Source organism: Methylobacterium sp. Leaf123 (assembly GCF_001423405.1).
In the GTDB taxonomy this organism is placed as follows: Bacteria; Pseudomonadota; Alphaproteobacteria; order Rhizobiales; family Beijerinckiaceae; genus Methylobacterium.
In genome coordinates this window covers 163,301-216,474 of record NZ_LMNS01000004.1, presented here as the reverse complement: position 1 = coordinate 216,474, position 53,174 = coordinate 163,301, and the positions used below count along the sequence as shown (strand labels likewise).

60 protein-coding genes, 1 tRNA gene and 1 pseudogene (2 of these 62 running past the window's edge) are annotated in these 53,174 nt (G+C 67.7%); 40 read left to right on the top strand and 22 right to left on the bottom strand.

The window, feature by feature from the left end; all coding sequences use genetic code 11:
* From ASF53_RS06225 to ASF53_RS06205, 5 genes and pseudogenes are all read right to left on the bottom strand, one after another.
* On the bottom strand, window positions 1–764 hold the 5' portion of the coding sequence (locus tag ASF53_RS06225; protein ID WP_056195523.1) for an OmpA family protein. It extends 127 nt beyond the left edge of the window; 764 of the gene's 891 nt are visible here — the first part of the coding sequence; its start codon is at window positions 762–764; the stop codon falls past the left edge of the window.
* Entirely contained in the window at window positions 764–2,803 is a 2,040-nt protein-coding gene (locus tag ASF53_RS06220; RefSeq protein WP_056195519.1) for an anti-phage protein ZorA-like protein, read from the bottom strand. Before ASF53_RS06220 ends, ASF53_RS06225 begins: the two co-directional genes overlap by 1 nt.
* A 40-nt stretch (window positions 2,804–2,843) precedes the next feature.
* The gene (locus ASF53_RS24740; protein ID WP_082482493.1) at window positions 2,844–4,598 is read right to left on the bottom strand and encodes a restriction endonuclease subunit S; all 1,755 of its coding nucleotides are present in this window, start codon (window positions 4,596–4,598) and stop codon (window positions 2,844–2,846) included.
* Window positions 4,595–6,049, bottom strand: coding sequence for a type I restriction-modification system subunit M (locus ASF53_RS06210; RefSeq protein WP_056195511.1), 1,455 nt, complete (start codon window positions 6,047–6,049; stop codon window positions 4,595–4,597). The genes ASF53_RS24740 and ASF53_RS06210 overlap by 4 nt, the downstream gene beginning before the upstream one ends.
* 3 nt (window positions 6,050–6,052) lie before the next feature.
* Window positions 6,053–7,186: pseudogene (locus tag ASF53_RS06205) on the bottom strand (type I restriction-modification enzyme R subunit C-terminal domain-containing protein); the annotation flags it as partial.
* 317 nt (window positions 7,187–7,503) lie between these two features.
* On the opposite strand from ASF53_RS06205, the gene ASF53_RS25580 reads away from it, so the two are divergent.
* Genes ASF53_RS25580 through ASF53_RS06195 form a run of 3 tightly spaced genes read left to right on the top strand, consistent with a single transcriptional unit; the run spans window position 7,504 to window position 8,777 of the window.
* Window positions 7,504–8,220, top strand: coding sequence for a hypothetical protein (locus tag ASF53_RS25580; RefSeq protein WP_156635395.1), 717 nt, complete (start codon window positions 7,504–7,506; stop codon window positions 8,218–8,220).
* A 12-nt stretch (window positions 8,221–8,232) separates the two neighbouring features.
* Window positions 8,233–8,478, top strand: coding sequence for a hypothetical protein (locus ASF53_RS06200; RefSeq protein WP_056195508.1), 246 nt, complete (start codon window positions 8,233–8,235; stop codon window positions 8,476–8,478).
* Entirely contained in the window at window positions 8,475–8,777 is a 303-nt protein-coding gene (locus ASF53_RS06195; RefSeq protein WP_056195505.1) for a hypothetical protein, read from the top strand. Before ASF53_RS06200 ends, ASF53_RS06195 begins: the two co-directional genes overlap by 4 nt.
* Window positions 8,778–8,835: 58 nt before the next feature.
* Here ASF53_RS06195 and ASF53_RS06190 read toward each other — a convergent pair whose 3' ends face one another.
* On the bottom strand, window positions 8,836–9,120 hold the full coding sequence (locus ASF53_RS06190) for a hypothetical protein (RefSeq protein ID WP_056195500.1): 285 nt from the start codon (window positions 9,118–9,120) through the stop codon (window positions 8,836–8,838).
* A 480-nt stretch (window positions 9,121–9,600) separates the two neighbouring features.
* Between ASF53_RS06190 and ASF53_RS25575 the strand changes: the two genes are divergently transcribed.
* From ASF53_RS25575 to ASF53_RS06180, 3 genes are read left to right on the top strand one after another with little or no spacing between them, the layout of a single operon-like run.
* Window positions 9,601–9,813 carry a hypothetical protein gene (locus tag ASF53_RS25575; protein ID WP_156635393.1) on the top strand — a complete coding sequence of 71 codons (213 nt, stop codon included), beginning with the start codon at window positions 9,601–9,603 and terminating at the stop codon, window positions 9,811–9,813.
* On the top strand, window positions 9,810–10,205 hold the full coding sequence (locus ASF53_RS06185) for a hypothetical protein (protein WP_056195498.1): 396 nt from the start codon (window positions 9,810–9,812) through the stop codon (window positions 10,203–10,205). The genes ASF53_RS25575 and ASF53_RS06185 overlap by 4 nt, the downstream gene beginning before the upstream one ends.
* Window positions 10,205–10,609, top strand: coding sequence for a hypothetical protein (locus tag ASF53_RS06180; protein ID WP_056195495.1), 405 nt, complete (start codon window positions 10,205–10,207; stop codon window positions 10,607–10,609). The genes ASF53_RS06185 and ASF53_RS06180 overlap by 1 nt, the downstream gene beginning before the upstream one ends.
* A gap of 349 nt (window positions 10,610–10,958) precedes the next feature.
* Here ASF53_RS06180 and ASF53_RS24735 read toward each other — a convergent pair whose 3' ends face one another.
* Window positions 10,959–11,252, bottom strand: a complete 294-nt coding sequence (locus ASF53_RS24735) for a DUF6522 family protein (protein ID WP_082482491.1) — start codon at window positions 11,250–11,252, stop codon at window positions 10,959–10,961.
* A gap of 377 nt (window positions 11,253–11,629) precedes the next feature.
* On the opposite strand from ASF53_RS24735, the gene ASF53_RS25570 reads away from it, so the two are divergent.
* From ASF53_RS25570 to ASF53_RS06090, 19 genes are all read left to right on the top strand, one after another.
* Window positions 11,630–11,794, top strand: coding sequence for a hypothetical protein (locus ASF53_RS25570; RefSeq protein ID WP_156635391.1), 165 nt, complete (start codon window positions 11,630–11,632; stop codon window positions 11,792–11,794).
* Window positions 11,791–12,252, top strand: a complete 462-nt coding sequence (locus ASF53_RS06175) for a MerR family transcriptional regulator (protein WP_056195492.1) — start codon at window positions 11,791–11,793, stop codon at window positions 12,250–12,252. Before ASF53_RS25570 ends, ASF53_RS06175 begins: the two co-directional genes overlap by 4 nt.
* Window positions 12,249–12,527: a hypothetical protein gene (locus ASF53_RS06170; protein ID WP_056195488.1), complete on the top strand. Its 279-nt coding sequence runs from the start codon at window positions 12,249–12,251 to the stop codon at window positions 12,525–12,527. Before ASF53_RS06175 ends, ASF53_RS06170 begins: the two co-directional genes overlap by 4 nt.
* Window positions 12,514–12,960, top strand: a complete 447-nt coding sequence (locus ASF53_RS06165) for a hypothetical protein (protein ID WP_056195486.1) — start codon at window positions 12,514–12,516, stop codon at window positions 12,958–12,960. Before ASF53_RS06170 ends, ASF53_RS06165 begins: the two co-directional genes overlap by 14 nt.
* Before the next feature lie 48 nt (window positions 12,961–13,008).
* Window positions 13,009–13,665, top strand: a complete 657-nt coding sequence (locus ASF53_RS06155) for a hypothetical protein (protein ID WP_156635389.1) — start codon at window positions 13,009–13,011, stop codon at window positions 13,663–13,665.
* Entirely contained in the window at window positions 13,665–14,669 is a 1,005-nt protein-coding gene (locus ASF53_RS06150) for a S49 family peptidase (RefSeq protein ID WP_056195478.1), read from the top strand. The genes ASF53_RS06155 and ASF53_RS06150 overlap by 1 nt, the downstream gene beginning before the upstream one ends.
* 22 nt (window positions 14,670–14,691) lie before the next feature.
* On the top strand, window positions 14,692–14,988 hold the full coding sequence (locus ASF53_RS06145; RefSeq protein WP_056195474.1) for a hypothetical protein: 297 nt from the start codon (window positions 14,692–14,694) through the stop codon (window positions 14,986–14,988).
* Window positions 14,989–15,412: 424 nt separating this feature from the next.
* The gene (locus ASF53_RS06140; protein WP_286134171.1) at window positions 15,413–16,501 is read left to right on the top strand and encodes a phage tail length tape measure family protein; all 1,089 of its coding nucleotides are present in this window, start codon (window positions 15,413–15,415) and stop codon (window positions 16,499–16,501) included.
* Window position 16,502: 1 nt separating this feature from the next.
* Entirely contained in the window at window positions 16,503–16,658 is a 156-nt protein-coding gene (locus tag ASF53_RS25565; protein ID WP_156635387.1) for a hypothetical protein, read from the top strand.
* Entirely contained in the window at window positions 16,655–17,056 is a 402-nt protein-coding gene (locus ASF53_RS06135) for a hypothetical protein (RefSeq protein WP_056195467.1), read from the top strand. The genes ASF53_RS25565 and ASF53_RS06135 overlap by 4 nt, the downstream gene beginning before the upstream one ends.
* A complete protein-coding gene (locus tag ASF53_RS06130; protein WP_056195464.1) occupies window positions 17,056–17,409 on the top strand; it encodes a hypothetical protein in 354 nt (117 codons plus the stop codon). The genes ASF53_RS06135 and ASF53_RS06130 overlap by 1 nt, the downstream gene beginning before the upstream one ends.
* Window positions 17,406–18,143 (top strand): hypothetical protein, encoded by a 738-nt coding sequence (locus ASF53_RS06125; protein WP_056195462.1) that lies wholly within the window; start codon window positions 17,406–17,408, stop codon window positions 18,141–18,143. The genes ASF53_RS06130 and ASF53_RS06125 overlap by 4 nt, the downstream gene beginning before the upstream one ends.
* Before the next feature lie 241 nt (window positions 18,144–18,384).
* The gene (locus tag ASF53_RS06120; RefSeq protein ID WP_056195459.1) at window positions 18,385–19,500 is read left to right on the top strand and encodes a hypothetical protein; all 1,116 of its coding nucleotides are present in this window, start codon (window positions 18,385–18,387) and stop codon (window positions 19,498–19,500) included.
* Window positions 19,501–19,516: 16 nt separating this feature from the next.
* The gene (locus ASF53_RS06115) at window positions 19,517–21,001 is read left to right on the top strand and encodes a hypothetical protein (protein ID WP_056195456.1); all 1,485 of its coding nucleotides are present in this window, start codon (window positions 19,517–19,519) and stop codon (window positions 20,999–21,001) included.
* Window positions 21,002–21,546: 545 nt separating this feature from the next.
* Window positions 21,547–21,966, top strand: coding sequence for a hypothetical protein (locus ASF53_RS06110; RefSeq protein WP_056195453.1), 420 nt, complete (start codon window positions 21,547–21,549; stop codon window positions 21,964–21,966).
* On the top strand, window positions 21,959–22,282 hold the full coding sequence (locus tag ASF53_RS06105) for a hypothetical protein (protein WP_056195450.1): 324 nt from the start codon (window positions 21,959–21,961) through the stop codon (window positions 22,280–22,282). Before ASF53_RS06110 ends, ASF53_RS06105 begins: the two co-directional genes overlap by 8 nt.
* Window positions 22,275–22,556 (top strand): hypothetical protein, encoded by a 282-nt coding sequence (locus ASF53_RS25560; RefSeq protein WP_156635384.1) that lies wholly within the window; start codon window positions 22,275–22,277, stop codon window positions 22,554–22,556. Before ASF53_RS06105 ends, ASF53_RS25560 begins: the two co-directional genes overlap by 8 nt.
* Window positions 22,557–22,605: 49 nt before the next feature.
* Complete coding sequence (locus tag ASF53_RS06095; protein WP_353652169.1) at window positions 22,606–22,890, top strand: hypothetical protein; 285 nt, start codon at window positions 22,606–22,608, stop codon at window positions 22,888–22,890.
* Window positions 22,883–24,142: a site-specific integrase gene (locus tag ASF53_RS06090; RefSeq protein WP_056195442.1), complete on the top strand. Its 1,260-nt coding sequence runs from the start codon at window positions 22,883–22,885 to the stop codon at window positions 24,140–24,142. Before ASF53_RS06095 ends, ASF53_RS06090 begins: the two co-directional genes overlap by 8 nt.
* Before the next feature lie 90 nt (window positions 24,143–24,232).
* Here ASF53_RS06090 and ASF53_RS06085 read toward each other — a convergent pair.
* A tRNA-Lys gene (locus ASF53_RS06085) sits at window positions 24,233–24,308 on the bottom strand.
* A 133-nt stretch (window positions 24,309–24,441) separates the two neighbouring features.
* Here ASF53_RS06085 and ASF53_RS06080 point away from each other — a divergent pair.
* On the top strand, window positions 24,442–25,509 hold the full coding sequence (locus tag ASF53_RS06080) for a hypothetical protein (RefSeq protein WP_056195439.1): 1,068 nt from the start codon (window positions 24,442–24,444) through the stop codon (window positions 25,507–25,509).
* Window positions 25,510–25,749: 240 nt separating this feature from the next.
* Entirely contained in the window at window positions 25,750–26,007 is a 258-nt protein-coding gene (locus ASF53_RS06075) for a hypothetical protein (RefSeq protein ID WP_056195436.1), read from the top strand.
* Between the two features lie 27 nt (window positions 26,008–26,034).
* Here ASF53_RS06075 and tgt read toward each other — a convergent pair whose 3' ends face one another.
* From tgt to queA, 3 genes are read right to left on the bottom strand one after another with little or no spacing between them, the layout of a single operon-like run.
* Window positions 26,035–27,186 (bottom strand): tRNA guanosine(34) transglycosylase Tgt, encoded by a 1,152-nt coding sequence (tgt, locus tag ASF53_RS06070; protein WP_056195431.1) that lies wholly within the window; start codon window positions 27,184–27,186, stop codon window positions 26,035–26,037.
* Window positions 27,183–28,025: a nucleotidyltransferase domain-containing protein gene (locus tag ASF53_RS06065; RefSeq protein WP_056195429.1), complete on the bottom strand. Its 843-nt coding sequence runs from the start codon at window positions 28,023–28,025 to the stop codon at window positions 27,183–27,185. Before ASF53_RS06065 ends, tgt begins: the two co-directional genes overlap by 4 nt.
* On the bottom strand, window positions 28,022–29,110 hold the full coding sequence (queA, locus tag ASF53_RS06060; protein WP_056195426.1) for a tRNA preQ1(34) S-adenosylmethionine ribosyltransferase-isomerase QueA: 1,089 nt from the start codon (window positions 29,108–29,110) through the stop codon (window positions 28,022–28,024). The genes ASF53_RS06065 and queA overlap by 4 nt, the downstream gene beginning before the upstream one ends.
* Window positions 29,111–29,202: 92 nt before the next feature.
* Here queA and ASF53_RS06055 point away from each other — a divergent pair, with 92 nt between their 5' ends.
* The 7 genes from ASF53_RS06055 to ASF53_RS06025 all read left to right on the top strand — a co-directional run bounded on the left by ASF53_RS06055 (window position 29,203) and on the right by ASF53_RS06025 (window position 37,944).
* Window positions 29,203–30,663: an FAD-dependent monooxygenase gene (locus tag ASF53_RS06055; RefSeq protein WP_056195424.1), complete on the top strand. Its 1,461-nt coding sequence runs from the start codon at window positions 29,203–29,205 to the stop codon at window positions 30,661–30,663.
* A gap of 67 nt (window positions 30,664–30,730) precedes the next feature.
* On the top strand, window positions 30,731–30,979 hold the full coding sequence (locus ASF53_RS06050; RefSeq protein WP_056195422.1) for a hypothetical protein: 249 nt from the start codon (window positions 30,731–30,733) through the stop codon (window positions 30,977–30,979).
* A gap of 32 nt (window positions 30,980–31,011) precedes the next feature.
* A complete protein-coding gene (locus tag ASF53_RS06045; RefSeq protein ID WP_056195418.1) occupies window positions 31,012–31,263 on the top strand; it encodes a hypothetical protein in 252 nt (83 codons plus the stop codon).
* 73 nt (window positions 31,264–31,336) lie between these two features.
* Window positions 31,337–32,224, top strand: a complete 888-nt coding sequence (locus tag ASF53_RS06040) for a cation diffusion facilitator family transporter (protein WP_056195414.1) — start codon at window positions 31,337–31,339, stop codon at window positions 32,222–32,224.
* 215 nt (window positions 32,225–32,439) lie between these two features.
* On the top strand, window positions 32,440–33,912 hold the full coding sequence (gene gatB, locus ASF53_RS06035; protein ID WP_056195412.1) for an Asp-tRNA(Asn)/Glu-tRNA(Gln) amidotransferase subunit GatB: 1,473 nt from the start codon (window positions 32,440–32,442) through the stop codon (window positions 33,910–33,912).
* A gap of 252 nt (window positions 33,913–34,164) precedes the next feature.
* Complete coding sequence (locus tag ASF53_RS06030; RefSeq protein ID WP_286134160.1) at window positions 34,165–36,732, top strand: sensor domain-containing protein; 2,568 nt, start codon at window positions 34,165–34,167, stop codon at window positions 36,730–36,732.
* 165 nt (window positions 36,733–36,897) lie between these two features.
* Entirely contained in the window at window positions 36,898–37,944 is a 1,047-nt protein-coding gene (locus ASF53_RS06025) for a GGDEF domain-containing protein (RefSeq protein WP_286134159.1), read from the top strand.
* Window positions 37,945–37,957: 13 nt separating this feature from the next.
* Here ASF53_RS06025 and ASF53_RS06020 read toward each other — a convergent pair whose 3' ends face one another.
* Window positions 37,958–39,310, bottom strand: coding sequence for a sigma-54-dependent transcriptional regulator (locus tag ASF53_RS06020; protein WP_056195408.1), 1,353 nt, complete (start codon window positions 39,308–39,310; stop codon window positions 37,958–37,960).
* Window positions 39,307–41,184: a sensor histidine kinase gene (locus tag ASF53_RS06015; RefSeq protein ID WP_056195403.1), complete on the bottom strand. Its 1,878-nt coding sequence runs from the start codon at window positions 41,182–41,184 to the stop codon at window positions 39,307–39,309. The genes ASF53_RS06020 and ASF53_RS06015 overlap by 4 nt, the downstream gene beginning before the upstream one ends.
* Window positions 41,185–41,495: 311 nt before the next feature.
* Between ASF53_RS06015 and ASF53_RS06010 the strand changes: the two genes are divergently transcribed.
* Together ASF53_RS06010 and ASF53_RS06005 are read left to right on the top strand one after the other, a co-directional pair.
* Window positions 41,496–42,839 carry a dicarboxylate/amino acid:cation symporter gene (locus ASF53_RS06010; protein ID WP_056195400.1) on the top strand — a complete coding sequence of 448 codons (1,344 nt, stop codon included), beginning with the start codon at window positions 41,496–41,498 and terminating at the stop codon, window positions 42,837–42,839.
* A gap of 190 nt (window positions 42,840–43,029) precedes the next feature.
* Window positions 43,030–43,425, top strand: a complete 396-nt coding sequence (locus ASF53_RS06005; protein ID WP_056195397.1) for a GFA family protein — start codon at window positions 43,030–43,032, stop codon at window positions 43,423–43,425.
* 6 nt (window positions 43,426–43,431) lie between these two features.
* On the opposite strand, the gene ASF53_RS06000 is transcribed toward ASF53_RS06005, so the two are convergent.
* The 3 genes from ASF53_RS06000 to ASF53_RS05990 are packed head-to-tail and all read right to left on the bottom strand — an operon-like array spanning window position 43,432 to window position 46,025.
* Window positions 43,432–44,016: an NAD(P)H-dependent oxidoreductase gene (locus ASF53_RS06000; RefSeq protein ID WP_056195581.1), complete on the bottom strand. Its 585-nt coding sequence runs from the start codon at window positions 44,014–44,016 to the stop codon at window positions 43,432–43,434.
* 4 nt (window positions 44,017–44,020) lie between these two features.
* A complete protein-coding gene (locus ASF53_RS05995; RefSeq protein WP_056195395.1) occupies window positions 44,021–45,265 on the bottom strand; it encodes a lytic murein transglycosylase in 1,245 nt (414 codons plus the stop codon).
* 46 nt (window positions 45,266–45,311) lie between these two features.
* Window positions 45,312–46,025 (bottom strand): invasion associated locus B family protein, encoded by a 714-nt coding sequence (locus ASF53_RS05990; RefSeq protein ID WP_056195392.1) that lies wholly within the window; start codon window positions 46,023–46,025, stop codon window positions 45,312–45,314.
* Window positions 46,026–46,357: 332 nt separating this feature from the next.
* Between ASF53_RS05990 and ASF53_RS05985 the strand changes: the two genes are divergently transcribed.
* Complete coding sequence (locus ASF53_RS05985; RefSeq protein ID WP_056195389.1) at window positions 46,358–46,852, top strand: glutathione peroxidase; 495 nt, start codon at window positions 46,358–46,360, stop codon at window positions 46,850–46,852.
* A 7-nt stretch (window positions 46,853–46,859) separates the two neighbouring features.
* Here the strand turns inward: ASF53_RS05985 and ASF53_RS05980 are convergent, their stop codons facing one another.
* The 6 genes from ASF53_RS05980 to fliL all read right to left on the bottom strand — a co-directional run bounded on the left by ASF53_RS05980 (window position 46,860) and on the right by fliL (window position 51,130).
* The gene (locus ASF53_RS05980) at window positions 46,860–47,237 is read right to left on the bottom strand and encodes a hypothetical protein (RefSeq protein WP_286134156.1); all 378 of its coding nucleotides are present in this window, start codon (window positions 47,235–47,237) and stop codon (window positions 46,860–46,862) included.
* Between the two features lie 41 nt (window positions 47,238–47,278).
* A complete protein-coding gene (locus tag ASF53_RS05975; protein WP_156635381.1) occupies window positions 47,279–47,932 on the bottom strand; it encodes a DUF433 domain-containing protein in 654 nt (217 codons plus the stop codon).
* An 80-nt stretch (window positions 47,933–48,012) separates the two neighbouring features.
* A complete protein-coding gene (locus ASF53_RS05970) occupies window positions 48,013–48,810 on the bottom strand; it encodes a MotE family protein (protein ID WP_056195379.1) in 798 nt (265 codons plus the stop codon).
* Window positions 48,807–49,301, bottom strand: a complete 495-nt coding sequence (locus tag ASF53_RS05965; RefSeq protein ID WP_056195374.1) for a DUF6468 domain-containing protein — start codon at window positions 49,299–49,301, stop codon at window positions 48,807–48,809. Before ASF53_RS05965 ends, ASF53_RS05970 begins: the two co-directional genes overlap by 4 nt.
* A 13-nt stretch (window positions 49,302–49,314) precedes the next feature.
* Entirely contained in the window at window positions 49,315–50,535 is a 1,221-nt protein-coding gene (fliM, locus tag ASF53_RS05960) for a flagellar motor switch protein FliM (RefSeq protein ID WP_056195371.1), read from the bottom strand.
* 79 nt (window positions 50,536–50,614) lie between these two features.
* Entirely contained in the window at window positions 50,615–51,130 is a 516-nt protein-coding gene (gene fliL, locus ASF53_RS05955; protein ID WP_056195369.1) for a flagellar basal body-associated protein FliL, read from the bottom strand.
* Window positions 51,131–51,401: 271 nt separating this feature from the next.
* Between fliL and flgF the strand changes: the two genes are divergently transcribed.
* The 3 genes in view from flgF to flgA are tightly spaced (at most 26 nt apart) and all read left to right on the top strand, a layout consistent with a single transcriptional unit that may run on beyond the window.
* Window positions 51,402–52,142, top strand: coding sequence for a flagellar basal-body rod protein FlgF (gene flgF / locus ASF53_RS05950; RefSeq protein WP_056195366.1), 741 nt, complete (start codon window positions 51,402–51,404; stop codon window positions 52,140–52,142).
* Between the two features lie 26 nt (window positions 52,143–52,168).
* On the top strand, window positions 52,169–52,960 hold the full coding sequence (gene flgG / locus ASF53_RS05945; RefSeq protein WP_003606772.1) for a flagellar basal-body rod protein FlgG: 792 nt from the start codon (window positions 52,169–52,171) through the stop codon (window positions 52,958–52,960).
* Window positions 52,961–52,974: 14 nt separating this feature from the next.
* Window positions 52,975–53,174, top strand: the start of a protein-coding gene (gene flgA, locus ASF53_RS05940) for a flagellar basal body P-ring formation chaperone FlgA (protein WP_056195363.1). It continues 847 nt past the right edge of the window; 200 of the gene's 1,047 nt are visible here — the first part of the coding sequence; the start codon lies at window positions 52,975–52,977; its stop codon lies beyond the right edge, outside the window.

Below are 53,174 nucleotides of genomic sequence, written 5' to 3'. Positions count from 1 at the left end.
TCGGAGGTGTTGTCCGCGACGGGGCGAAGGCGCCCGTAGCCGGCGACAGAGAGAACCGGCTGCCCCGCGCTGTTGCGGTTTTCTAGCAGGGCGGGCTCGCGTCCAGTCATGGCGAAGAGGGTCTCGACCGCCCGTTCGGTCGAGAGGCTGAAATTCGATCGGTCCTGGCCGGAGGCATCGGTGTGCCCCTCGATCTGCACCGCTTCGATCACCGCGCCGGCGGCGTTGCACGACGCCTGCCACCGGGCCGCCTTGCCGAAGGTGTAGCAGGGCAGCAACTCGTTCAGGCGGGTCGCTATTGCCGTGACGACGCGGCGCTTGTCTTCGGCGAGCTGCCACCTGTCGGTCTTGAACAACCCGTCGCCCTTAAAGCGCAGCGCGCCAGTCTCGATGCTCACGATATTTTCGAGCTCGGGGAAATCCACGACGAGCCGGTCGCGCAAGGTCCGCAGGATCCGATCGCGCTCGCTCGACACCGCGGAGAGGTATGTCTGGAGGCGGTTCGTGCGCTCCTTGCGTAATTCCTCCTCCAGGCGCGCCACCTCGCGGCGGAGGTCCGCGTTCTCGGTCGCCGAGCGATCCCGCTCACGTTCGACCTGCCGGTACTCCGCGAGCGGAACCGTCTGGTCGTCCTTGAGCTGCGAGGCGAAGAAGGCGAGCAGGATGATTACGATGAACAGGAAGCTCACCGTGAGGTCCGTCATCGAGACGAAGGCGGATTCCTCCTCCTCCTCATGCGCGAGACGGCGGGTCGCGCCGCGCATCAGGGCTTCCTACTTTCGGGGATGAACTGCTCGGCCTGCTCGACGACGGCGCGCAGCGTATCGAGGGCCGGCGCGAGTTCGGACTGCATCCGGCGCACGTAGTCGGACAGCGAGGCGACTGCCGTGGCGACCCTCGTGGCGTAGGTGTCGAAGGCGGCACCGAGCTTCTCGTCCAGGGTGTCGAGCTGCGCGCCCTGGCCCCTGAGGCGGTCTACCACCTGGCCGACGCCCGCCAGCGAGGCCTCGATCGCACCCGCGTGGCCGCCGAGCGCGGTCTGCGCGGCGGCGAGCGCGTCGGCGGCGCTGCGGGCGGTCTGCTCGGCCGAGCGGCTCACCGTTCCGGCGACGTGCTGCGTCGCGTCCGCGAGCTGGCGGATGCTGGACTCGATTCGCTCGGTGGTGGCGCGCAGGGGCGCGGAGGCCGTCACCAGGGCTTCCGACGAGCCCCGGAACGCGCCGGCCGCGCGCTCGGCCGCCTCGGCGCTTGCGCGCACCCCGTCGCCCAGGCGCCCGACCCCGCCTGCCGCGGCCGCGATGCCATCGGCGGTCTCGCGCAGCCGCGCCGCGATGCCGTCCAGCGGGGCCAGCAGGTCCTGGGCCGCCCGCGCGCCGACCTCCCGCGTCGCCTCGGCAATGTCGCTCGCCGTGCGGCCGAAGGCCTGCACGACGGTCGACCCGGCGGCACTGATCTGCGCGCTCGCCTCCGAACCGGCCGCCTGCATCCGGGCCGCGGCCTCGGTCGCGCCCGAGCGCGTGGCCGCCTCCAGCTCCGTGCGGAACCCTTCCGCCGCCCCACGCATGTCGGCGGCAGCCGCCCCCATGGCCTCGGCCCCCGCGCGGGTGTTGTCGCGGATTTCCTGGAGGGTCTGGTTCATGGCGCCGAGGAGACGGTCCGCCCCGTCGGTGAAGGCGCCGCTCGCGGAGGCGGCGGTGGCGCTCATCGTGTCCCGCAGATCGTCGACGGCCTGCGCGAGGCGGGCGACGGCAGCGTCCATCTCCGACCCCATACGGCCGGAACTCTGGTCCATGCGCGTCGAGAGTTCGCCGATGCGGTCGCCCGCCTGGACCAAGCGCTCGCTCGCCTGCGCCAGGGCGCGGCCGACATCGTCGGAGAAGCGGGCCGAGAGGTCCTTGACCATGCTGCCCATGTGATCGGTGCCGAGCTGGCCGACCTGTTGCAGCAGCGGGCCCATCGTCGCGTTGATCGAGGCCGAGATCGCGGCCGGTATTTCTTCCCGCAGGGGGCGGCCGAGTTCGGCGACCAGCTCGAGGCCGATCAGGCGAAAGTGCTCCCGCTGCTCGCGGGTCGCCCGCAGCTGCTCGGCCGCGAGGCTCTCCAGGCTGATGAAGCTGAGGCGCTTCTCGATCTCGGCGCAGAGCGTGTGCAGCGCCCCCTCGATGCTGCCGATGCCCCAGCGCAGGACGATCGTGAATACGATCGAGCACAGGAGGCCGGTCAGCGACATGATGAACTTCGCCGAGGCGACCAGCAGCAATTCGCGCAGCGAACTCTGCACCTTGTCTGGCGTCGAGAGGTCCATCGCGCCGAGCGCCGAGATCAGGCCCAGGAAGGTCAGGAACAGGCCGATCGTCACGAACAGGCCCGGCACCGCCCGCCAGAAGCCGGCGCCGAATCCAAGGTCGTCGGCGTTGAAGAAGACCGCTGGCCGCACCGAGTTGCGCAGGATGACCGCGCCGTCCTCGTCGTGCTCGACCAGCGTCTCGCGATACTTGTCCCACGCGGTGGCGATCTGCTTGCGCGCCCCCCGGCTGCCCGAGCGCAGCACCTCCGCGTCGAGGTCGGCGATGGATTGTCCGAACGAGGCCTCGTCGGCGGCCCGGCGCACCACGAGGCGCAAGCCCCGCACCGCCGCCACGCGCATGGCGATGCTTCGCGCGTAGAGGACGATGAGGAGTGCGAGCGCCAGGACGAGCACGACGGCGATGAGCCCCGGGACGGCCTCGCTCTTCAGCAATCCAGCCACGGTGAGGACGGCGTTGCGCGCCGCGATTCCGAACGCAGAAACCAACTCGGACATGGGGACTAGAGGCTCTGACGGTGAGGACGCACGCGAACCATCACTCCGCCGCCTCCAGCAAGCGATCCTCGTCCGACGCCAGCGCCTCGGCGAGAAGCGCGTCGAGCAGGCGGCGGCGGGTGTCAGTCGCGGCGGTGAGGCTTGCTTCGAGCTTGTCGCAGAGCACCATTAGCTTGTTGACCTTGGCTACAATTCTACTCTGCTCGGCGATGGGTGGAAGGTAGATGAAAAATCCATATTGTTTTTGGATGGAAACAAAATCCCTTGTGGTTTGCTTTTTTACAGCATCAACCTGAAATCGATATTGGTCGCTAAGGAGCATAATCCTAAGAAACGCATTGTTGATAATTGACTCGTCTGGCCGGTAGTATGTCGTTTGCGGCGAGAGTACGCAGTCGTGATAACACAACGCAACGCGCCCGACACTTCCTTTGTGCGTGTAGATTACATCGCCTTTCTTGGCAAATCCAACTTTCAGCTTGCTAAGTGGTTTGCCGTCCAGCTTGTATGTGCCTTCATAATCTATCTGCCCTGTCTCGGAAACTTGCGCAGCTGTTATGAACGGGATTCCCGTGCTTACAAAATCGCTGATTTTCGGATGATTAGCTCCATGGTTTCCATCTTTTAAATCAACGATTGCTCCAATACGAAGGAGACTCGCGATTGATTGTAGGCACCAGCCGGTTGGCAGTTGTTCGGCATCCAACGTGTTCGGCATCTCGACTATTTCAGGAACAGCCCTTCGGAGATTGACGTTCCCTCCGGCTTTGCATTTGCGACTCAGCAACTCCTCGGCGGACTCCTCGTTCGCGTCCTGCTTCACAAGTTTGCCGCTTACGGCGAGGTTGAGGATGGTCTGACGCAAGGCCTTGACCTGGTCAGGCCGCTTAGTGAGGGCCGGCAGCGCATTGAAGGCGAAGTTAGCATCATCCTCGAATGCTTCGGGATCGGGTGCGTTGAGGCGGGCAAGGCTCGCCGCCGACAGCCGGTCGCGCACAGTCTCGCGGTCCGCCCGCGCCGCCTCCAGCCGGTCGCACAGGCCCATTAACTCATCGACCCTAGCGATGATGCGGTGCTGCTCGGCGAGCGGCGGGAGAGGAAAGGGGATGGCGGCGACGATCTTTCCCGACACCTCCTTAAAGGTAGTGCCCGGTGCTTTAGCGTCGATTTCCGGCGCGAACGCCGTCATCGCGGTTGCGATGAAGCGCGAGCATTCCAAAATATAAGGAACGATCGACTTGAAGCCCTGATTGGTCGAGATTGGGTTCGCAGCGATGGCGACATAGCCGATTGGTGCCCGGCTAGTGAATAGCACCGTGCCTTTCGGCATTAAGGTCGCTGATGAAGTCCGTGATCCCTTTTCGGTGAGGTCCCGGGAACCCCTCTCGATGAAAAGGTCTGCGTATCCGCCAAGATCAGCAGGCGTCAGCCATGGCACACCCCTTCCAGGTTCGGTAAAATTCTCGGGGTCTGCGGCCGATGGCGTGCCACCACCAATAATCGCACCGAGCGCATCTAGTCTCACCCATTCCCATGTGTTGGGAATCGCGAAAGGCTCGTCGAACTTATTGCTGCTGTCGAGGTCTCTCGGCTTGCGAATCTCCCCTGCATTCACAAGTCGAGTTTTCTCCTTCGCGATCTGTTTCAGCAGTTCTGACGCTGGTTCGTCGTCTGAGGCTTGCGGTACGAGTTTCCCGCGCACCGACAAATCGAGCACGAAACGGCGAAGGCGCGCGATTGCGTCAGGCGCGTCAGCGACCTGCTCATAGTGAGCCAACAGTCGGGCGGCGTTCATCGGGCGAGCGCCTCGGCGAGGATGGCTTTCAACTGGCCGCGGTAGCCCGCCGCCTCGGCCTCGGCGCGGGCGAGGCTGGCGAGCAGCGCCTCCGGATCGCCGTGGTCGTCGGCTGCCGCGTGAGGGTTCTTGAAGTCGAGGTTGTAGCCCCGTGCCTTCACCTCTTCGATCGGGACGCGCCACGCCTGCTCCGTCTCCACGCGCCCCTCGCGCGCGGTCCCGCCCCACCAGTCGATGCAGCCCTGGAAATGCTCCAGCCGGATCGGCTTGGTCATCGAATAGGCTTTCTGGCCCGCGGGCACGCGGTGCTCGTAGAACCACGTCTCCTTCGTCGGTCGCCCCTTCTCGAAGAACAGGAGGTTGGTGCCGATCGAGGCGTAGGGCTTGAAGACCGAGTTCGGAAGGCGGACGATGGTGTGGAGGTCGCATTCCTTCATCAGGTGTTCCTTCAGCCGGGTCTTGATGCCCTCGCCGAACAGGGTGCCGTCCGGCAGCACCACGGCGGCGCGCCCCTGGTCCTTCAGGAGCCGCACGATCAGCGCGAGGAACAGGTCAGCCGTCTCCTTGGTGCGGAAGGTCGGGAAGTTGTTCTCGATGCCATCCTCTTCCCGGCCGCCGAAGGGCGGGTTGGTGACAACGATGTCGACCCGATCGGCCTTGCCCCAGGCAATCAGCGGCCGGGCCAGCGTGTTGTCGTGGCGCACGAAGCTCGGATCCTCGATGCCGTGCAGCAGCATGTTGGTGACGCAGAGCATGTGCGGCAGCTGCTTCTTCTCCACGGCCCGCAGGGCGCCCTGCATCCGCTCGCGCTGCTTGGGCGTGCGGACGTAAGCCCCCTCCATGTGCTTGATCGCGCAGGTCAAAAACCCGCCGGTGCCGCAGGCCGGATCGAACAGGGTCTCGCCGGGGCGGGGATCGATGCGGTCGACCATGAAGGCGGTGACGGCGCGCGGCGTGTAGAACTCGCCCGCATTGCCGGCCGATTGCAGGTCGTTGAGCAACTGCTCGTAGAACTCGCCGAAGTGCCGGCGCTCGTCGAGGTCGTTGAAGTCGATCAGGTTGATCTTGTTGACCACCTGCCGCAGCAGCTGGCCGGACTTCATGTAGTTGTAAGCGTCCTCGAACACGTCGCGCACGACGCGGCGGCGATCCCCCGGCAGCCCGGTGAGCGGCAATCCCTTGAGGGTCGGAAACAGCGCGTCGTTGACGAAGTCGAGCAGCCCCTGCCCGGTGATGCCCTCGGGATTCGCCGCCCAGTTGCGCCACTGGAAACGGTCCGGGATCGGCGACCGGTAGCCGGGCTTCGTCAGCTCCAGTTCCTGATCCTGGTCGTCGATGATCTTGAGGAAGAACAGCCACGTGAGCTGGCTGATGCGCTGCGCATCGCCATCGACGCCCACGTCCTGGCGCATGATGTCCTGGATCGACTTGACGGTGGTGCGGACGATCATGTCTCAGGCGGTCTCCTGGTAGAGGGTATCTTGGTAGAGGGCGTCCTGCATCGCATGCGCGGCTTGCTCGAAGCCGGCCTTGTCGCCGAACGCCTTAACGAGTTGCACGACGCTGCCCATCGCGGTGAACGGCGCCACTCTCAGCACATTGGTGTCGTCGAGGGTGAGCACGCCCTCGTCGCGGTACTTGTCGAGCAGCGCATCGAGCACAGCGCGAGCCTGCGGGCCGTATTGCGTAAAGACATCGCGCTTCCTGACGGTCTCGGCCCGCTCGCGGCGCGTAAGCGGCTTGCGGTCGAAGGCGACGTGACAGATCAGATCGAACGGATCGAGATCGTTCTGGCCGAGTTCCACGGCGATCACGTCGAGCGCCAAGCCTTCGGCCGCGAGTTCCTCGACGACCGCCTGCTTGCGCTCGGCCGACTTCCAGCGCTTGAGGAAGTCGTCGAGGCTCGCGAACCGCTTCCGCAGCGCCGTCTTAGTGAAGTCGCGCAGCGACTCGGTAACGAGCCGGCCGGCCTCGTCGAGATACTCGACCCGCTCGGCGACGATGCGGGCGCCGACGCCGTCGATGTAGACTTTGCGGGTCGGAAGGCCGGGCGGCTGCGGCGGCCCTGGCTGGTCGATCACAGTCTCACCCTCGGGCGGCTCGAACGGGGTCTGCTCGTCCTCGGCGAACCCGTCGGGTGGCGTAATCGGCTCGTCCTCGCCGGGCGCGTAGATCTGCACCGGGTCGCCGTCGAAGTCCGGGTCGGCGAAATGGTTGGTCGCGCCGCGGAAGTCGATCAGCGTGAAGTAGAACTTCTTGCTGTCCTCGTGGACGCGGGTACCGCGTCCGACGATCTGCTTGAACTCTGTCATCGAGCCGACCGCCCGGTCGAGCACGATCAGCCGACAGGTCTGGGCATCGACGCCGGTCGAGAGCAGCCGCGAGGTCGTGACGAGCACAGGGTATGGCGATTCCGGGTCGATGAAGTTGCCGAGCTGATCCTGGCCCTCTTTATCGCTGCCGGTGATGCGCATGACGTAGCGTGGGTTCGCGGTCACTAGATCGGCATTCTCGTTAACGAGCGCTTGGCGCATGCGCGCGGCGTGCTCCTCGTCGACGCAGAACAGGATCGTCTTCTGGAAACGGTCGGCGACTGTGGGCGAGACCGAGTCGGGCGTGTGCGTCCCCTGCGCGACCTGTGACCGGGCCTGCAGCAGATAGGCGTCAGCCTCCTTCCGCGTCGCGAACTGCTTGAAGCGTCGGGCCCCTCCTCCGTCCGTGTATCCCGCCATCCAGACGGTCTTTCCGCTTGGGAGCTTTCGTTTTCGAACCGTTGCCATCCAAATTCCTCCAGGAAGCGGTTCTCACCGCGCCAGATGGAAGGTAATGGCTTTTATCGGAGTGTCACTCAAAAAAGCGCTTGACGCTTTATCAGAGTGCGGCTCATATAAAGGAACCAACTGGCATGGCACTCCTAAGCACGCTTGTGAAAGCTGTCGCAGAGATCGAGGGTATCGACGAAGTGCAGGTTGGTTGGGTTGCCAGGTATCTGCGTGAGGCGGGACTTCTATCTCAAGCAGGCCGCGGACGTGGCGCTGCTCACATGAGCGCTACAGACGCAGCTAATCTACTTATCGGCGTGAATGCATCATCTGCGCCGAAGGACGCAGTAAGGGCTGTCGAAGTTTATCGAGAACTAGTTTGCACCGATTCCATCGGCGATATTTCTAGCGAGGATGGCTCCATCTTCGCACTCGGAACAAGCTTCGGAGATAGTCTGGAAATGGCCATTTCTCTGGCTGCCGAAGAGTTTGGTGGCGGGTCGGAATTGGAGTGGAAAATCCTTATCCGCTGCAATTTCATCAACCCGAGAGGTATTTCGGATTTCGATGATAGATTTGGAGTTCTCGCACATAATTTTGGATCTATTGTTCGTTCTGAAATAACATTCTGCAGACCAAATTCGAGTGTGATTTTGAAAATTTCGGAAACCGGGTGGACTGGTACTGATCAACCGCCAGCCCCGCCCCCGTTCGATGAGGATGAAGAGCGTAGTAGGCTCCTTATGCAGGCGCTCTACCGGAACTCAGAAACGGACTATCCTACTTCCGGCGATCGGTTTGATCGAACGACAATCTCACTATCCACCTTATCGCGCGTTGGAGGCGTGATAAGAACCTGAGGGATCCCCCCTATGACGAGCAACGCAACGCGCCCATCCGGCGCGAACGCTACCGGATTGCCTCTTTCCGAGGATCTGATGACCGGGGCGGAGGCCATCGCCAAGTTCATATTCGGGAATGCCACCGACACGAATAAGCGTCGCGTCTATCATGCCGCCGCGGAGCTCGGCCTCCCGACATTCCGAATCGGTACCACGCTATGCGCTCGGCGCAGCACGATCCTGGCGTGGATCGAGAAGCAGGAGAGCGCCGCGTGAGTTCTGCCTGTCCTGCCTTCAAGGACGCCGTGGCTGGGCTCTCGCGCCGCAAGCTCATCGTCGCGGGGTACGTCTCGGGCACGCAGCCGCTGGTCGAGGTGCGGTTTCACCAGCAGGGCGGCCGAATGGGGCCGCACGTCGACCTGACCCTGCCTCAGGCGCGGCAGATGCTGCGCCTCTTACTGACCGCGATCGAATCCGCGGATAGCCAAGCCCGCCACGACGGGACGGAAGCGAATTGTGCTGGCGATCGTGAGTCGTCCGGCGAGGCGCCGAGCGATGTCGGACCGACGGTCTAAGCGCGAGGCCGCGCGGTCGGAGGACGTTGCTGATCTATTCCGGATCTTGCGAGTCATGTCATGCGATCCAAACATCAGCGAGGCCGATTTTCGAATCGCGTTTCGGATATCGCAGCGCCGGCATGCGCAGACGGGCTGGGCGGAGGCGGGCGACGCCTTCCTTATAGATGAGCTTCCACGTACCGACCGCCAGAAGCTTCGCAGGTTCCGAAAGCGGATGCGTGAGGCTGGATGGATCAAGTTCATCGAGGGCGAGCGCGGCCGCGGAACGCGATATCTTTTTCTCGATGACAACGTGCCAGAAATCGAAAAGCGCTTGGACGAGAGCCGGGACCAGCGACACGCAAAATCCGCCCTGGCGAAAATCGAGCGAGAGAGTGGATTGAAGGCGGCCGCTTTAGGGGTGAAATTTCACCCAGAAACGGAATTCAGCGTCGATCCGATAACGGGTGAGATTTCACCCCTTATCCAGTCACTGATGGGGGTGAAATCGCCATCAGATAAGGGGGGAGGATTCACCCCCCTTCTACCTAACAGTTCTACCTATGATTCTAGCTGCCGGCAGCAGAACATGACTCCTGAAGAGCACGCATCATCGTCATCGGTGACGTGTCGGCATTGCGAGGCTCTTGCGACGGTCGAGGTCCGGCTTTCGCCTAGGGCACCCATGACGCCGGTGTGCGCGGAGTGCGCCGAAGATTTCTTTTTCACAGAATCCCGACCGCTCAGTCCGCGGCGCGGATAGTCCCACCTCCATCACCATCAGAGATCACCCGCCCATCATCGGCGGAGCGGCCCGGCGCTTTCCGGGGGGAGCGGAGCTATGTCGAAAGCAATCGAGAACGAACGTCGGCGTTGCGCGGTGATGGCCGCCTCCGCACGGTCCATAGGCCCGGTGACGGCCGCGCTCCGAGCGATGCAGTCGGACACCCCGGAAATTCGAGAAATCCAGGCGTTGCGCGCCGCCATTGCTGACAGGATCGAGCGGGATATCGAATTGCTCGACCGGCTCGACGCTGGAGAATTCCGGTCATGAGCGGCGACATGGATCACGACGCGACCGGCACGAAGCGCAAGAAGCCCCCATCGACGCCGCATGGTGGCTTCGTCGTTCACCGCCGAGCGGCGGACGGTAGGATCAAGACCCCGAAGCGTCGCGGGATGTACGAGCACGCTTCGTTCGACGACGCCTGTGATGAGGCGGGGCGCCTAGCTGAGGCTCTCGGCGGCACCTTCTCCGTCTTCGAGGTCGTCCACACGGTCCGCAAGCCGGAGCGGCCTGCCCCGGTCGTCGACAAGCCTGCGGCCCCCACTCCCGCCGACCCGAGCACCAAGGTGAAGGCGACGCCGGCCGCGCCGCCGAAGACCAACCGCACCCCCGTGGTCGAGGTGCGCCGCCGCCGTGCGAAATCAGCAGGAGCGAAATGATGGGCGTCGTTCTGACATTTCCGCCGCGTCTAGGATGCCAGCTACCGAAGCCGAGCCCAAAATCCCCGCCGGCTCTCGATATCACTGACGATCCGCCCGGCACGCCAGCCGAGGAGTTCCGGCTCGGTCTTAGCGAGGGTCTGAAGGCGGCCCATTGGTTCGTCGACTCGCAGACTGAGTTCCTGCGCCTCGCACGGGCCCGACAGGCCGGTCGGCTCGAATTCCTGCGATCCCTGCAGACCTGCTCATTCGTCGGCGAGAATGCTGCTGCGGCAAGCGCCCCACTCCGGCGGTTCGAGGAATTCATCTACGGGGCCCGCAGCGGCGGCATCCACGGGCCGTACGCGGCCGGCCACAGAGCAGCATTCGCCCTGACCGAACAGTTCGTCGCTCGCCTCCACTGATGGGCGATCTGCTCCGGATTGGCGCGGCGTGGCACCGCGCCATTTCCGCCCGCTCGAAAATGCCCCGCCCGAATTAATTAATGGCGGATCTGCATTCGAAGCTCGCCGTGCTTGTATGGGCGAGTCATGGCCGGAACAGCGAGAGACAAACCTCAGTTTTCATGCTAAGGCTTCAGCGTGTTGCGTAAGTGGAGTAGCCCCGTGGTCATCGAGATCATCGCGGACGGAATTCGAATTGGCACCGTCACACGGTGTGGGCCCGGCATCGTCATTGCCCGGCTGCCGAATGGTGAACCACTAGGCCAGTTAGGAAACATCGACGCTGCGGTTCTGGCGCTCGCCTCGCGGGTCAATGAAGTCCCGTCTTCGGATGATCGGCAGCATCAAAGCTGCTGATAGGCTCAAATGTCTGCTCGCCGACGAGAGCACCGTCGCGATCGAACAATCCCTGCCAGCCGTATGTGTCAATGACAACCGTGACCCGTCTGCGGCCCTCATCTGCGCCGCTACCTGTCTCGACACGGCTAAGAACTAAGCCGCGGTAATCCTGACTTCGAAGATAAGTCCCGCTGACGCCGAGACGTTCTGCGAGAGCGTCCGGATTAACAATCCAGGCGCCAGTCTCGTCGAGTTCGAAACGCATGAGCGGCACCTTTTCAAGCTCGACAGGCGAAGCGCTGAAATGTGCCTCAGTCGAGCAAGGGGGTATGGGGGTCGAATGTTCCGAAGTCTGAGGGGACCGGGACCGCAAGGGGTCTCATCCGCAGAAAAAAATTTCGGCTCCCGATTCCACAATCAAGTCGAGGGTGAAGAATGCCGTTGAAACACGGAGGGAAGCGCCCTGGGGCGGGGCGTAAAAGAGCTCCCCTCATCGAGCCTCGTCCAGTTCATAGTCTCTCGCAGCGCCTCGGCGTCATGCCGGCCGGCGATGCTGGACTCCGGAGCCGCGCCGCATTCGCTCTGGCAGCTTGCGGCGCCCGGGATCAGGAAATCGCAGCAGCTCTTGGAATTCCATCTGCGATGCTCACCGAATTTCATGCTGCCGATATCGAGGCAGGCCGAGCGATGGCCAGCGTCAACGTCAGGGCCGAGATTTTACGCTCCGCCACCGGCGACGGTCGGCCCTTCAGCGTGAGCGCGGCGAAAGCAGCCCTGCGATTTCTCAGCTCGGAAGTTCGCGCATGACGAAAGGTGAAAAGGCTTTTCGCACGATCGGCGAGGTTGCGGCGGCGCTCGATGTCCCTCAGCACGTCCTCCGGTTCTGGGAAGCCCGCATCGGCGAGGTGCGGCCGCTCCGCACGAAGCAGGGGCAGCGACGCTACCGGCCGGAGGACGTCGAGCTGCTGGGCGGCATCCGCGTTCTGCTTCACGTCCATGGCTACTCGATTCGCGGCGTGCGGCGCCTGCTCAGAGACAAGGGCATCACCCACGTTCGGGCGGCGGCCGGTGGCGCAGCGTCGGCCCGGCCTGAAGCTCCGAGCGAGGCACCGCAGGCGGCTGTCGATGCTCAGACGTTCGACCTCAACCACCTGTCCGCCGGCGCGCGGGCTGCGCTCGTCAGCGCCCTTACCGATCGAGCGACCTGTCGACGGCTTGCCGCCGTCGCGATCCAGCTCACCAACGATATGGAGATCGCAGCATGACGAATTCCACGACACGGAAACCGGACCGGGATCCGGCCGTCTTCGGTCGCGAAATCGCGCAGTTCGCGAAGGCAGAGCTTGAAAACCTCGGCCTGACCATCGCCGAGGTGGGCGCGAAGGAAAGGCAGCTCAAGAGCATCAAACAGCGGGCTATTCGCTCAATCGATTTGGCCGCGGCGGCGCAGGTGGCCGATGGAATGTCCGCTGCTGATTCACAGGCGTGGGCAAATGCGGCTGCGAAGAGCTTCGGCGAGACGATGGATGAGCGCGCCTGAGATCGCGCTCCTCCGTCGGATCGCTGATGGGCGGGAGACGGAGGCCGACCGCGTCGAGCTCGCCGATCGAGTGCGCCTGTATCTTGAAGGCGCGGACCAGGGGGTCAGCCTGGACGCAGCTTTTGATCTCGACCGCAGACCCGGTCAGTCGCCATGGTGGCGCCTCGAGGCCCTCGGCCGGCGCGATGCGGCGATCCGTGCGTTGGCCAGCCGCTATTTCGCTGGACGCTCCGTGGCGCTCCAAGCGGCACAGATTCGCATCGCCCTCGATATCTATGCATCCGGCTTGTGGCGCTTCGACCGCCGTAATTCAGAACCCCCCAAGCATTATATCGGCACGCCAAAAGTAGTACTGTTCGACATACTGCGCGTGTCTGAGAAAATTCTTTCCGTTCGGCAGATACAACGAATTCTATCGGCTGTGAATAACTGACACGGAACTGGACTTCCGCTGGCATCACCATCAAAGCAACTTGATGCCATGCTCGCGATCCCAGATTTCCGCCCCGGCCGTGTCGGCTTCACCGTTGCCGATATCCTCGCGAAATTGCGAGGCTTGGTACCTCGCGAGGACGCGGAGCCTGTGCCGCCGACACCGGAGGAGCGAGCCGCAAATCGTGATGAGGCGGGCCGGGAGCTTGCCGCGATCGAGGCGGAGCGCGATCGAGAGCTGCCCCGCCTCGCCGAGGTGGAGCGAAAAGCGGCCGAGCATCTCCAGGCACTGACGCCGGCGTTCTTAGCGGCGCAGAAGGCTCATTCCGCCGCGCAGGCTGCTCTTTTCCGCCGGGACCACGATTTCCGGTACGCAGCCGAGAGCTTCCGCCGTCAAATCGAAGCGTCGCATGAGCCGATCATCGATGAGTTCGTCGACGATCTCTATCGGCTTTTCCATGCCAACATCGAGCAGCCCCGAATTTGGGAGCAGAGAGGCGAGTATCGCGACCCTTATACGCGGAAGCGTATCGCAGAAATCTGGGACAATTCAGTCGCCCAGTTCGCGCGCACAAAGGCGATTCTTGCCCTCCGTGACCAAGCGGAGGCGATGAAGTCCGATCCTGATCAGACGGATATCGAGAACCGGCTGGCCGCTCTTCTCGAAACCCTGCCCGACGGCAACAAGCTGGCGAAGGTCGTGTGATGAGCATCGATCGCGTTTTCGCCGCGGCCTGCCGTCAGCCGCTCGCAATCCTCCCGTCGAAAATCGATGAGATCGCCGCGTTCCTCGAACTCCGGGCTCAAGGGGTGCGGTTCACACCGACCGAAATCCAGGCTCGGGTAGGGCCCGGTCGAACCGGCGCCACGGCTACGGCGCCAACGAGCATCGCGGTGATTCCAATCATCGGGCTGATCAGCCACCGTGCGCCGCTGATCAATGACATGAGCTCGGGGGGAGGAACGAGTACCCAGCAGATTAGTGCGGCGCTACGCGCTGCTCTCGCGGATCCGGCTGTCGGTTCGATCGTCCTCGACGTCGACAGCCCGGGGGGGAGCGTGAACGGCGTCCCGGAACTGGCGGACGAAATCTTCGCCGGCCGGCGGAAGAAACCAATCGTTGCCCAGGTGAACGCTCTCGCGGCGTCCGCGGCGTACTGGATCGGCGCCGCGGCGAGCGAAGTCGTGATGACGCCCAGCGGCGAGGTCGGCTCGATTGGTGTCTACATGATGCATCGGGACGTGTCGGTTGCGGCCGCGGCGGATGGCCTCAAGATCACGTTCGTGTCCTCGACGGACTCACCGTTTAAGGTCGAGGGCAACCCGTATGAGCCCCTGACCGATGAGGCCCGCCGGCACCTCCAGGTGGAGGTCGACCGCTATATGGGCGATTTCCTGAGCGCTGTGGCTCGCGGTCGCGGCGTGTCAGTGGCGAAGGTGAGGGCCGACTTCGGACAGGGCCGTACCGTCGGCGCCCGCGATGCCGTGCGGCTGGGTATGGCCGACAGCATTGCGACGCTTCGGCAGACACTCGCCCGCCTCAGCACCGCGACGCCGGCCGTACGAGGGCCATCCGCTTCGTCGGCCTTCGCAGGCTCGCCTCAGGATCAGCTCAGGCTCGAGCGGCAGATTTTCCGGATGGTGACAAGCACCGATCCAGCCGAGCGCCTCAAGGGGCAGCGGCTGCGACTTCAGATGCAGAATCGCTGATCCCTTAAACGGAGAAATCGAAATGGCCCTGAACGGTCTCCACGTCACCTGTGCGCCGATCGCGAACTATCAGAGCGTGGCGCTGATGAAGCGGCCTGCGTGGTCCCACACGATGGCCAACCCCGGCGTCACGACGCTGAAGGCGCCGTCCGTGCCGATGATCGCGTTCGAGGTCCGCGCCTCCGTCGATGCTTTCGTCGCTGTCGGCCCGAACCCCGACGCTAGTCCGGACGGTGAAGGTCGCATCTTCGTTGCCGCGGACGTCACTCGCCAGATTTTCTGCGACGCTGGCGACCGGCTGGCCTGGATCGCAGCCTGATTTCCCCGCGCGCGGTTTCGGCATCTCCGCGCGGCGGCCCGGTCAGCAGGTGGCCGAGAAAAACAGCTGACAGCCGGCGGCCCCAACTCCGGGGGCGCGGCCGGCGAAATCCTCGACGCCGCCTGACAGGCGTCGAGGCATTCCATTTCGGGGCCTCCGATGGCGAACCAAGTCCTTACCCAGCTGATCGTCGACGCCCGCGGCGCCGATGAAGGCACCGCGCGATACGTGCGCGCCATGAAGTCGGCGCAGGCTGCAGCCGACAAGTCGCTCGAAACTGAAGACAAGCTTCAAGGGGCGATCGACAGGACCGCCGCCACACTGACCCGCGGCGCTGGCTCGGTAACGAATATTGGTCGGAAATGGGATCAGCTCGTCGGGTCCATAGGCCGCCGCGCAGAAGCAGGTGAACCAGCAGTTGGTCGTGCCGAACCGCGGCGAGGACGTCGCCGCGTACGGGGCCGAGCTCGATCGGGTGCGGGCCAAGTTCAATCCGCTGTTCGCCGCCGGGCAGGCTTATCGAGCACAGCTCACCGAAATCGCCCAGGCCGCAAAGATCGGCGCGATTTCCGAGGTCGAGCGCTCCGCCGCATTGGCTCGGACCAAGGAGTCTTTCGCAGGACAGGTTGCCGCCATTCGAGCGACGACAGCCGCCAACGAGAACAGCACGAAGGCGACCGCCCTGCACGGGCAGGCTTGGCAGAATCTCGGCTTTCAGGTGAACGACGCGACCACGATGCTGCTGTCGGGCTCATCGGCCTTTCAGGTCGTCGCGACCCAGGGCGGGCAGGTCTATCAGATCCTCTCGGGCGCTCAGGGTGGCGTCGGTGGCGCTCTGAAGGAAATCGGCAATTTCCTCGTGGGCCTCGTGACGCCCGCGCGGTTGCTCGTGGGTGGACTTGTCGGGATCGGCGTGGCTGGCGTCGCCGCTGGGCTGTCGTGGCAGGGAACGCAGGCGGACATTCGCCGAGCTCTCGCTGGCATCGGCCGGGACGCGGGCGCGACCGTGGGAGACATCGAGGGAATCGCCAACGCCACCGTAGCGGCAAGCGACATCTCGATCACCGCCGCGCGTGCCCTCACCCTCGAATTGGTGAAGACCGGAAAGATTGGCCGTGACAGCCTCGCGCCGATCGCAGCCGTAGGGAGGGATTTCGCCGCGACGCTCGGCCTCGACGCGACCGAGGGCGGGCAGGTGCTCGCCCGGTCCTTTGCTGAGCCCTCCAAGGGCGCTGAGGAATTGGCGCGCCGATACGGCCTGCTGAGCGACGCCACGGTCGAGTACGTTCGCCGGATCAACTCGCGCCTCACCATGGGCGCGCACTGGTCAGACGGCACGGCAAAGTTCGTCATCTCGGAAGACGATGCGCGGACGCTACTCGACAACCTTCCGGCCACGCCCGGCACGCGCGTCATCCTCGCAAAGCTCGCCGAAATGCTGAGCCTGCGGGACGCGCACCGCCTTCATCACGAGGCCGGCCAGCGCTGGCAGCAGCAGATGGCGGAGGCGTGAGATGGCCATTTTCGCCCTCGCCTGCGTCGCCATCCTAGCCGCGGCCAGCATCGTCGCCGTCATCTTCGAGCGGACGGCCGCCATCAAGCTTGCCGACCAGCACCGCGGCGGCTTCACCCTTCCGATTGACTATCCCTTCGACGGAGAAGAGCCGTGAACGCGCCCTCCCCGCACGTCTGGGCCCGGCCGACGCCGCTGTCTGACGCCGAGCACGCCAAGTACGCACACATCAGCGGTCTGGCATCCTCCGTCACTGACGCCATTCAGCACCTCACCGGCCTCTACATCCGGCATGCCGCCGGCCACATCCTCGCGCCGACCGACACCGGCATCCGCGAGATCTGCCAGGACGCGGACAAGGCGATCTGGGCGCGGCTCGACAGTCTGAACAAGGCGCTGCTCGAGCTCGCCGATCCGGATGAGTGCCATCGGCTGGTGGATGAGACCGACCGCCTTGAGCCCGGCAACATGGGCGCCGCGCTTCGGCATGCGATCCTGTCCTCGAACTGGTCTGAATACGAGGCTGGCTTCGGCTCCTTCGGGAGCGCTGCATAATGGCCGACCGCAAGATCGTTGACGAAGCCGCAGTCGTCGCCCTGCTTGAGCGGGGCGGGAGCTACATGGAAGTGGCGGTCGAGTTGGGCCTGAGCGAGGGCAGGGTTGCCCGCGTGGCCGCTCGGCACAGCGAGAGTTCGCCGGCCTTTCGCGAGAGGCTGATAGCCCACCGCGCCGCACGCGCGAAGCACGCCCGCAAGATCATGGCGGCCATCAACGCCGTCCAAGTGCCGGGATGGGTGAAGCGCGCTGATCTGGAAAGCGACTTCCGCGACACGGCTCGGGACTTTGGCGAGGACGCCGCTCTCCGCCACTGCCGCCGTTTGATCGCTGAGATGAGGCTTGCCGCATGACCCCCGCCATCACCCCCGAGCTTCGGGAGAGGGCGGGGCCCTCCTTCGAATGGGTCGGTCTTCCCGTAGGTCCGCAACCGCTGCCGGAATGGCTGCTCGGCGCCACGGTTCGCTGGATGGACGGCTATGCCAACTCTCCGGATCTGTGGCTGAAGGTTGACCGCCCGCTTCGCGATTGGCCCGGCCAGTCCTTCGTCCGAGAGGGTCAGGCACTCGTCGCCCGCCATGCCGATGGCCGGGTGCATCAGTGGGGCTTCCAAGGCGAGTTCGCCGAGACGGAGCAGGTCCGGTACGTCAACGGTCAGGCCGAACGGTTCACGATCCTGGCGACGCCTCCGAGCGAGGGCTGCGGCGGTTGGCCGGTCGATTGCCTGATGGCGGATGGACCCCACGCAGGCCGCCTCGTCCGCATCCGGGGCCCGTGGAGCATCGGGCAGCCTGCCGGCTACAACGATGTCTGCCATACGGTGCGGACACCCGCGATCATCGCTGGGGCTCCGAGCTACCGGGAGGAGATCGGCCTCGGCGGGCTCGGCATCAGCGACGACCTGTTTCTGCGCGCTGTCGCTCGGTTCCTGCCGCACTGCCGAGTGGCGCGCATCTCGCGGCCCGGCTGGCGCGACCGCTTGGAGATCGCAGACGGTTTCTGGGATGAGCCGAAGACCATCAGGCTGAACAGGCCCCGCCTCGACGCACCCCCGGCAACCCCTCTTGCGACAGGGGAGGCGGCGTGATGGTGGGACGTCGCATCTTACTTGGCGGGCACGGACTGCTCGCGGCAGCCGCCTTGGAGGCGCTTGCCTTCGCAGGCCACTCCATAAGCCACGCCCCGGAGCCTGTTCCACAGAGCCCCGAGAATGCGGAGGCGCGCCGTTCTGCAGCGGAGGAAAAGCGCCGCCGGAAGAACGCCCGTCGCGCGTCCCTCTCCCCGTCCTCCAATCCGATCCCGCACGGTAAGCGGGATGGGGGTGGCCTGTGAGCGCGATCCTCGATTTCCCCACCGCCGCCGCACCCATGGGCATCGCTATGCGCAAGCTCGACATCAACCTGCACGGCACCTCCATCGGCATCTGGCAGGACGATCCGAACGACCCGACCTTCCGGGCCGAGATTTTCGAGCCGCTAACGGCTTGGATGCGGCGGCGCGGGTGGCGCGTCTCGGCCGATCCGGAGGTGCTGAAGCGGCACCGCAGCATCAGCAAGGACTACCGTGTCGCCGAGCGTGGCGATCTGCGCGCGAAGGCAGAGTGTCATGGCCGATCCATTGAGGTGGAGTTCTGGTCGGAACAGGCCACGCAGGAGAACCGGAACGGCCGGCGCTACGACTTCGATAAACGGGATCGGGCGCCGTACCTCGACCGGCTGCGGATGGACTTGGAGACCCGCCGTATCTTGGCTTGGCTGGGCGGGCGGGCCGAACTGAAGGTCAAGGCGCCTCGCGACCAGCGTTGCGGAGCCAGTTCAGGCGAACTGCCGGCCGTGGAGTGGATTGAGCGACAGGCGCGCGAGTCCTGGCACTTCAACCCGGAATTGGGTCGGGCTCGCTACACGAACGGCGACCGGTGCCGGAAGGCGGCAGACGGCGGGCTCTTGGAGCACGGCGCGGTCGCGTGGTTCATCGACAGGAAGGGCCGTGTGCTGCGCGGGCGGGCGTTCTACTCGCTCAACGACCGATGGGCCATTCAGGTTGGTCGGTTTGGCGTCACCTTCGCCTCGGCGTTCGAGATGTTCACTGCGCCGCCGCCCGACCTCCGGCGGAAGCGGAATGACGGGAAGCGCCGCGAGCGGATCGAGCGAGAGATCGGCCGCGCCGTCAGGAGCGAGGACTTCGAGCGCGCGGCTCTCCTGAAGAAGATCGCGTTCGGATCAGCACCGGTCTATCGCATCTGGTCGCGCAAGAACGACTGCTATTACGGCGCGCAATACTGCGGCTACACCGCCGACATGACCTTTGCTGGGCGCTACACGCGCCAAGAGGCAGAGGCCGAAGTTCTCCGCGTCCCGCACATTCTCAGTCTCGTGACGCCTGACGGCAAGCATCTGCGCGCCGAAGACTTCTCGTCGTCCCCCACCCTGATCGCGGCCGAGTGAGCCCGGAGCACCAGCCATGACGCACTCCCAGACACAGGGCGCGGAAGGCGCCGGGACGAAGACGAACCCGTTTGGCGCGCCCGTGTACGACCCGGCAAGCGATATCGCTACACAGGTGATGAACCTGCCGTGGGCACAGAACGGACCCCAGTCCGGGTATTTCGACGCCGAAGGGCACGGCGACCGGCACGGCGAGGTGCAGGCCATCGCCGACAAGGTGATCCGTGCCGCTCTCGCCGCACCCCGTGCGGACAGCGCCGAGAGGACGGCGGGGCTTTGGCGCTGTCCTGAGTGTGACTGCCATTCCTATGCCCGCGTAGACCAGAAGCAGCCCGGCGGCGGATACGCACCGGGCCCGCTCATCCGGTGCGTCAACTGCAAGGATGTGTTCGACACCCGCGCCACCCCCGCCCCGGCCGCCACGCCGGGCGTGCCGGATAGCGTGCGGGCGCTGAGCGAGGCGGCGACGCAGGGAGAGGCCACTTACGAGATTGTCCCGTTTCACCTGGGCGACACGGGCGACACTGATCTGCCGGGCTACCTGCGGCTCGGTGGCGTGCAGATTGCCGAGGTCCACGAGAAATACGGACCCGGCGTCGATCCTCGATATGAGGCCGACGGCAAGTTCGTAGCCGCGGCGATCAACTTCGGCCGCGCCCTCATAGCCGCCCAGCCGGCCGGGCAGGCGGGCGATGCGGGGGAGGCCGAGCGCTACGCTGAAAGCCTCGCCGTTGCGCTGTGGCAGAAGCACTGGCGCGAGAATGCGCCCGATTGGAAGCCGCTGACCGGCGACCTTATCGGCATCCTGACGCAGATCGATAACATGACGTGCGGCCTGTCCCGCGCCCCCAACAGCACCCGCACGGGGGCGGCGGAGATTGCAGACGGCGCCTACGGCAGCAACCCGATGACGCGCGGCGCGGCCCGTGACCGTCTGAGCACCCTGAATGCGATGGTTGATCGCAAGCTCGAACGCTACCGGGCGAACAAGCCCGCCCCCGACAGCACCCGCACGGGGGCGGCGGAGATCGACCGCGCCATCGTCTCCGCGCTGAACGCTGTCGATATTGTGGAGGAGGCTGAGAGCTACGAGTTCCGTCCGGATGTCGGCTGCCACACGCCCAACGAGTTCGAGAAGGTTCTGCTGATCGACTTTGCGCAAGGGCTGATGAATGCCGTGCACCAAGCAGTTCGCCCGCTTTGCCTCGCGGCCCGCCCGGAAGCCCCCTCGGATGCGGGGTGGAGGGACATCAGCACGGCGCCGAAGGACGGGACCGAGATCTGGGCGTGGCTCTACGATAGCGGTGTCCGCAAGCTTCGGTGGTGGTCTGCGGAAGAGATCCACGAGGAGGAGGGGCGCGACTCGCCCGACGCCTATCAGGCTGGCTTCTACGAGGTCGCTGATCGCACCGAATGGTGGAACCCTCGCTGGTGGGTGCCGGCAGATTGCCTCCCCACCCCGCCGTCCGACCCGGCCCCCTCTGGACAGGCGGAGGGTTGAGCGATGGCCATCGTCAACCCCGATGCGCTGGTTGATGGCGACCACGACATGCCGACCGACGCCGAGATCCAGGCCATGCACGAGGAGGCCGAGAACTTCCGGCTTCCGGCGCCTCCGCCGACGCCCGTTCGCGGCCGGTACTATCTGACCGAGTGCGAGCACTGCGGCTGGGTTGGATCGTCCGAGCATTGCGGCGGAAACTACGGTCCTGACGGCGACGATATCGTCTGCCCGGTTTGCTGCTCGTCCATCTGCGGCCACAGCCCAGACGAGGCCGACACCGCAAAGCACGGCGAGGCCGTCTATCAGCGCATCCTCGCCGCCGAGGCCCGCGCCGCCCAGCTACAGGCCGAGGTGGAGGCGCTGAAGGGGGCGCTGAAGCCGTTCGCGGATGCTGCTGCGGTGGCTGACGGCGACACACTCTCTCGCCTCACGTCAGATGATCAAGTCGTCTGGACGGCAACGGGGTCGTGGTCGCGGCCCGTCCGCATCACGAGAGCCCACCTTCGAGCCGCCCGCGCGGCCACGGCAAGGGGGGGGCTTAGATGGCTGAGCAGATCATCGCCCGCACGGTCGCCGAAGCACAGGTCGGGGATCTGCTCTGGGTCAACGTGGACCGGTGGCGAGCAACCCCGTGGGTTCTCTGGCCGGTTCGGAAGGTCGGGCGCCTCTATGCACACGTTGGCCCGACCGAAGGCGAGGGCGGCTGGGTTCGCATTCATCGAGAGCTGCCCCGCGACAGCAATCGCATCATCGCCGGCTGGCGCGAGCGCGAGCTTCAAGAATGGCGCCGGCTTGCCGACCAGATCGCGGATCAGGTGCGGCGCTGCTCCGATGTCGAGGCGCTGAAAACGGTCGCCTTCGCCCTCGGGATTGAAGGACCGCCCGACTTCAGCGTCGTCCCTTCCGACCCCCATACCCCCGCCAGTGGTGCGCTCAAGATCGAGGAGGCAGACCGTGGGTGAAGAGCGCCAAGAACTGCTGGACACCTTCTATCACCAGCACGGCCCTTGCTGCGCCGGCTGCGATTGGTGGCACTCGCTGAACTCCCGAGCCGGTGAGTGTTGGCGCACCGCAATGATCCCCGGCGCGGATAGGCCCGCACCGCTCGGCATCACGGGCGCATCGCTCGCCCTCGGTGCCGGGCACGCCATGACGCCGCGCGAGCACGTCTGCGGTGAGTTCAAGGACGACTTCGACTGGACCAGCCTGTCGCCGGCGTACCTCCGCAGGGTCGGAGCCCGCGCCGCCCTCGCCGAACAGGAGAAGGGCGATGCGTAAGCCTATGACTGAAGCCGAGCGCGTGCTTCGCATTCTGCGAGACGATGGGCCGGGGCATGAACTGGTCAGCAAGCCGCTGGTCGCACCGCGCGACTGCCTGCGAATGGGCTGGGCTGAGTACGGGCCGGAGTACGGCACGCTCGTTGGCGACCGCCCTGCGCGAGCCAGAACCATCCGGATCACCGAGTCCGGACGCGCCGCGCTCGCCGAGATGGAGGCCGGTCGCGCCGCCCTCGCCCCCAACACGACAGAAGGGAGAACGGATCGTGCCTAGGGAGAGGGGCGGGACTATCGTACCTCGGGCGCCTCAGGTTCGCTTCCGCGTGGACCCGGCCTATGCGCCCGCCGACAAGATCGCTCGCCGGCTGTGCCTGACAGAAGCTCAGTTCGCGGCCTGCGCCAGGAAGCTCTACGCCCGCGGCTTCCCGCTGCCGGATGAAACGACCGGCATGTACGACATCGAGGCCGTTGATCGGTGGCGCAAGCGGCAGCGTCCGGACCTCTATCCGGAATTGACGCCGACCCAAGCTGCCGCAGAGATTGCGCGCCCGCGGACAGATTGGGGAGCGCGCTTTGCCGAGGCCGAGGAGCGCCAGCGGAATGGTTGACCTTCCGCCGTACGTGAAGCGCTACCGCAAACCGAACGGGCGCGTGTTCTTCTATTATGAGCGCTACCGGAACACGGATCGGGCATGGCCGCGCATTGCCCTGGCAGACAGCCCGACCTCTAGCGAGTTCTGGAGCCTGTGCGATCTGCTGCGCGACGTGGAGGCGACCGCGACGGTGGATGGCTGGCGGTGGGGATGGCTCGGCTCGACAGGTCAGCGCTATCCACTGCCTGCGCCCGGCGCACGTGGCGACGAAGCGTTCGTTGCGGCCCTGCGAGCCGCGGCCGAGAAGGACCGGCTTGGTGATGCTGCTGAGCGAAAGACGTTCGCGGCGCTGATCGCCGAGTACCGCGCGCATTCGGCCTACAAGGAACTCAGCGACCTCACGAAGCGCGATTATGACACGCACCTGCGCAAGATTGAGGAGCGATGGGGCGAGGCGCCAGTCGTTGAGATCCGCTCGCCCGACGTGCAACGAGCGATCGACTCGTTTCAGCACGCGCCGACCGTGGCTCGCTATTTCCGAGCCGTGCTGTCGCGCCTGATCAAGTTCGGCATCCCGCGCGGCTACAGCGAGCACAACGTCGCCAAATCGACCGAGAAGGTCGAGCACGAGGCCAATCCGCATGAGCCCTGGCCAGATTGGGCGTTTGAGCTGTTCCTTGAGCATGCTCGGCCGAGCCTGCACCTGCCGGTGTTGTCCGCATTTTACACAGGGCAGCGCTCGATTGACGTGATCCCGATGCTACGGCCGGCGGGCGGGGAGATCAGTCTGATTGCGCGAAAGACCGGCAAAAAGGTCTGGCGTCCGGTACATTCGGAATATGCCGACATCATCACCCGCCTCTCCCCCGGCGACAGCGCCGCCCTGCACCTTCGCGAGGACGGGCAGCCTTGGACGCTCGCTGGCTATCGCACGGCTTGGCAGCGCGAGCTAACTTCCGTGAACGCCAAGGGACAGCCGACCAGCGCCTCGCCTGAGAAGAAGGCGGCTATGGCGCGCATTCGCGAAGCCGGCCTCGTCTTCCACGGACTGCGGAAGAACGCCGTCAACACGCTGCTTGAGGTTGGCTGCACCGAGGCCGAGGTCTCGGCAATCGTGGAGATGTCGGAGCAGATGGTGCGGCACTACGCCAAGGACGTGAACAAGCGCATCCTCTCGCGCAGCGGCACGGCGAAGATGGAAACCGGCTGGTCCGAGACCCGCAAGCGCCTGTTCGGGAAGGCCCTGGATAAGCCAGCCACCGCGTGAGTTTGGAAACCGGGTGTGCTAGATTGGAAACCAGCGACTGATTTGGAGAACGGCCCCGGCGAAATAACCCAATAGGAGCAACGGGATGTATGGTGAGCGCGCTGGGACTCGAACCCAGGACCTACAGATTAAAAGTCCGTTGCTCTACCAACTGAGCTACGCGCTCGCACCCGGTTCGCGCGGGGCCGCCGGGGGCGGGCCGGTTGCGCTCGGGGCGTGGGGCTCGCAATAGGGGGTCGGGCCGGGAGGGTCAACACGGCTTCCGCATGGTGCCAACCGCTGAGTCGATACGAAACCCGATGACGAGAGCGAACCCGGCGGGCGCGCCGCCGGAATGGCGGCGCTTCGTCCTGCTGTTCCTGAGCGTGGCGGCGGTTCTGGGCGCCGTCTGCATCGGCTTCGTGGCCGCCCTCGACCCCTACGGCTTGCGGGCCGGGCCGGGGCGGGCGCAGGGGCCGCTGATGGATGGCAACCAGCGCTTCATGTACCCGCAGATCGCGCGCAGCGGCGCCTACGATGCGGCGGTGTTCGGCACCTCGACCCTGCGCCTGCTCGACCCGGCGGATCTCGGCCGCGCCTTCGGGGGCCGCTTCGCCAATCTGTCGATGAATGCGGCGACCCCCTACGAGCAGAGCGAGTTGGCCCGGCTCTACCTGCGCCACGAGCGGCCGACGACGCTGCTGTTCGGCATCGACCCGACATGGTGCGAGCCGGATGCGGCCGAGCGCCGCCTGACGTTCCGCGCCTTTCCCGCTTGGCTCTACGGACGCCTCACCCTGTGGGACGCCCTGCGGCAGGTGAACTGGCAGAGCCTCGGCATCGCGTTCGAGGCTGCGCTGTACCGGCTCGGGCTCGTTCGCGCGCGGCTCGCGGAGAACGGCTACGCGGTCTTCACCCCGCCCGAGGCGCTGTACGATGCGGCCCGCGCGCAGGCGCATATCCGGGCGTCCGCGGCGATCCAGGCCGCCGCCGAGGCCGCGCCGGGCTACCGGCCGACGCCCCCCGATGCGCCGATGCCGGCGCTCGGCTGGCTCGACGCGCTCCTGGCGCAGGCCCCGGCGGAGACACGGACGATCGTGGTCTTCCCGCCCGTCCACGTCTCGCAGCAGGGTGCGCCGGGCTCGCCCGCCGCGGCGCGGGAGGCCGCCTGCAAGGCGCAGGTGACGCGGATCGGGGCGGCCCACGGGGCGAGTGTGGTCGATTTCCGCATCCCGTCGCCGATCACGATGCAGGACACGAATTACTGGGATCCGCTGCATTACCGGCTGCCGATCGCGGGGCGGATCGTGGCCGGCCTGAAGGCGGCGCAGGCGAGCGGGCGCGACGATCCGGAGGGCATCTACCGGGTTCTGGCGCACGCGCCGTAGGCCGGAGCGCGATGCGGCGTCGGCCGGAATTTCGATGAACCGCGCCCCGGAACCGGGGGTTCTCTGTGGCGGATGAGCGGCTTGGGCTGCCACGAGCCGGCCGTACTCTCGCCCGATCGGCAGGCTCTACACCCCGCGGCCCGGCCCTCCTCGGTCGTCTTGCCGGGTGGTCGTCTCGCCGCGCCCGCCTCGACAGCGGAGGCGGACGGGCGCCGTGATATCGGAGTTGCAGAGAGTCCCATGATCGCACGCACAGCCATCACCCTGATGATCACCACGAGCGCGGCTCTGGCCGGCCCGGCGGCGGCACCGGCGGGGGACCGCGACGCCCTGCGGCAGCACTGCACCGGGGATTACCTGAGCTATTGCGGCGAGTTCGCGCCGGACAGCACCGAGGTGCGCGCCTGCTTCAAGCAGAACAAGGCCAAGCTCTCGCCGGGCTGCCAGGCGGCCATCACCAGCTACAACAAGGCCCAGAAGCGCGCCGACCTCCGCTGAGGCCGGCGGCGGGCTCGTTTGGGGCCGTCAGCCCTTCGCGGCGGCCTCGGCCCGCGCCCAGCCCTCCTTGGTCTCGGCCACGAAATCCGCGAGCCGCCCGGCCGCAATCGTCGCGCGCATGCCGGCCATCAGCGCCTGATAATAGGCGAGGTTGTTCCAGGTCAGCAGCATCATCCCCAGGATCTCGTCGGAGCGGACGAGGTGATGGAGATAGGCGCGCGAATAGTCCCGCGCCGCCGGGCAGTCCGAGGCCTCGTCCAGGGGCCGGGTGTCCTCGGCGTGGCGGGCGTTGCGCAGGTTGATCCGGCCATGGCGGGTGTAGGCGAGGCCGTGGCGGCCGGCGCGGGTCGGCATCACGCAATCGAACATGTCGATGCCGCGCATCACCGATTGCATCAGGTCGTCGGGGGTGCCCACGCCCATGAGGTAGCGCGGCTTGGTGGCGGGCAGATGCGGCTCCACCGTCTCGATCATCGCCAGCATCACCGCCTGCGGCTCGCCGACGGCAAGCCCGCCGATGGCGTAGCCCTTGAGGCCGAGATCGGTCAGCGCCCGCGCGCTCTCGACGCGTAACTCGGGCACGTCGCCCCCCTGGACGATGCCGAAGAGTGCCTTGCCCGGCTGCTCGCCGAAGGCGACGCGGCAGCGCTCGGCCCAGCGCAGGGACAGGTGCATCGCCTTCTCGATCTCCGGCCGCTCGGCCGGCAGGCGCACGCATTCGTCGAGCTGCATCTGGATGTCGGAGCCGAGCAGGCCCTGGATCTCGATGGAGCGCTCCGGGCTCATCCGGTGGGCGGTGCCGTCGATGTGGGAGCGGAAGGTGACGCCCTCCTCGTCGATCTTCCGAAGCGCGGAGAGAGACATCACCTGGAAGCCGCCGGAATCGGTGAGGATCGGCCCGTCCCAGCGCATGAAGCGGTGCAGCCCGCCGAGCCGCGCCATGCGCTCGGCGCCGGGGCGCAGCATCAGGTGATAGGTGTTGCCGAGCACCACGTCGGCGCCCAGATCGCGCACCTGCTCGGGATACATCGCCTTGACGGTCGCGGCCGTGCCCACCGGCATGAAGGCCGGCGTCCGGATTTTTCCGCGCGGCATCGCGATATGGCCGGTGCGGGCCTGCCCGTCGGTGGCGGAGACCGTGAAGGAGAAGTCAGTCGGGGGAGCGAGCGGTTCGGTCATCGGTCCGGGGATGTGGGAGGCTCGGGGCGGGCGTGATAGCCCGGCGCGGCCTCGATCAGGAAACGCATCGCATCGAGGCCGGCCCGCATCGTCGCCTGCGACACCTCCTCCAAGTCACCGAAACGGGCCGCCAGCGCGTCTTCGACCGCCTCGTGATAGGGCTTCGGCAGCAGGGCCGTGAGGCGGCGTCCGGCCTCGGTCTTCGAGACGATCCGGCCGCTGGCGAGGGTCTCGATGATGCGGCCCACCCCCAGCACGCCCCATTCCAGGGCCCCCGCATCGCCGGCATCGTCGGGCGCCTTGCCGGCGAGCGCCGTCTCGTGGTGCACGAGCCAGGGGCGCCAATGGGTTTCGAGATGGGCAAGGCCGTAGGCATGCAGCGTCGCGTCGTCGTCGGCGATGTTCAGCGCCGCCGGCGTCGCCCCGAGGATCGGCCGGCTCGACCGGGCGAGACAGCGCCAGGTGGCCGGGTTCACCCCGCGGCAGGGCTCGCCGCTGCGAAGCTGCCCGTCCAGGCTGAAGGGTACGGCGGCGCCGGGCTCCGGCGGGTGCCGTAGGGCCTCGATGGGCAGGTAGAACCCGTCGAAAGGCGGGCCGCCCGCACGCGCCAGGGCGGCGTGCACCCGCGCCAGCGCGTCCGTCTCCGCCTCAGAGACGGGGCCGTCGAGGAGAGCGACGAAATCGATGTTGCTGCGGCCGGGCCGGAAATCGCCGAGCGCCACCGAGCCGACGAGATAGAGGCCGCGCAGTTTTGGGCCGCCCTCACTCGCCATCAGCCCGAGGAAGCGATCGACGGTGCGGGCGACATCGACCCGGAGCGGTGGGCGCCGGCTGCTCATGGTGCGCGCTCCGGAAACAGCAGGCTGGCATCGCCGTAGGAGTAGAAGCGATAGCCGGATTGGATCGCGTGGGCATAGGCCGCGCGCATGGTGTCGAGGCCGGCAAAGGCCGAGACCAGCATGAACAGGGTCGAGCGCGGCAGGTGGAAGTTCGTCACCAGGGCATCGACCGCGCGGAAGCGGTAGCCCGGCGTGATGAAGATGTCGGTGGCCCCGGAGAACGGGCGGATCGTGCCGTCCGGGTCGGCGGCGCTCTCCAGCAGCCGCAGGGCCGTGGTGCCGACGGCGACGACCCGGTTGCCCCGTGCCCGCACGGCGTTGAGCCGCGCGGCGGTGGCGGCATCGAGGAGGCCGATCTCGGCATGCATCCGGTGGGCGTCGGTGTCGTCCGCCTTCACCGGCAGGAAGGTGCCGGCCCCGACATGCAGGGTGACGTGGACCCGCTCGATCCCCGCCGCGTCGATGCCGGCGAGCAGCGCGTCCGAGAAATGCAGGCCGGCGGTGGGGGCGGCGACCGCGCCGGGCTCGCGGGCATAGACGGTCTGGTAGTCGGTCGTGTCCTGGGCATCGGTGGGGCGCTTGCCCGCGATGTAGGGGGGCAGCGGCAGGGCGCCGAGCCCGGCAATGGCCTCGTCGAGCGCCGGGCCGGACAGGTCGAAGCGCAGCAGGATCTCGCCGCCCTCCCCCCGCTCCTCCACCGTCGCGTCGAGGCCGGACAGGGCGCAGACTTCACTGGCGCCCTCGCTGCCGAAACGGATGCGGTCGCCGGGGGCGAGGCGCTTGGCCGGGCGGGCGAAGGCGCGCCAGCGGTCGGGTGCCTCGCGCAGGTGCAGCATCGCCTCGCAGCGCTGCCCCGAACCGCCCGCCCGGTGGCGGATGCCGGAGAGCCGCGCCGGGATCACCCGCGTGTCGTTGAAGACGAGGGCATCGCCGGGGTTCAGGAGGGCGGGCAGGTCGCGCACGCCGCGATCCGCCAGAGGTTCGCCGGGGCGCACGACGAGCAGGCGGCTCGCGTCGCGCGGGCTCGCCGGCCGCAAGGCGATCGCCGCCTCCGGCAACTCGAAATCGAACAGGTCCACACGCATCCCAGGGCCATCAGCACGGATGGGCGCCCGACGCAAATGGCGGATTGATCGCAGAGGCCGGCCGGCGCAGCATGACACCGGAGGGATCGCCCATGGCAGACGTGCTGATCGTCGGCGCCGGGCCGGTCGGCCTGACGCTCGCCTGCGAACTCGCGCGCTTCGGCGTCGGCGTCCGGCTGATCGATCGCGCGCGCCAGGCGACGCAGACCTCGAAGGCGCTTGTCGTCTGGTCGCGCACCCTCGAATTGATGGACCGGATGGGCTGCACCGAGGCCTTCCTCGCGGCGGGCCTGCGCGCTCGCGGCGCGACCCTGCGCGGCGGCGGCCGGGTGCTCGGCGGCGCGGACTTCTCCGACATCGCCAGTCCCTACGCCTTCGGGCTGATGATCCCGCAAAGCGACACCGAGCGGCTGCTGGCCGAGCACCTGCGCGGCTTCGGGGTCGCGGTCGAGCGCGAGGTCGAACTCACGGGCTTTGCGCAGACGCCCGACGGGGTGGAGGCACGGCTCTCCCATGCCGACGGGCGCGAGGAGCGGGCGACGGCCGGCTTCCTGATCGGCTGCGATGGCGCCCACAGCGCCGTGCGCCACGGCCTCGGCCTGCCCTTTCGCGGCACGGCGCAGGGCGACGATTGGCTGCTCGCCGACATCCGCACCGACGGCGCGGGCGCCCCGCCCGGCGATCGGGTCGCGCTCTATCTCCACCGGGACGGGCCGTTCGTGATCTTTCCCATCCCCGGCGGACGGGCGCGGGTGGTCGCCACCGTCGGACGCGCGGATGGCCGGCCGAAGCCCGATCCGACGCTGGCCGAGGTGCAGGAGCTGGTCACCGCGCGGGCCGGGCCCGACCTTCGCGTCTTCGATCCGGTCTGGCTCAGCCGCTTCCGCATCCATGAGCGGAAGGTCTCGGAATACGGCCGGGGCCGCGTGTTCCTGGCGGGTGATGCCGCGCATATCCACAGCCCGGCCGGCGGCCAGGGCATGAACACCGGCGTGCAGGATGCGGTGAACCTCGCCTGGAAACTCGCCCTGGTGCTGCGCGGCGCAGCCACGCCGAGACTCCTCGACAGCTACAGTTCGGAGCGCAACGCCGTCGGCGAAATGGTCCTGCGCAATGCCGGGCGGCTCACCGCCATGGCGACGCTCACCCACCCCCTCGCCCAGGCCATCCGCAACCGCGCGCTGCATCTGCTGCTCAGCTTTCACCCCGTGCGACGCCGGATGGCCGCGATGATGAGCGAGATCGCGATCGGCTATCCCGCCTCCCCGCTCTCGGTCGGTCCCGGCGCCGGCCGGCGCTGGCGGCCGGAGGATGCGGCTGGATCCCCGCCGGGCGCGGGCGCCGATCCGCGCTTCGTCCTCTACGCAGCGGATACCGAGCGCGGGACGGCGCTTACCCACCGCTTTCCCGGTCTGGTCCAGCCCATCCCGCGAAAAAATCCCGACTCGGGGCGCCTGCATCTGGTGCGTCCCGACGGGTATGTCGGCCTCGCGGCCGGCGCCGCCGATTGGGATGGCGCGGCGCACTACCTGAAAGAATGTGCAGCCGCCTGAACGCGGTGCAGCCGAGGCGCCTCTTCGTGCGTTGAGGCGGCGATTCGACGGAAGGACGCTGCCCACGATGACTTGGTTTGCCATAAGCCCGCGCGATCCCGCCGATCCGCGCTGGCCGCTTCCGGAAACGCCGCGGATCACCCTCAAGGCCGAGAACGCCAACGACGCCCGCCGCCGCTTCGAGGAAGCCTATCCGAGCCAACCCTTCGGCACGCCGGGCCATCCCACCGGCGATGTCGGACCCGGCAGCTTCCGGGGCGATGCAGGGGCGCTGGTGGTCGAGGAGACCGACACGCCACCCGCCCCGGACGCGTGAGCCGCGCCGCCGGCCACAGGAATCTTCGCGCCATGACCGAGACCGGCCAACGACCGCCGCACGAGACCCTGGATGCACAGCTCGTGCGCTACTGGGAGCGGGAGGCTGCCCGCTTCGACGAACTGGCCGCGCGGGCCAGCTTCGGCTGGATCAGCCGCAACTACGCTCGCCGGGCGCAGCGCGCCCGCGAGAAGGCCGAACGCAGCCGCGCCAAGGAGGTCGCCCGCGGCCGCCTGACCGCTTCCGCGCAGACGGCGGATCGGGACGGCGATAGCCCGAGCTAAAACCTTTGCCGTGGCCTTCCGGGGCCACGGATCGTAAGGGCAGGGCCATCCCCTCCCCGCCCCCTTGAGCTGCATGACAGGAACCGAAAAGGCCGCCCTGGCGAGCGCCGCCGTCGGCGTGCTCGTCACGGCGCTGAAATTCGCCGCCTACTGGCTCACCGGCAGCCTCGCGCTCTATTCCGACGCGCTGGAGAGCATCATCAACGTCGTGGCTGCGGCCTGCGCGTTCCTGGCCGTGCGCGTCGCCGCTCAGCCGGCCGACGAGGATCACCCCTACGGCCACCACAAGGCGGAGTACTTCTCCGCGGTGATCGAGGGCGCGCTGGTCATCGTCGCCGCCCTGCTGATCCTGCGCGAGGCGTATTTCGGCATCCTCGACCCGAAGCCCCTCGACGCGCCCGCGCTCGGTCTCGCCGTCAACGGCGTCGCGACCGTCATCAACGCGGTTTGGGCGATGCTGCTGTTCCGGCACGGGCGGCGGCTGCGCTCGCCCGCCTTGTTGGCCGATGCCCGCCACATCCTTGCCGATGTGGTGACCTCGGGCGGTGTGCTCATCGGCCTCGGGCTTGTCCTCGCCACGGGAACGCCGGTGCTCGATCCCGTGGTGGCGGGCTTGGTCGCCCTCAACATCCTCTGGTCGGGCTGGACGATGGTGCGCGATTCGGTGAACGGCCTGATGGATCAGGCGGCCTCCCCCGAGATGGTCACGCGGATCCGCGCCCTGATCTCGGCGCATAGCGAGGGCGCCCTGGAGGCCCACGACGTGCGCACCCGCCATGCAGGCAGCGCCACCTTCATCGATTTCCACCTTGTCGTGCCGGGCGAGATGACCGTGTTCGAATCCCACGCGATCTGCGACCGGCTGGAGGGAGTGATCGAGGCGGGGATCGAGGGCGCGGTGGTGGTCATCCACGTCGAGCCGGGCGATCAGGCCAAGCTGCGCGGCGTGCCCGTGATTTGAAGCCGGCTTCGGGCGCCATAGGGGGGCTTGGATGAAGCGGGTCTTCCACACCGAGCCACCGCAACGCCGCCGACCCGACTTCATGAACGGCCCGGCCGTGACGCTGGCCGCGCAGCGGCCAAGCACGGCTCCGCCCGCTTGACCCGTCCGGTACGGGCTCCCTACACACTCGGACAGGCGCCGATCCGGCGGCGCCGGCACTGAAGTCGAAGAGAATGACCGAGCGCGTCGATCCGAAGAAGCTCATCAAGGGCGGCCTGCACGACTGGGAGGTCGTGATCGGCATGGAGATCCACGCCCAGGTCACGAGCCGCTCCAAGCTGTTCTCCGGCGCCTCGACCGAATTCGGCGGCGAGCCCAACGACCACGTCTCGCTGGTCGATGCGGCCATGCCCGGCATGCTGCCGGTCATCAACGAGGAATGCGTCGCCCAGGCCGTGCGCACCGGTCTCGGGCTCAAGGCCCAGATCAACCTTCGCTCGGTGTTCGACCGGAAGAACTACTTCTATCCGGACCTGCCGCAGGGCTACCAGATCTCGCAGTACAAGGACCCGATCGTCGGCGAGGGCGAGGTGCTGGTCGATCTGCCCGAGGGCGAGTCGATCACGGTGGGCATCGAGCGGCTGCATCTCGAACAGGATGCCGGCAAGTCTCTCCACGATCAGGATCCGACCAAGAGCTTCGTCGATCTCAACCGCTCGGGCGTGGCGCTGATGGAGATCGTCTCCCGGCCCGATCTGCGCTCCTCGGAGGAGGCCCGGGCCTATGTGACCAAGCTGCGCACGATCCTGCGCTATCTCGGCACTTGCGACGGTGACATGGAGAAGGGGAGTCTCCGCGCCGACGTGAACGTCTCCGTGCGCCGCCCCGGCGAGCCGCTCGGCACGCGCTGCGAGATCAAGAACGTCAACTCGATCCGCTTCATCGGTCAGGCCATCGAGACCGAGGCGCGCCGCCAGATCGCGATCCTGGAGGATGGCGGCAAGATCGATCAGGAGACGCGCCTCTACGACCCGTCCAAGGGCGAGACCCGCTCGATGCGCTCGAAGGAAGAGGCGCACGACTATCGCTACTTCCCCGATCCCGACCTGCTGCCGCTCGAATTCGATCAGGCTTATGTCGATGCGCTGGCCTCGGGCCTGCCGGAACTGCCGGATGCCAAGAAGGCGCGCTTCATCAAGGATTTCGGCCTGTCCGCCTACGATGCCGGCGTGCTCGTCGCCGAGCGGGCCTCGGCCGACTACTTCGAGGCGGTGGCCCGCGGACGCGACGGCAAGGCCGCCGCGAACTGGGTCATCAACGAGCTGTTCGGCCGCCTCAACAAGGAGGGGCGCAGCATTGAGGACACGCCGGTCTCTGCCGAGCAGCTCGGCACCATCGTCGATCTGATCGGCGACGGCGTGATCTCGGGCAAGATCGCCAAGGACCTGTTCGAGATCGTCTGGTCCGAGGGCGGCGACCCGCGCGAAATCGTCGAGACCCGCGGCATGAAGCAGGTCACCGATACCGGCGCCATCGAGGCGGCGGTGGACGCGATCATCGCCGCCAACCCCGACAAGGTCGAGCAGGCCAAGGCCAAGCCGACCTTGCTCGGCTGGTTCGTCGGCCAGACCATGAAGGCCACGGGCGGCAAGGCTAATCCGGCCGCCGTCAACGCGCTGCTGAAGGACAAGCTCGGTATCGAGTAGGCCCGGCGGCGGCGCCGAGCCTAATCAGGATTGGCGCCGTTGCAGCAAATGTTAATTCGATGATCGCCCGGCGGTCATCGGGTCGCGGTTAAGGTCATTCTCAATTCGTGCGCGAGGGGCGCAAGAAGGGAAAGTCTTTCGGGAATTATCCCGACGCATCCAATTTCCCTTAACTTCAAGCTGAGTAGCTTGGCTTCATCCCATCGGCCTCGGGCGCCGGCTTCGGCCGAACGCCCGCGGCGGAGCCAAGCGATGACTGCGTCCCGTCCGGTGCCACATAGCGACCGCGGAGCCGCCGCACCCGTCCGGCCTGCGCACGAAGCCGAGGCGACGGAGCACCGGCGGACGGAGGCGCATCTCGTGGAATGGGAGGCGCGCCTGCGTGCGATCGAGGCGGCCCATGCCATGGCCGAGCACATCGCCGCCTTCGGCCATTGGCGGATCGATGTCGCCACCCGCACCATCGCGTGGTCGGACGGGATCGCCCGCATCTTCGGGCGCAACCAAGAGCGCGCGACGCTGCCGCTCGACACCCATATCGGCTTCTATCACCCGGATGACGTCGAACGAGTCCGGTCCGCCATGGACGAGGCGCTCGCCGGCCGCAGCCGGACGTTGGGGGGCGGCTACGAGCATCGCTCCCGCCTGCTTCGGCCCGACGGCGAGGTGCGGGTGGTGGCCGTTCACGGCCTCGGAGAACACGACGATGCCGGCCGTCTCGTCTCGGTCTTCGGTGTCTGCCTCGATGTGACCGAACTGGTCCATTCCGAGCAGCGCCTGCGCCAGACCGGCGAGGCGATGCGGGCCACCCTCGAAGCGATGGACCAGGGCCTCGTGATGATCGGCCCGGACGACCGGGTCCAGGTCCACAACCAGCGTGCCCGCGACCTCCTCGACCTGTCCGACGAGGTTCTGCACGAGGGCGCGTCTTTCGCGGCGGTCCGGCGCCACCTCGCCGAGCGCGGCGAGTTCCGTAGCGCCCCGCCCGAAGCCCGGGAATGGCTGGAACGCGGCGGATTTCCGACCGGGATTCAGGGTTACGAACGCAGGCGGCCCGACGGGACGATCCTCGAGACGCAACTCGCGCCGATGGCCTCCGGCGGCCTTGTCTGCACCTATACCGATCTGACCGAGCGGCGGCAGGGCGAAGCGGCTTTGCGCTCGGCCGAAGCCGACTACCAATCCCTGTTCCAGAATGCGGTCATCGGCGTCTACCGGGCCAGGCTCGACGGCGGCATCGTCCAGGCCAACCGGGCGCTGGCCCGGCTGCACGGCTATGGTGGCGGGCTCATGCCGGCCGAGGGCTTCAACCACGATTGGTATGTCGAGCCGGATCGGCACACCGCCTTCCTGAAATGCCTGGAGACGGAGGGCCATGTCGAGGACTTCGTCTCCGAGGTGCGCCGTCACGTCGGCGGCGAGCGCATCTGGGTCGCGGAGACCGCCTGGGTCGTGCGTGACGCCGAGGGCAAGCCGGTCTGGTTCGAGGGCACCGTCGCCGATGCGACCGAGCGCAAGCGCGCCCAGGCGCTGATCGAGCACATGGCCCGCCACGACGCGCTGACCGGATTGCCCAATCGTCGCCTGTTCCAGGAAACCCTGAGCCGCGAGATCGACGGGGCCCGGCGCGACGGCGGCTGGGTGGCCGTGCTGTGCTGCGACCTCGACCGCTTCAAGGCGGTCAACGACACCTTCGGCCATCCTGCGGGCGACGCCCTGCTCCGGGTCGTCGCGAGCCGCCTCCGCGGCGCCCTGCGCGAGGGCGATGGGGTGGCGCGGCTCGGTGGCGACGAGTTCGCCATCATCCTGCCGGGCCGGGGCGGCGCCCGCCGCATCGCCGCCGTCGCCCGCCGGCTGATCCAGGCCGCCGGGCGGCCGGTCGATCTCGGCGGCCGCGCCGCCACGGTCGGCGTCAGCATCGGCGTGGCGGTCTGGCCAAAGCACGGCGACAGCGCCGACACCCTGTTCAAGAACGCCGATATCGCCCTCTACCGGGCCAAGGATTCCGGGCGGAACACCTTCCGCTTCTACGAGAGCGGGATGGCGCTCGCGGTCGCGACCCGCAACTTGCTGGAAATCGACATGCGCGCGTCGATCCGCTCCGGTGGGTTCGCGCTGCATTACCAGCCGATCTTCGCCCTCGCGGACGGGGCCCCGCAGGGCTTCGAGGCGCTGCTGCGCTGGGATCATCCCGTGCATGGATCCATCTCGCCGGGGGCCTTCATCCCGCTGGCGGAGGAATCCGGGCTCATCACCCAGCTCGGCGCCTGGGCCCTGCACGAGGCCTGCCGTGAGGCGGTCTCCTGGCCGGGCGATCTACGGGTCGCGGTCAACGTCTCGGCGGTGCAATTCCGCAAGACCGGGCTGGAGCACAGTGTCATGCGGGCGCTGGCCGCCTCGGGCCTGCCGGCCGGGCGGCTCGAACTGGAGATCACCGAAAGCGTGCTGATGCAGGATTCGGACGCCGTGATCGGCTCTCTGCACCGCCTGCGCGCCATGGGCGTGCGGATCGCGCTCGACGATTTCGGCACGGGCTACTCGTCCCTGAGCTACCTGTGCCGGTTCCCGTTCGACAAGATCAAGATCGATCGCTCCTTCATCCGCGACATCGACGAGCCCGTGGCGGCGGCGGTGGTGCGCGCGGTGGTGGGCCTGGGCGAGCGCCTCGGCATGGCCATCACCGCCGAGGGGGTGGAGACGGAGGAGCAGTTGGAGCGGGTGCGGCGCAAGGGCTGCACCGAGGTGCAGGGCTTCCTGCTCGGCCGGCCGCAGCCCGCCGCGCAGGCCATGGCCCTCGTCGCCGGGCGGGCGGCGGCCTGAGCCGGCGTGCGGGAAGGCCGGATGGCGCATGGCTCGAGGGCGGATATGCAAAAGTCCTGAACGAAGGGCGACCCGGCGCCGCGATGCGAAAGACTGAAATTTAACAGTAATCGGCTATCCCTCCGGCCGTGACGTCGAGGGCTAGGTGCGGTGATGCCGGGACAGATGCAGCAGGCAGACCCCGACCTCGACCGCGCCCTGGTTCCCGCGCACCGCGCTTGGGAGGCGCTGCAGCAGCATGCGCTGCCGCCCTCCCCGCGGAACTACGAATTGCTGCACACCTTCTTCACCGGCGCCAACCCGCCGCTGAACGAGCGCCTCGCGCCCTGTCTGGCGCCCGGCGGGACGCTGACGGAGGAGCAGGCGAGCGCGCTCTACGACATTTGCATCGCCGGGACCGCGACGGAGGCCTCCGTGCTCGATGGGGCGGGCCGTCTGGCGGAGGCGGCCGGCACCCTGGCCGAGCGCGTCGCGGGCAGCCGGAAGGCGCTCGCCGGCTATGGCGACACCCTGATCCATTGGTCCGGCCGGCTGAATGCGCGTCCAACCGCCGATGAGCTGATGACGGCGCTCGTCGCCCTGATCGGCGAGACCGAGCAGGCGCAGACCCGCAACCACCTGCTCGAGGAGCAGCTCTCGGCTTCCGCCGCCCAGATCGCCAAGCTGCATCAGGATCTCGTCGAGACGCAGCGCGCCGCGGCGACCGATGCCCTGACGGGGCTTGCCAACCGCAAGGCCTTCGACGGGTTCCTGCGCGAGTCGATCGCCCGGACCCGGAGCGATTCCGGCAGCACCTTCTCCCTGCTCATGCTCGACATCGACCACTTCAAGGGTCTCAACGACCGGCACGGCCACCGCTTCGGCGATCAGGTGTTGCGCCTCGTCGGGCGGCTGCTCAGCGCGAAGACGACGGACCGCGACCTCGCCGCGCGCTACGGCGGCGAGGAATTCGCGATCGTGCTCGGCGAGGCCAGCATCGGTGCCGGCGTCGCCCTCGCCCAGGAAATCTGCGGCCGGCTGCGGGGCCAGCGGCTGGTCAAGCGCGGCACCGGCGATGTCGTGGCGCAGGTCACGATCTCGGCCGGCGTTGCGCAATATCGGCCGGGCGAAGCCGCCCGCGACGTGGTCGAGCGGGCCGACCGCGCGCTCTACGAGGCCAAGCGGACCGGCCGCGACCGCGTCTGCCCGACGCCGCGGGCCGCGGTCGCGTGAGGCCTCGCGGCGCTCAACGGAAATCGGTCGGCGCGAGGCCGTAGCGGGCGATCTTGTCGTAGAGGGTCTTGCGGGGCACGCCGAGGGACTCGGCCGCCAGCCGCACGTCGCCGCCGGCCATGATCAGCTCCTCGCGGATCAGGCCGCGCTCGAACCGCTCGACCTGCTCGGAGAGGCTGAGGACCGCCGTCGGCGCCGCCTCCTGCGCGGCTTGACCGGCAAGGCCCAGGGCGCAGCGCTCTGCGAAATGGTCGAGTTCGCGCACATTGCCCGGCCAGGAATGGCGCATGAGGTGATCGCGCATCGCCGCCGTCACAGGCGGCGCCTGGCGGCCGAACCGCTCGGCGGCGCGGGCCAGAAAGTGCTGGAACAGCAGCAGGACGTCCTCACGCCGCTCGCGCAGGGGCGGGATCACGATCGTGACGACGTTGAGCCGGTGGTAGAGGTCGTCGCGGAACGTGCCGGCCGCGGCCTCCTGGCCGAGATCGACCTTCGTGGCCGAGACGACCCGCATGTCGATCGGCCGCCGCTCGTTGGTGCCCAGCGGCTCGACCACCCGCTCCTGCAGCACCCGCAAGAGCTTCACCTGAAGCGCCAGCGGCATGCTCTCGATCTCGTCGAGGAACAGCGTGCCGCCTTGGGCGTGCTCGATGCGCCCGACCCGGCGCTTGAGGGCCCCGGTGAAGGCGCCGGCCTCGTGGCCGAAGAGTTCGCTCTCGACCACGCTGTCGGGCAGCGCACCGCAATTCATCGCGACGAAATTCTTCGCAGCGCGGCGGCTCCAACGGTGCAGGGCGTTGGCCACCACCTCCTTGCCGGAGCCCGTCTCGCCGAGCACGAGCACATCGACATCGGCCCCGGCCACATCGCGCACGAGGCGGCGCAGGCGCACGATCTCCGGCGAGATGCCGAGGAAGGCGGGATCCTCCTCGATCGCCGCGTCGAGCTGGGCGATGAGCCGGCGATTCTCCAGAACGAGCCGGCGACGGTCGAGGGCGCGGCGCACCGACCCCATCAGCGCTTCGGCTGGATAGGGCTTGGCGAGGAAATCGTAGGCGCCCGAGCGCATGGCGGCTACCGCCATCGAGATGTCGCCGTGCCCGGTGATGAGGATCACGGGCAGGTCCGGATCCTCGGCCTGGATCCGCTCCAAAAGGGCCCGCCCGTCGAGACCCGGCAGGCGCACGTCGGTGACGACCACCCCCGGCGGCTCGGCCCGGATCGCCGCGAGCGCGGGTTCGCCGGCCTCGAAGGTCTCGACCTGGAAGCCGTCGAGTTCGAGGCTCTGGCAGTTGGCGCGCCGCACGTCCTCCTCGTCGTCGATGAAGACGATCCGCTCGGACGCGCCGTCCGGCTCGCTGCTCATATCGCCTCCAGGCTCCCGACCGGCTTCATGTCCCGCTTGTCCTGCGCCTCGTCCGCCGGGACGGGGGCGCGGGTCAACTCCATCCGGAAGGTCGTGCCGTCGGCGCCCGAGCGCAGCCCGAGCGTTCCGCCGCATTCCTCGACGATGCCGCGGCAGATCGCCAGACCGAGCCCGAGGCCTTCGGATTTCGTGGTGAAGAACGGGTCGAACACCTGCGCCCGAACGGCTTCCGGGATGCCCGGTCCGTTATCCGCGACCTCGACCGCGACCCGCTCCGCATTCGCCTCGACCCGCAGGGCGATCCGCGCCTCCGGGCGGCCGGTCACGGCGTCGAGGGCGTTCTGCAGCAGGTTGACGACGACCTGTTCCAGGCGCGGCCCGTCACCGAGCACGGCGAGATCGGGCGCCGGCAAAGGCGCATCGAGGGCGATGCCGGCTTGCGCGGCGCGCCAGGAGACGACTTCGAGACTGCCGCGGACGATGTCGGCGAGGCGCACCGGCTCGCGCCGGCCCGAGGCGCGGCGGGCAAAGCCCTTGAGCTGGCGGGTCAGGGTGCCGATGCGCTCGGTGAGCCGGCCGATCGCCGAGACGTTCTCCGCCGCATCCTCGACGCGCCCGCGGCGCACGAGGATCGCGGTGTTGTCGGCGTAGGAGCGGATCGCGGCGAGGGGCTGGTTGATCTCGTGGGCCATGCTGGCCGCGAATTGACCGAGCGCCGCGAGACGCCCGGCCTGGGCCAGTTCGCGGCCGAGGCGCTCGCGCTCGGCCTCGGCGCGGCGGCGTTCCTCGATCTCGGCGAGAAGCTGCTGGTTCGCCTCGCTGAGCGCGTGCGTGCGTTCGGCCACACGCGCTTCCAGTTCCTCGCGTCGGGCGGCGGCCTCGGCGAGCCGGGTCCGCATCCGCCGCCGCCGGCCCATCAGCATGGCGAGCCCGGCCCAGGCGAGACAGGTCGTCAGCAGGGCGATCACCCGGCCCTGCCCCCGCTCGCGCTGAACCGCGGCAGCGATCGGGGTCAGGGTGTGGAGGCGCCATTCCGTGCCGGGGATCGGAGCGTCGAGCATCAGCGCCGGCCAAGCGGCCTTGGCGCCGCCGCCGACCCGGACGAGATCGGCCGCGCCGAGATCGGCGTAGAGCGGCGGGGGCGAGAGCGGCGCCTCGCCGAATTCGAGCGCCTCGCGGATGCGCTTGCGCTCCGCCTCGTCGATGGCGCGCAGGGCCTTGAAGCGCCAGGTCGGATCGCTCGCCACCAGCACGATACCGCGGGCATCGGTGACGAACACGCTCTCGCGGCCCATGCGCCACGCCGCCTCGATCGCGTCGAACTCGATCTTGACGACGACGACGCCGGCCGCGCGGGGCAGCCGGCGGGCGAGATAGTAGCCCGGCCGGCCGCTGACCGTGCCGAGGGCGAATTGCGAGCCGGAGCCCGTCGACATCGATTCCTTGAAGTAGGGTCGAAAGCCGTAGTCGCGCCCGAGGAAGCTCTTTTCCGCCGTCGCGTTGCTCGCCGCGACCGTCACCCCGTCGGTGCCCATCACGTAGATCACCGCGGCCCCGGTCGCCTCGGCGATCTGAGCGAGACGGCCGTTCACGCCCTCGACGAGTTCGGGCTCGGGCGCGGGACCCACGATACGGGCGATCTCAGGGTCCGCGGCGAGTGCGAGCGGCAGCGAACTCTGGGTCTGCATCTCGGCCCGAAGCGCCGCGACTTGGAGCCCGAGCGTCGCGGAGGCCGAACGCCGCAGATCGGCCAGCGCCCACCGTTCCGCCACCCGCCCGCCGAGCCAGCCCGACAGCAACAGGGCGGCGAGCCCCGCCAGCACCACGAGCGCGCGGCGGTAATCTTTCGCGGAGAGCGGAGCGGCGACGATCACCGCGGCCGGTCCAGTGCGAAATTCCGGACCGATCCGGAACCCCGCGTGCGGATCACCGCAACGGGCATTCGGGCGCCTTGCTCGTGCGAACGTGAAATATCATTCATTTCAAGGCTTTAACAAAAAGTTATCGGCGCTGTCGGGTTGGCATGCCGGTTGCCATTCCCTGATCGTAACGCAGCCATGACTGAACTGCAGAGCTGTGTGCCGCGAGGCCAAAAGCAAGAGCGGACGGTACCGGAATCCTCCTTGGGAGGCCTTCGGCGAACCGATCCGACGGACCATCCACTGTCCGACAGGGAGCAACGCCCATGGCCACCGTGCCGTCCCCTCTGACCGCGCCCCACGCGCCGTCCGCACCGAAGCCGATCTACCGTACGCTATACTTCCAGGTGCTGGTCGCCGTCGCCATCGGCATCACCCTCGGGCATTTCTACCCGAAGCTCGGCGCCGACATGAAGCCGCTCGGCGACGTCTTCATCAAGCTCGTCAAGATGATCATCGCGCCGGTGATCTTCCTCACCGTGGTCTCCGGCATCGCCGGCATGACCAATCTCGAGAAGGTCGGCCGCGTCGGCGGCAAGGCGCTGATCTACTTCATCACCTTCTCGACGCTGGCCCTGATCGTCGGCCTCATCGTCGCCAACGTGCTCCAGCCCGGCCACGGCCTGCATATCGACCCGAACTCGCTCGATCCGAAGGCGGTCGCGACCTATGCCGGCAAGGCCAAGGAGCAGAACATCGCCGACTTCCTGATGAACATCATCCCGACCACGGCCGTCGGTGCGTTCGCGGGCGGTGAGATCCTCCAGGTGCTGTTCTTCTCGGTGCTGTTCGGCTTCGGCCTCGCCTTCCTCGGCGAGCGCGGCAAGCCGGTGCTCGACATCATCAAGGTGCTGTCGGAGGCGGTCTTCGGCATCGTCAACATCATCATGAAGGTCGCCCCCATCGGTGCCTTCGGCGCGATGGCCTTCACCATCGGCAAGTACGGCATCTCCTCGCTGGCCAACCTCGCCTACCTCGTCGCCGCCTTCTACCTGACCTCGGCGATCTTCGTGCTCGGCGTGCTCGGCGCGGTCGCCCGCTACAACGGCTTCTCCATCCTCAAGCTCATCCGCTACATCAAGGAAGAGCTGATGCTGGTGCTCGGCACCTCCTCCTCGGAATCGGCCCTGCCCTCGCTCATCGACAAGATGGAGAAGGCCGGCTGCTCGCGCCCCGTCGTCGGCCTCGTGGTCCCGACCGGCTACTCGTTCAACCTCGACGGCACCAACATCTACATGACGATGGCGGCGTTGTTCATCGCCCAGGCCACCGACACCCCGATCACCTACGGCGAGCAGATCCTGCTGCTGCTGGTCGCCATGCTCTCCTCGAAGGGTGCGGCGGGCGTGACCGGCTCGGGCTTCATCACGCTGGCCGCGACGCTGGCCGTCGTCCCCTCCGTGCCGGTCGTCGGCATGGCACTGATCCTCGGCATCGACCGCTTCATGTCGGAGTGCCGCGCCCTCACCAACTTCATCGGCAACGCGGTGGCCTGCATCGTCGTCGCCCGCTGGGAAGGTGAGGTCGACGAGGCCAAGCTTCACGCCGCGCTGGGTGGCAAGCCGGTCGTCGACGCGACCCCTGCCCCGGTTCTCCAGCCGGCTGAGTGATCCGGTCAGGAGGGCGCACCGTCCTGCGTCCTTCGTCCGGTATGGGAGCCGCGGCAGCCGGAAGAGGGCTGCCGCGGTTTCTCGCATTCTGGGGCCAGTCCGGGGCGCCAGAATCCTGTTTTTGAGCGCCTGCTTTCGCGACGATGCTCTATCCTCCGCGCGTCGCCGTTTCGCGATTCGAGGAGGTTTCATGCTCACGGGACGCTGCCATTGCGGGGCCATCACCTACGCGATGCCGACCGAGGTGGCCCATAGCGCGCTCTGTCATTGTTCGGATTGCCGGCGCCATTCCGGCGCGCCGATGGTCGGCTGGGCGATGGTGCGCGCCGAGCGCGTGACGATTTCCGGCAAGCCCTCGGTCTACGCCTCCTCCGAACACGGACGGCGGCATTTCTGCGGGACCTGCGGTACCGGCCTGTTCTACATCAACGAGCAGAACCTGCCGGGCATGATCGACGTGCAGACCGGCACCCTCGATACGCCCGAAGCCCTGCCGCCGCAGGCGCATATCCAGGTGGCCGAGCGCGTCGCCTGGATGGAGGAGGCGCACCGGCTGCCGAGCTTCGAGCGGTTTCCGGGCGGTTAAGGCGGCTCAGAACGCCGAAAGCTTCGTGCGAACCCGCTCGACGAAGCGCGCGCGCATCGGCGCCGTGGCCCCGTCCATGCCGGTGAGTGCGATCCAGTTGAGCCGGCAGCGCGGGGCGCAGAGGGGGCGGATGCCGAAGCGGAACAGCCGCCAATCGGGCCAGCCGACGAGCCAGAGCAGCCAGCGCGGCGAGCCGTAGGTCGTCACCACGGCAATCCTTCGGATGTTGGTGAGGCGCGGTTGCAGCACCTTCGCGCCACCGACCGCGAAGGCCACGCCCGGCAGCCAGACCCGGTCGAACCAGCCCTTCAGCATGGCCGGCGGCCCGAACCACCATGTCGGGTAGACGAGGACCAAAGCCTCGGCCCGGCGCAGGGCGGCGACGTGGCTGGCCAGGTCCGGCTGCTCGGCGCCCTCGTCGTAATAGGCGCCCCGCTCCTCCGCGCTCAGCCGCGGATCGAAACCCTCCTCGTAGAGATCGAGCCGTTCGATCGTATGGCCGGCCTCTTCGAGCGCGGCGGCGGCGATGTCGCGCAGGCTCGCGTTGAAGCTGTCGCGGCGGGGATGGCAGTGGACCAGCAGGACGCGCATCGGCTCACCGGGCCGGTGCGTCCACTGCCCGCACCCGATCGAGCAGCGCGGCGTCGGCATAGCCGTCGGGGACGAGGCCCTTGGCTTCCTGAAAGGCGCGGATCGCGGCGCGGGTCTTGGGGCCGATCTTGCCGTCGGCGCCGCCGACCGGATGGCCGAGGGCAGCGAGCCGGGTCTGCAGGTGGGTGCGCTCCTCGGTCGTGAGCATGCGGTCGGTCCGCGGCCAGTCGCGGGTGAAACCGGGCGTGCCGCGCAGCCGGTCGGAGAGATGGGCCACGGTCAGCGCGTAGGCGAGCGCCGTGTTGTAGCGCAGGATCACCCGGAAGTTCGGCTCCAGCAGGAAGGCCGGCCCCTTCGCGCCCGTCGGCAGCAGCAGGGCGGCGCGGCGCTCCGCGCTTTCAGGAAAGGTGCCGTTGGCCGGCTTGAGGCCGAGCGTCCGCCATTCGGCGAAAGGCCGCTCGGTGGTCTCGTCGGCGAGCCGGTAGTCGAATTCGTCCGGCAGGAGGACTTCGAGGCCCCAGCCCTCGCCCGCGCGCCAGCCGGACTGCTTCAGGAAGTTGGCGGTCGAGGCGAGCGCGTCGGGCACCGAGTGCCAGATGTCGCGCTTGCCGTCGCCATCGAAATCGACCGCGTGGCGCAGGAAGGCGGTCGGCATGAACTGGGTGTGGCCCATGGCGCCGGCCCAGGAGCCGCGCATCCGTTCCGCGTCGGCATCGCCGTCGGCGAGAATCTTCAGGGCGGCGACGAGTTCGTCGCGCCACAGGCCGGGCCGGGCGGGATCGCCGCAGGCCAGCGTCGCCAGCGCCGGCACCACTGGGCGGATGCCGGCGCCTTCGAGGGCGGCCCCGTAATTCGACTCGACGCCCCAGAAGGCGACCAGAATGTGCCGATCGACGCCGTAGGCCGCCTCGATCCGCCCCAGCACCTCGGACCATTCGGCGAGCTTGGCTTGGCCCGTCGCGATCCGCTCCGGCGTGACGCTCGCCTCGATATACTCCCAGACCGGCTTCACGAACTCGGCCTGCGACTGGGTCGCGGGCACCACCGACGGATCGGGCGCGATCCCCGACAGGGCCGTCTCGGCCACCGCCCGCGGCACGCCGCGCTCCTCGGCGAGGGTCTTCAACCCGGCGAGGCATGGTGCGAAATCCGGCGCGGTCGCCGGTTCGGTGGGTGCCTCGGCCCGCGCCGAGATCGGCCCGGCGAGGATCGCGGTGGCGAGAAGGAGCGCTTTGGCCGTGGGCTGCATGGGGGCAGCCTTACCATTTCTCCGGCCGATCGCGAGACCGGGCGCGTCAGCTTCCGAACGCGGTCGCCCGGGCGAAGGCGGCGGCGAAGCCGGCGAGCGGCACGGTGATGATCGTCGGCTCCTTGGCATCCGGCTTCGTCGCCGAGATGGTGAGGCTGGTCGCCGTCTTCATCGTGTCGGTGGCGAGCGTCGGCAGGCTGACCGGCACGAGGCAACCGTCGCTGACGCAGAACGAGAAGGGCGCGCCCTTGCCGAGCTGCCGGTCGTCGAGCTTGAACGAGACGCCGGGCTCGATCTGAAGGCCGAACGGCATCAGGATCAGGCCCTCGCTCTTCCCGTCCTTGGGCGGCCGCAGCTCGACGCTGAACAGCCGCTTGCCCGTGCGCCGGTCGCCCTGCGACTGGATGATCACGCAATCGGTGCGCGCCTCGGCGCGGTTGCAGTTCATCGTCCAGTCGCCGTAGCTCTCGCTGACCGAGGAGGCGCCGGGCGGCCACTGGGCCGATCCGGAGGCGGCCGCGGGTTCCAGCACCGTGCCGGAGGGGGCAGCACTCGCCGGCTCTTTCGCCTCTTCCTTCTTCGGGGCCGGCCTGCGCGGGCGCGGCTTCGGTCGTGCGGCCGGCTCCGCGGGGGCGGCCTCGGGCGCGGCATCCTGAGCGGAGGCGATGGTCGGCCCGACCAGGGCCATCAATCCGGCGAGCAGAAGCGCCACGGAGGACGCGGTTCCGCGGGACAGGGACGGCCGAGACGGGGACGGCATGGTGGAGCTCCTGCGAGTGTCGTCCGGGGCTGTGAGCGTGCCTCACACAAGGCCCGATCACCGATCGTCTCCCGTCCGGGCACAATGGCGCGGCGAGAGTTGTGTGGGGGGACACTAAGCCCTTGTTTTAACGAGATCTCTGACGCCAAGCCGGTATACGGCCCAGCCGAGAGCGCTCTAGCCCCGCTCGGCCAAGGATGCAATTGCAGGGACGCCGCATTCCACGGCAACAATGGACTTTGCAGTCAAGCCTGGAATCGTTCCACGAAATTCAGGACAATATCGTCTCAGGAGACGGGACTATTGAGCAATCGACGGCGTTGGGAGTGGTCATGAGCAACCTCTACGATCACGTCCCGCGCGACGCGCGCGGCGCGCCGCATCCCCTGTCGCAGTATCGCGGCAAGGTCGTCCTGGTGGTCAACACCGCCTCGAAATGCGGATTCACGCCGCAATATCAGGGCTTGGAGACCCTGTGGCGCCGCCATCGCGCCCGCGGCCTCGTGGTGCTCGGCCTGCCCTGCAACCAGTTCGGCGCGCAGGAGCCGGGTGATGCCGCCGCCATCGAGCAGTTCTGCTCGCTGACCTACGACGTGACCTTTCCGGTCCTCGCCAAGGTCGAGGTCAACGGTCCGGGCGCCGACCCGCTCTACGCCGATCTCAAGCGCGCGAAGCCCGGCCTGTTCGGCACGCAAGCCATCAAGTGGAATTTCACGAAGTTCCTGATCGGCCGGGACGGCCGGGTGATCGGCCGCTTCTCCCCGTCAACGAAGCCCGAGGCCCTGGACGGCGCGATCGAGCGGGCCCTGGCGGAGCCGGGCGGGTAGAAACGTCTCAGGGCTTTGGCAGATCGTAGAGCCGGAGGACGATGTCCCCGTCCTCCGCGTCCAGCGTCACGTCCAGAACTCGGTTGGTGAGGTCGTTGTCCAGCGCCGCGAGCTTATCGAGTGCGATCGTGAACAGCGTCTTTTGCAGATCGAGATCCATCCCAGGTGGCCCGTTGAGACAGATCAGTCCGGCGTGAAGATCGAGGGCTCCGTAAAGGCCCTTCGAGCCGGGAGCGTCGGCGGGACCGCGGAAATCGACGGAGTTTTTGGTCACGAGCGTCCGATCCTCCGCCATCAGGATCGGCAGGAGCTTCCAGTCGGGCGTGCCCTGAAGGCCGCGTCGCCGGACGCTCGTCGAATTCCAATACCCACGCTCGATTGCCATTCGCGTGAGCTCATCGCTCAAGCACTCGTCGATGAAGAGGTTCATCCGACTTTGCGGGTGATACGCTCTTCGGAAATGAGGCGGGCGCCCGCGAGGATCGGGCTCGCCTTCGGGCGCCCCTGGCGCGGATTCGCCGAGGCGTAGAGTGCGGCCAGGGCAATTCCCTCGTCATCGAGACCGGGATACGCGGCCCGGATGCGTTCCGGCGGATGTCCGGCGGTGACCGAAGCGGCGACATCGTGGACCGGAATTCGGGTGCCAGCGATGACAGGCGTTCCCGACAGGACGGACGGCGCGGACGAGACCCGGGACACGGCGCGACGATAGCGGTCCCAGCGTCTCGCCGCGTCGGCCACGAACGGCTCGAAATCGATCTGGAGGAAGCCTTCCCGGACGATCCAGCCTTGGGCGGGCCGGCTCCATGGCTGCTCGAAGGACTCTTCGGCAGGTTCTGCACGCAGGCGGCGGCTCACTTCGCGGATCGCGGATAGCCGCTCCTCCGCGGTCAGACGCTTGGCGCTGCCGTAGTAGAAGGCGATGAGCGGGCAGCCCGAGGCGGATATGCGACGTCCTTCTCCCTGCGCGACGAGATCGTCGGGCAGGACGCCGCGGTCGATGGCGTGGTGCACCTCGCGCAGCCCGACGCCCGATACGACGGAGACTTCCGTCGGTCTCAGCATCTCGAACGATGTCACGGGAGCCTCCCGAAAAGTCTTCCCATGATGGGGAATCTATAGGCCGAAATGTCTCCCTACAAGGTGGAGGGCGTCCGTGTTCACCGCCCCGCGCGTGGTGCCGGCCCCGGATCGAGCGCCGGCAGCTCGCCGGGGGGCAGGCCGGGGATCGCGGCGGCCGCCTGCGGCGCTTCGAGGCCGCGGGCGCGGTTGGCGAGCGCCACGGTCAGCTTCTCGGCGGGCTCCGAGCCCATCAGGGCCAGCACTTCGGCCATCTTGCGCGGGTTCATCGCCGTCACGATCGGCACCAGTGTCTCGAGGTTCAGGCGGTCGAAGACCCGGGCGGCGTCCTTCGGCTTCATCGTCTCGTACATGAGGACGATGCCCTTCATTCCGGCCTTCTCGGCCTCGGCCCGCTTAGTCCCCTCGGAGCCGACCTTGTCCTCGGCGCCCTTCAGGTCGGCCACGCCGGTTTCGAGCTTGTGCTCGGCGTCCTTGAGCATCTGCTCGCGCAGATCGAGTTCGTCGCGGCGCTGCTTGAGGGTGTCGCGCCGCGCCGCGAGCTTTTCCAGGATCGCCCGCTCGCTGTCCGAGACCGGCTCGGGCACCGGCGGCTGGTAGACCGGCGGCGGGGCGGGCTCCGCCTTCTTCGGCGGCGCCGAGACGGAGCCCGTGGTCGTCGGGTCCGTGGGCTCGTAGTTGGTGCGCGCCTTGGCGAGGACGCGGGCGAAATCCGGCAGCGGCGCGCCGGGCGCCGGCTCCTCCGCGGCGACCAGCGCGGTGAGCTTGAGCACGAGAAGCCCGATCGCCGCCAGGGTCACGGCGTCGATCAGGCGCAGCCGGAAGGGGCGCGCCGGAAGGCTCGCGAGACGTGCGAGTCGGCGCGCGGGAAGGCTCATGCGGCCCTGGCCCGGAGGCGGTCGAGGGCGCGTTCGGACAGGGCCTGGGCGGCGGCGAGGGCCGCGCCGACGCGCTCACCATTGCCGATGGCGGGCACGGTCTCGACGGCGACCGGACGCGGCGCGGCGGGAGCGGCAGCGGGTGCCGCCGTGGCGCTGGTCCGCGCCTGGCCCACGATGGCCGCGATGCGGCTGATAACGCTCTCGCCCGCCTGCACATGCGCGGCGAGATCGGTGCTGGTGCGCTCGGCGCCGGCGAGGCGCTCGGTCAGCGTCCGGTCGCACTCGTCGAGGGTGGCGCGCAGGCCGGCAATGGCGCGCTCGGCGGTGGCGCTCGCCACCACGAGGTCGCCGATGGTGGAGCGCAGGGCCGCCTCGTCCGCCTTGAGCCGGTTGATGCGCCCCGACAGCTTCACCGAGGAGGCGATGGTGGCGACCAGAAGAACGGCGACGAGCACGTCAGCGGCCATCGAGACGAAGAAGGTCATCATGGTCTTCTCGGCCCTACCCGTCGTTACGGTTCTGCATCGAGATCTCGTAGGCCTGCAGCGTTGTGCGGGACTGCCGCAGCGGCCGGGCGATCTGCACCGCGATCGCATCGTCGATCCGGCCGATCCGCCCCTGCGTCAGCGCCCAGTCTCCGCAGCGCACGGTGATGAGATCGGAGGGCTTGCGGTCGAACATCAGCGTATCGCCGACCTTGAGGTTGAGCACCCGCTTCAGCGGCAGCGTCACCTCGTGCAGCACCGCTTCCATGTCGACATCCGCCTGCCAGATCTCGGTGGCCAGATGGCTTTCCCAGACCTGATCGCGCCCGAGCCGCTCGCCCATGAAGCTCTGCATCAGCAGGTCACGGATCGGCTCGACCGTCGCGTAGGGGAACAGGATCTGCATCCCGCCGCCGCGCCCGTCCATGTCGAGCTTGAGCGTGATCAGGATGGCGGCGTTGCCGGGCCGGGTAATGGTGGCGAAGCGCGGGTTGGTCTCGATCCGGTCGATGCCGAAACGCACCGGCGAGAGCGGCTGGAACGATAATTCGAGGTCGGTGAGGATGATCTCGACGAGACGGCGCACGAGGCTCATCTCGATCGTGGTGAAGGGCCGCCCGTCGAGCCGGCTCGACGAGCCGCCGCGCTTGCCCCCCAACAGGAGGTCCATCGTCGAGTAGGCGAGCGTCTGCTCGACGGTGACGAGGCCCGAGCCCTCCCAGGAATCGGCCTTGAACACGCCGAGCAGGGTCGGGAGCGGGATCGCGTTGAGATAGTCGCCGAAGCGGACCGAGGTGATGTTGTCGAGGGTCACCTCGACGTTGTCCTGGAAGAAGTTGCGGAGGCTGGTCGACAGCAACCGGATCATCCGGTCGAAGACGATTTCCAGCATCGGCAGGCGTTCGTACTGAACGACGCCCGAATCGACGATGGCGCGCACGCCCCCCGCGCCGGAGGCAGAAAGCTCGCGCAGGGAGAAGCCGAGGACGCCGTCGATCTCATCCTGATTCAGGATGCGGTCGTTGCCGGCGAGTTCGGGGAGATTCTCGGTCTCCCCGTCCTCGATCATCGTCGCCCATTCGGCGGCGACGTCGCCCGCGCTCTTGGTCGTGCCCTGCTCGGCGAGCGCCGCGCCCCATTCCTCGGCCAGCGACGCGTCGCCGCCACCGCCCTCGCCGCCCTGCTCGGCAAAGGCGGCTGCCCAATCGTCCTCCAGCTCGTCTTCGGGACCGATCATGCCTGTCGCGCGCTCGCGGTTGTCTTAACGAAGAGGGATGCGGAGAGATCTGGGTTTCGGGGCCGGGTGGCCGCGCCGTTCATTGGACGATCACGTCCTTGAACAGCACCGCCTCGGCCTTGGCCGGGTGCAGCGCGATGTTGACCCGCCGCAGCAATTCCTCGCGCAGGCGGTAGAGGCCGGCGGAACCGGCCAGATCGCTCGCCCGGATCTCGCGCAGGTAGGTCTGGAAGGCGTCCTCGACCCGCGGCATCAGCGGCTTGACCGTCGCCTCGACCTTGGCGTCCTTCAGCTCCAGCGCGACCCGCAGCTTGAGCACGTTGGACTTGGTCGCCCCCGGATCGGGGCTGAGGTTCACCAGCATGTCGCGCATGTCGAGGAACACGGCCTGCGCTTTCGGGTCGAGCTTCTCGGCCCCGTGCTCGCCGTGGTCGGCATGGGCCGCCCGGCTCTTCATGAAGAAGAACCCGCCCCCGCCGCCACCGAGCAGCAGCACCGCGGCGGCGATGATGATGAGCTTCTTCTTGGACTTCGGCGCTTCCGCCGCGCCCTCCTCGCCTTCCGCCGCGGGCGCCTTCTTCGGCTTCTTGGCCATGTGCTGCTCGTCGGCAAACCGGATCGGGGCGGTGGGCGGGGCTCGCGCGGCGCGCAATCCCCTTGCCTCCGTTCTCGGCCGGCGTGGTTAACCTTCGGTTAAGGCGGCAGAACTTGCCGGGTCGGACTTGCCGCCGTCCCGCGGCGGACCGGTGCCGGCGCCAGGCTCTGCTTCAATCAAGTTGCTGATTGTTAAGGTAAAAACGAAGTTGCCGGGATTGGCACGCCCCCTGCGGTGGAGGGGACGAACCTGTCGCCATCCGAGGCACACCATGCAGAACGCGCTCTTCGTCGGCGTCTCCGCCCAGACCGCCCTGGCCCGCGAACTCGACGTCATCGCCAACAACATGGCCAACGTCTCGACCACCGGCTTCAAGGCGCGCTCGGCCCGCTTCCAGGAATACCTAATGCCGGTGGCCTCCGCCGACAGCTTCCAGCGGAGCGACCGCCGCCTCTCCTACGTCATCGACCAGGGCACCCCGCTCGACCTCACCCAGGGGCCGGTGGAGCCCGACAGCAACCCGATGCACGTGGCCCTGCGCGGCGACGCCTTCCTCACCGTCCAGACGCCGCAGGGCCTGCGCTACACCCGCAACGGCGCCTTCGAACTCGACGCGACGGGCAACCTCGTCACCTCGGACGGCTACGCGGTGCAGGGCGATGGCGGCCCGATCACCATCGGCCAGCAGGAGACGGGTCTCGCCATCGCCCCCGACGGCACGATCTCGACCAATCTCGGCATCCGCGGCCGGCTGCGACTCGTCAACTTCGCCAACGCCCAGGCGCTGAAGTCGGAGGGCGCCAACCTGTTCTCGTCCGAGGCGCCCGCGCGGCCCGCCGGCCCCGGCGCCCATCTGGAGCCCGGCGCGCTGGAGCGCTCCAACGTGAAGCCGGTGGTCGAGATGACTCGGCTGATGGACGTGAACCGCACCTACTCGATGGTCTCGAGCGTGATCTCGCGCCTCGACGAGCTGCGCGGCACGGCGATCCGCCGTCTCGCCGACGTCGCCTGACCCCCCGGCTTTAAGGACCGACGCCGATGCGCGCTCTCTACGCCGCCGCCACGGGCATGGCGGCCCAGGAACTCAACGTTCAGGTCATCTCGAACAACATCGCGAACCTGCGCACCACCGGCTACAAGCGCCAGCAGGTGCATTTCCAGGATCTGCTCTACCAGAACCTGCGCCGCTCCGGTTCCTCGACCTCGGACCAGAACACGATGCTGCCCGCCGGCCTCGCGCTGGGCTCGGGCGTGAAGACCACCTCGACCGCCCGCGCGATGAGCCAGGGGCCGCTGGCGCAGACCGAGAAGGATTACGACGTCGCGATCCGCGGCGAGGGCCTGTTCCGCGTCCGCCTGCCGGACGGGCGCACCGCCTATAGCCGCGACGGCTCGTTCGACCTCGACGCGCAGGGCCAGATGGTCACCCGCGACGGCTACCTGCTCGATCCCGGCGTGACGGTGCCCAACACCGCGACCTCGGTGACGATCTCGGCCACCGGCGCGGTGCAGGCGACCATGCCCGGCCAGACCGCGCCGCAGGCGCTCGGCCAGTTCCAGCTCGCCCGCTTCGTCAACAAGGTCGGCCTCGAATCGATCGGCGACAACCTGTTCGTCGAGACCGCGGCCTCGGGCCCCGCCATCACCGGCCTGCCGGGCTCGGAGGGCTTCGGCAATCTGCAGCAGCGCTACCTCGAAGAGGCCAACGTCAACGCGGTCACCGAGATCTCGTCGCTGATCGCGGCGCAGCGCGCCTACGAGATGAACTCCAAGGTCGTCACCGCCGCCGACCAGATGCTCTCCACCACCTCGCAGATGTTCCGCGGTTGAGGATTCGACCCGTGATGCACGCCCTCCGGCCGATCCGCCGTCCCGTCCCGCTCGCCGTCACCCCGCTTTCCCGCGGCGTGATCGGCCGGACCGTCCTCGCGCTGGCCGCCTTCCTCGCGGTGACGCTGTTCACCCTGCCGCTGATGGCCGCCGGCACGACCCTGCGCCTGCGGGGCGACGTCACCGCCCGCGGCGACACCCTCAGCTTCGGCGA

What these genes read in the sequence shown, in the direction of transcription:
- ASF53_RS06220 (WP_056195519.1), bottom strand. Translation starts at nt 2,803, where the DNA reads ATGTCCGAGTTGGTTTCTGCGTTCGGAATCGCGGCGCGCAACGCCGTC.
- ASF53_RS24740 (WP_082482493.1), bottom strand. Translation starts at nt 4,598, where the DNA reads ATGAACGCCGCCCGACTGTTGGCTCACTATGAGCAGGTCGCTGACGCG.
- ASF53_RS06210 (WP_056195511.1), bottom strand. Translation starts at nt 6,049, where the DNA reads ATGATCGTCCGCACCACCGTCAAGTCGATCCAGGACATCATGCGCCAG.
- ASF53_RS25580 (WP_156635395.1), top strand. Translation starts at nt 7,504, where the DNA reads ATGGCACTCCTAAGCACGCTTGTGAAAGCTGTCGCAGAGATCGAGGGT.
- ASF53_RS06200 (WP_056195508.1), top strand. Translation starts at nt 8,233, where the DNA reads ATGACGAGCAACGCAACGCGCCCATCCGGCGCGAACGCTACCGGATTG.
- ASF53_RS25575 (WP_156635393.1), top strand. Translation starts at nt 9,601, where the DNA reads ATGTCGAAAGCAATCGAGAACGAACGTCGGCGTTGCGCGGTGATGGCC.
- ASF53_RS06185 (WP_056195498.1), top strand. Translation starts at nt 9,810, where the DNA reads ATGAGCGGCGACATGGATCACGACGCGACCGGCACGAAGCGCAAGAAG.
- ASF53_RS06180 (WP_056195495.1), top strand. Translation starts at nt 10,205, where the DNA reads ATGGGCGTCGTTCTGACATTTCCGCCGCGTCTAGGATGCCAGCTACCG.
- ASF53_RS24735 (WP_082482491.1), bottom strand. Translation starts at nt 11,252, where the DNA reads ATGCGTTTCGAACTCGACGAGACTGGCGCCTGGATTGTTAATCCGGAC.
- ASF53_RS25570 (WP_156635391.1), top strand. Translation starts at nt 11,630, where the DNA reads ATGCTCACCGAATTTCATGCTGCCGATATCGAGGCAGGCCGAGCGATG.
- ASF53_RS06175 (WP_056195492.1), top strand. Translation starts at nt 11,791, where the DNA reads ATGACGAAAGGTGAAAAGGCTTTTCGCACGATCGGCGAGGTTGCGGCG.
- ASF53_RS06170 (WP_056195488.1), top strand. Translation starts at nt 12,249, where the DNA reads ATGACGAATTCCACGACACGGAAACCGGACCGGGATCCGGCCGTCTTC.
- ASF53_RS06165 (WP_056195486.1), top strand. Translation starts at nt 12,514, where the DNA reads ATGAGCGCGCCTGAGATCGCGCTCCTCCGTCGGATCGCTGATGGGCGG.
- ASF53_RS06155 (WP_156635389.1), top strand. Translation starts at nt 13,009, where the DNA reads ATGCTCGCGATCCCAGATTTCCGCCCCGGCCGTGTCGGCTTCACCGTT.
- ASF53_RS06150 (WP_056195478.1), top strand. Translation starts at nt 13,665, where the DNA reads ATGAGCATCGATCGCGTTTTCGCCGCGGCCTGCCGTCAGCCGCTCGCA.
- ASF53_RS06145 (WP_056195474.1), top strand. Translation starts at nt 14,692, where the DNA reads ATGGCCCTGAACGGTCTCCACGTCACCTGTGCGCCGATCGCGAACTAT.
- ASF53_RS25565 (WP_156635387.1), top strand. Translation starts at nt 16,503, where the DNA reads ATGGCCATTTTCGCCCTCGCCTGCGTCGCCATCCTAGCCGCGGCCAGC.
- ASF53_RS06130 (WP_056195464.1), top strand. Translation starts at nt 17,056, where the DNA reads ATGGCCGACCGCAAGATCGTTGACGAAGCCGCAGTCGTCGCCCTGCTT.
- ASF53_RS06125 (WP_056195462.1), top strand. Translation starts at nt 17,406, where the DNA reads ATGACCCCCGCCATCACCCCCGAGCTTCGGGAGAGGGCGGGGCCCTCC.
- ASF53_RS06115 (WP_056195456.1), top strand. Translation starts at nt 19,517, where the DNA reads ATGACGCACTCCCAGACACAGGGCGCGGAAGGCGCCGGGACGAAGACG.
- ASF53_RS06110 (WP_056195453.1), top strand. Translation starts at nt 21,547, where the DNA reads ATGGCTGAGCAGATCATCGCCCGCACGGTCGCCGAAGCACAGGTCGGG.
- ASF53_RS25560 (WP_156635384.1), top strand. Translation starts at nt 22,275, where the DNA reads ATGCGTAAGCCTATGACTGAAGCCGAGCGCGTGCTTCGCATTCTGCGA.
- ASF53_RS06090 (WP_056195442.1), top strand. Translation starts at nt 22,883, where the DNA reads ATGGTTGACCTTCCGCCGTACGTGAAGCGCTACCGCAAACCGAACGGG.
- ASF53_RS06080 (WP_056195439.1), top strand. Translation starts at nt 24,442, where the DNA reads ATGACGAGAGCGAACCCGGCGGGCGCGCCGCCGGAATGGCGGCGCTTC.
- ASF53_RS06075 (WP_056195436.1), top strand. Translation starts at nt 25,750, where the DNA reads ATGATCGCACGCACAGCCATCACCCTGATGATCACCACGAGCGCGGCT.
- tgt (WP_056195431.1), bottom strand. Translation starts at nt 27,186, where the DNA reads ATGACCGAACCGCTCGCTCCCCCGACTGACTTCTCCTTCACGGTCTCC.
- ASF53_RS06065 (WP_056195429.1), bottom strand. Translation starts at nt 28,025, where the DNA reads ATGAGCAGCCGGCGCCCACCGCTCCGGGTCGATGTCGCCCGCACCGTC.
- queA (WP_056195426.1), bottom strand. Translation starts at nt 29,110, where the DNA reads ATGCGTGTGGACCTGTTCGATTTCGAGTTGCCGGAGGCGGCGATCGCC.
- ASF53_RS06055 (WP_056195424.1), top strand. Translation starts at nt 29,203, where the DNA reads ATGGCAGACGTGCTGATCGTCGGCGCCGGGCCGGTCGGCCTGACGCTC.
- ASF53_RS06050 (WP_056195422.1), top strand. Translation starts at nt 30,731, where the DNA reads ATGACTTGGTTTGCCATAAGCCCGCGCGATCCCGCCGATCCGCGCTGG.
- ASF53_RS06045 (WP_056195418.1), top strand. Translation starts at nt 31,012, where the DNA reads ATGACCGAGACCGGCCAACGACCGCCGCACGAGACCCTGGATGCACAG.
- ASF53_RS06040 (WP_056195414.1), top strand. Translation starts at nt 31,337, where the DNA reads ATGACAGGAACCGAAAAGGCCGCCCTGGCGAGCGCCGCCGTCGGCGTG.
- gatB (WP_056195412.1), top strand. Translation starts at nt 32,440, where the DNA reads ATGACCGAGCGCGTCGATCCGAAGAAGCTCATCAAGGGCGGCCTGCAC.
- ASF53_RS06030 (WP_286134160.1), top strand. Translation starts at nt 34,165, where the DNA reads ATGACTGCGTCCCGTCCGGTGCCACATAGCGACCGCGGAGCCGCCGCA.
- ASF53_RS06025 (WP_286134159.1), top strand. Translation starts at nt 36,898, where the DNA reads ATGCAGCAGGCAGACCCCGACCTCGACCGCGCCCTGGTTCCCGCGCAC.
- ASF53_RS06020 (WP_056195408.1), bottom strand. Translation starts at nt 39,310, where the DNA reads ATGAGCAGCGAGCCGGACGGCGCGTCCGAGCGGATCGTCTTCATCGAC.
- ASF53_RS06010 (WP_056195400.1), top strand. Translation starts at nt 41,496, where the DNA reads ATGGCCACCGTGCCGTCCCCTCTGACCGCGCCCCACGCGCCGTCCGCA.
- ASF53_RS06005 (WP_056195397.1), top strand. Translation starts at nt 43,030, where the DNA reads ATGCTCACGGGACGCTGCCATTGCGGGGCCATCACCTACGCGATGCCG.
- ASF53_RS06000 (WP_056195581.1), bottom strand. Translation starts at nt 44,016, where the DNA reads ATGCGCGTCCTGCTGGTCCACTGCCATCCCCGCCGCGACAGCTTCAAC.
- ASF53_RS05995 (WP_056195395.1), bottom strand. Translation starts at nt 45,265, where the DNA reads ATGCAGCCCACGGCCAAAGCGCTCCTTCTCGCCACCGCGATCCTCGCC.
- ASF53_RS05990 (WP_056195392.1), bottom strand. Translation starts at nt 46,025, where the DNA reads ATGCCGTCCCCGTCTCGGCCGTCCCTGTCCCGCGGAACCGCGTCCTCC.
- ASF53_RS05985 (WP_056195389.1), top strand. Translation starts at nt 46,358, where the DNA reads ATGAGCAACCTCTACGATCACGTCCCGCGCGACGCGCGCGGCGCGCCG.
- ASF53_RS05980 (WP_286134156.1), bottom strand. Translation starts at nt 47,237, where the DNA reads ATGGCAATCGAGCGTGGGTATTGGAATTCGACGAGCGTCCGGCGACGC.
- ASF53_RS05970 (WP_056195379.1), bottom strand. Translation starts at nt 48,810, where the DNA reads ATGAGCCTTCCCGCGCGCCGACTCGCACGTCTCGCGAGCCTTCCGGCG.
- ASF53_RS05965 (WP_056195374.1), bottom strand. Translation starts at nt 49,301, where the DNA reads ATGATGACCTTCTTCGTCTCGATGGCCGCTGACGTGCTCGTCGCCGTT.
- fliM (WP_056195371.1), bottom strand. Translation starts at nt 50,535, where the DNA reads ATGATCGGTCCCGAAGACGAGCTGGAGGACGATTGGGCAGCCGCCTTT.
- fliL (WP_056195369.1), bottom strand. Translation starts at nt 51,130, where the DNA reads ATGGCCAAGAAGCCGAAGAAGGCGCCCGCGGCGGAAGGCGAGGAGGGC.
- flgF (WP_056195366.1), top strand. Translation starts at nt 51,402, where the DNA reads ATGCAGAACGCGCTCTTCGTCGGCGTCTCCGCCCAGACCGCCCTGGCC.
- flgG (WP_003606772.1), top strand. Translation starts at nt 52,169, where the DNA reads ATGCGCGCTCTCTACGCCGCCGCCACGGGCATGGCGGCCCAGGAACTC.